Source organism: Terrihabitans rhizophilus (genome assembly GCF_033898525.1).
Lineage (GTDB): Bacteria > Pseudomonadota > Alphaproteobacteria > Rhizobiales > Methylopilaceae > Flaviflagellibacter > Flaviflagellibacter rhizophilus.
On record NZ_JAXAFJ010000011.1, the window covers coordinates 54,727 to 103,555 of the forward strand.

The window sequence follows — 48,829 nt, forward strand, 5'->3', positions numbered from 1 at the left end:
CAGCACCTTCCGGTGCACCTCCGGCAGATCGGGCGGAAGGCCGAAGCGGATGTGGATGGCCCGCATGAGCCGCAGTTCGACATCCTTGTAGGAGGAGCCCAGCACGGCCTTGAAAGGGCTGATGATGTCCGAAACCACGTATTCCGGAGCATCGTGGAGCAGGATGGCCAGCCGCCAGCGGTCGGAGAGATCCGGCTTCAGTGCCCGGGCGATCTGCTCCACCAAGACGGAATGCTGCGCGACGGAGAAGATGTTTGCGCCGCGCGTCTGCCCGTTCCAGCGCGGGACGCGGGCCAGCCCGTGGGCGATGTCGTCGATCTCGATGTCCAGCGGCGACGGGTCGAGCAGGTCGAGCCGACGGCCCGAGAGCATGCGCTGCCAGGCGCGGGGAGGGGCATCGACCATGTCAGCGAGCCAGAGCCGCAACGTCTTCGTGGCGGAAGCAGCCCGTGAGGTGGTCGTTGACCATGCCCGTGGCCTGCATGAACGCGTAGACGATGGTGGGACCGCAGAATTTGACGCCACGCCGTTTCAATTCGCGTGACATCCGCCGCGCCAGCTCGGTCTCCGTGGGCACCTCTGAACGGTCGCCGAAGCAGTTTTGCACCGGCGCGTCGCCCACCATGCTCCACAGCACCGAGGAAAAGCCGCAGCCCTCGTCCATGATGTCGAGCCAAGCCCTTGCCGAAAGCACGGCACCTTCGATCTTCATGCGGTTGCGAACAATACCGGCGTCATTCATCAGCGCCGCGATCTTCGCCTCGTCATAGGCCGCGATCTTCTCAGGCGCGAAACCGTCGAAGGCAGCGCGGAAGTTCTCGCGCTTGCGCAAAATGGTGATCCACGAGAGGCCGGCCTGGAAGCCATCGAGGATCAGCTTTTCGAAGAGGGCGCGGTCGTCATATTCCGGAACGCCCCAGTCCTCGTCGTGATAGGCGAGGTAGAGAGGGTCCGTTCCCGGCCAATGGCAGCGGCAACGCCCATCGGGGCACAGCATCGCACTCACGATTGCGCGCCCGCCCGACCGGCGCGCTTGACCCGCCCGAGCGTGGCGTGGTGCATGCCCGCGATCTGTCGGCTCATCGTGTGCGAAGCATGGATCGTGACGCGCATGTGAGCCGATAATTCGCAGCAATCCGGCAGGGTTTCAACCCGCGCCAAATCTGCGTTTGAACGTTTCCGAGGATGGACATGACAGGTGAAGGCCTTCAGCTCGGCCGTGTGAGCGGCGTTCCGCAATCGCCCGAGGAAGCCGTCCTGGACCGGGTGCCCAATGCACATCCCGGCACCCACTACGTTGCGCGGTTCACCTGCCCGGAATTCACGGCGCTGTGCCCGGTCACCGGCCAGCCGGATTTCGCCACGCTCGTCATCGACTACGTGCCGGATCGCTTCCTGCTGGAATCGAAATCGCTGAAGCTGTTCCTGTTCTCGTTCCGCAATCATGGCTCGTTCCATGAGAGCTGCACGGTGGAGATCGGCAAGCGCATCGTAGACCTGATCCAGCCGGTCTGGTTCAGGATCGGCGGTTACTGGTATCCGCGCGGTGGCATCCCCATCGATGTGTTCTGGCAGCACGGGACCTTGCCGGAAGGCGTATGGGCACCTGATCAGGGCGTGGCGAACTACAAGGGGCGTGGCTGAAGCCTACTGCGCGGCTTCCGGCAGTGGATCGCCCGGGAACCGGAACTGCGCCCAGGAGGGCCGCTGCAGGGTCAGCGAGGCTTCACCCGCGCGGATCGGCTCGCCCGCGTTCAGCACATCCTCGGCCCGGTCGAGGCGGAGAGTAGCGAGGCCCTGAGTTCCGCTGACCGAGCCCAGCTTGCCCAGAGAGCGTTCGCCGGCTGTGATCTCCGATCCGGGCTCTGCCGGTCCTGTGATCGCCACCGGCACGATGCGCGTGCGCGCCGTGCCGCGATGCTGCATGCGGCTGACGATTTCCTGCCCGATATAGCAGCCCTTGCGGAAGTCCACGCCGCCGAACTGGTCCATGTCCGCTTCGTGCGGGAACGCGTCGCCAAATGCGAAATCCTTCCCGCCCTCGGGAACGCCAAGCCCGATGCGGTGCGCGTGATACTCCGCTTCCGACACCTGTTCGACTTCATGTTCAGCAAGAAGATGAAGGTCGTCGGGTGCCATAATCGCCCGCCACCCCAAGGCGCTCAGGCGGGGATCGGCGAATGTCATGGTTAATACGGGAGGGGCTTCGCCTCCAAAAAGCGAAACGACAGCAAGGTCTTCGATGGTTAACGTCACCTTCGCTCTGAGCTTGTAGAGCATCAGGCGTTTGCGCAGTTCCTCGGCCTGTCCCGCCCTGACGTCGAGAAGGAAGCCGTCCGCCTGTCCGACGACGAAGAAGTCCGCGATGATCTTGCCCTGCGGAGTCAGCAGCGCCGAATAGCGCGCGTTTCCCGGCTCAAGCGTTCCCACGGACGAGGTGACGAGATTGTTCAGGAAGTGCGGCGCCTCCGGCCCCTGGATGCGCAGGACCGAACGATCGGTAAGAATTGCGGCTTTCACGGCAGCACCTTTGCTTGCGCGGCGAGGCTGCGGAACGTAATCCCGGTGCCGCAGGCTCACAAGGGCAGGGATGGACATGGCCGAGACCTTCGACACCGTTTTCCGTGGCGGCACCATCGTCAATCAGGATGGTCCTCACCGGGCCGATCTCGGGGTTCGTGACGGCCGCATCGCCCTGATCGGCGAGCTCGGCGCGGCGTCCGCCGGCGAGGTGGTGGACTGCACGGGGCTGCACCTGCTGCCCGGCGTCATCGACACGCAGGTTCACTTCCGCGAGCCCGGCCCCACCCACAAGGAAGACCTGGAGAGCGGATCGCGCGCGGCGGTCATGGGCGGCGTGACGGCTGTGTTCGAGATGCCGAACACCAATCCACTGACTATCACGGCCGAGGCGCTGGAGGACAAGCTGTCCCGCGCCAGGGGCCGCATGCACTGCGACCACGCCTTCTTCATCGGCGGCACGCATGACAACGTCGCCGATCTGCCGGAGCTGGAGCGTCTGCCGGGCTGCGCCGGCGTGAAGGTCTTCATGGGCTCGTCCACCGGCTCGCTTCTTGTCGATGATGATCCCGGCGTTCGGGCCATCCTCTCCGTGATCCGCCGTCGTGCGGCCTTCCACTCGGAGGACGAGGGACGGCTCAATGCACGCAAGGGCGAGCGCGTGCCCGGCGATCCCGCGAGCCATCCTGTCTGGCGCGACGCCGAGGCGGCCCTGATGTGCACCGAGCGGCTGGTGCGCATCGCCCGGGAGACGGGTGCGCGCATCCACGTGCTGCACATCTCCACCGCCGAGGAGATGCGCTTCCTCGCCGGTCACAAGGACGTGGCTACGGTGGAGACGACGCCGCACCACCTGACCCTGACCGATGAGCTCTACGCCACACTCGGCACCAAGCTGCAGATGAACCCGCCGGTTCGGTCGGCCGAGCACAGGGCCGGCATATGGTGGGGGCTGGAGCAGGGAGTGGTGGACGTTCTCGGCTCCGATCATGCCCCCCACACCCTTGAGGAGAAGGCGAAGCCTTATCCTGACTCGCCCTCGGGCATGACGGGCGTTCAGACTTTGGTTCCGGTGATGCTCGACCATGTCGCCGCGGGCCGGCTTAGCCTGGAGCGCTTTGTCGATCTGTCGAGTGCGGGACCCGCACGCATCTTCAACATCGCCGGCAAGGGCCGCCTCGCGGCCGGCTATGATGCCGACATCACGGTCGTGGACCTCAAGCGGCGAGAAACGATCCGCGACAGCTGGATCGCGTCCAAGCCGGGCTGGACTCCATATGACGCCGTTGAAGTGACCGGCTGGCCGGTCGGCACTGTTGTGCGTGGCCATCGCGTCATGTGGGAGGGCGAACTGCACGACCCTGCGAAGGGAGCGCCCGTCCGCTTCATGGAAACACTGCCGCGCGCATAGCGGTCGGCTGGCGCCCGCTCAATCGTGAGCGGGCGGTGGGGGCGGCGCGACTGAGATGTTGACCCAGAAGACTGCGCCGCCGCCGTCAGCGTTCCGCGCCCCGGCTTCGCCACCGAGGCTGCTGGCGACGAAACGGACGAGGCGCATGCCGAGCCCCTTCACGCGCGCCATGTCGAAATTCTCGGGCAGGCCGTCGCCGGTGTCGCTGACTTCGAGGACCAGGCGCTCATCCGGCTGTTTGCGAGCATGGATGCTAATGCAGCATGGCGAGCCCAGGCGGTGCGTGTGCTTGAAGGCATTGGTGACGAACTCGTTCACCACCAGACCGAGCTTGGAAACATGATCGGTCGGCAGGCGCATGCGCTCGCAATCGACCTCGATGGTGAAGGTCTGCTCGCCCTCGTTCTGCAGCATCGAGGATGACAGGTCGTTGCTGAGTTCGCGCAGATATTGCGAGAACTCGATGGTCCGCATGTCGCCGGAGCGATAGAGGCGACCATGGACGTGCTGGATCGAACCCAGGCGCAAGCCTGCCTTTTCCAGCGACTCGCGGGTGTGCAGGTCTTCCTCCTGGTGCGCCTGCATGCGCAGCATGCTGGACGCAAGCTGGAGGCTGTTCGCCACGCGGTGATTGACTTCGCGCATCAGGAGGTCGCGCTGGCGCAATTCCTCCTCATGATGGGCGATCAGTGCCCGGAGTTCTTCGATCTCCACGAGGGGATCGGTGCCAGTGACTGCTCGCGCAGAGTTCGGCATAACTCTTTCTCCTTCTGGCAGCGGGTAATGTTCGCAGACAAACCCGGGAGCGTAAACAGCACGGCACGTACAATCCGGTGATCGACGCGACCGCACCCAGACCTAGTCGCCGGCGACGAAGAAGTGCCAGACGCCGTCCGGGCCGATGCCGACCCGGTAGAAATTATAGGCGCCGAATTCCCGCATTTCTTTGACCTCGAAGGCTGTCACGATCCGGTACAGTTCGAGGGTCTGCGACGGGGTCAAAGCGTCCAGTGGATACTGCGCGAAGTACGGCCAGACATACATTTCCTGCGGCGTGCCCTTGTCGACATGGACGTAGCCGGCTTCCAGCACCTCGGCGAGAATGGCCATGAGCTCGACGCCCGATCCGTCGCCGGTTTCCGCCTTGAGCGCTTCGATGGGGTCGCTCTGCCCTTCCTCGACGAAGGAGAAGGCCGGCGGCATCTCGTTGCTCTGGATGGCGACGCGCAGCTTTTCCGGTTCACCGGACAATGCCGCCTCAAGGATGCGCTCGCGCATCTGGCGTACAGGTTCGGGCAGCAGTCCGGGATCGTACAGCACTTCGGGCCGTACCGCCGTTTCCGCAGCCGGCGTGGTTTGGACTTCGGGCTCGGTTGCGGCCTGTGCGAAGGCAGGTACCGGAAGAACAAGCGGAAGCAGGGCGATCGTCGCCTTGACCAGACGCATGGTGAACCTCGGAGCAGCGGATGGAGTTGGCATGGTAGCGGCTTTCCGTCGACATCGCGAGTTGATGACGTGGAGCGGCTGAACTATCAGGCTCCCGGCGGCGGATCCGGTTCCGCCTTTTAAGAGGTGTGCGTGCTCGACTGGTCTCTGGTCGGAATCGGTCTGGCGGTCGGCATCGCGGTCGCGGCGCCGGTAGGGCCCATCAACATCATGGTGATCCATCGCGGCGTGCGCGGCGGCTTCTGGCCGGCCTTGTCGGGTGGTCTGGGCGCGACTTTGGGCGACGGTCTCTACGCCGCCATCGCGGCGTTCGGCATCAGCGCGATATCGGACCTGATCGAAGGGCAGCAGGACACGGCAAAGTTCATCGGCGGCGTGCTGCTGGTGCTCTTCGGCCTGAGCCTCATCCTTCGTCGCCCAAATGCCGATGGCGGGCTCAAGAACGATACCCGGCTCAGCCAGGCCGGGGCGGCGGCGGCCGGCTTCGTGCTGGCACTGGCGAATGTCGCCACCCTGTTCGCGATGGCCGCCCTCTTCAGCGGCATCGAGGAGCTTCAGGACCCGAGCGGGCATGTCGCCGCGGCTCTGATCCTGACCATCTCGGTGATCGCCGGCAGCGGTCTTTGGGTGCTGGCGCTGGCGAGCCTCGTCAGCCGCTACCGGACGCAGCTTGGAGGCCGCTGGCTGCGCCTCATCAACGCCGGCTCGGGTCTCGCGCTTGCCACTTGCGGCATCCTGCTGCTGGCGGATGCCGTCTTCCAGCTCTGGTAGGGCTAGTAGCCGTGGCGCGTGGTGATGTCGCGCGCGAGCTTGCTGCCTTCCTCGAGATAGCGCCGCACGACGGTGCGTGCTGAGGGCGTGCAGGTGCGATAGGTGAGCTGGAAGCCCTGATAACCGCTGTTGAAGGCCCCCGCGAGGCGCTCGCGTGCATCCTGCGGACCGGCTTCCGCCTGCATCAACTCGTTCATCTTGTCGCGCCAGACAGGTCCGTCGCCGGCACCACACAGCGGCCGCAGATAGTGCAGCGCGCCCATGATCTCTCCGAGCCGCTGCATGTCCTTCTCATAGGGCGCTGGCGGCAGCGGTTTAGGCGGCGCAGCGACGACCGGCGGAGGAGGTGGCGCGACAGGCTTGGGCTTCGGCGGCGCGGCGCGCTCCCGAGGTGCACGTGGCGGGGGCGGGGCCGGCGGGGGCGCCTGCTCCTCGCGGGGCCGGCGACGGAAAAAGTCCCAGATGCCCTGCGCCTGCGCGCTCTCCGGCACCGCAAGGAGACTTGCTGCGTACAACGCGACGAGGAGAAGGGGACGGGCGATCAAGGCTGCGCCCTGCGCTCCACGAGGCGCGCGGCGCTTGCAACGATGCGGTGCAGATCGTCGGTCACTGGCAGATCGTCGAGCGTCTCGGGATCGGCCCAGCAGATGGCGGAAGCTTCCGGCCCGGTCTGGGGCTCGCCCGAAAGCCAGACCCCGGCAAAGGCCATGACCACGAAATGGTAGGCGGAGCCTTCGCGAGGCATCACCTCGACGATGCCGGCAAGATCGATGATCTCTGCCTTCACGGCGACTTCCTCGTCCAGTTCTCGAAGAGCAGCTTCGGCCATGCGCTCGCCGTGCTCCAGCCGCCCGCCGGGCAGAGACCAGAGGCCTTGCAGGGCGCCCACAGCACGTTGCGCGAGGAGAACGCGGCCGTCACGAAACACTGCCGTGGAGACGCCGATTTCAGGACGTTTGTTCATGGCGTTGTCCTAGACGCGCGATCCGGCACCGGCAAGACGATGCCGGGGTTCATGATGCCGGCAGGATCGAGCAGGCGCTTCATGGAACGCATGAGGTCGAGTTCCACCGGATCCTTTACGTCGGGGAGGAGGTCCCGCTTCAGTCGCCCGATGCCGTGTTCGGCTGCGATGGAGCCGTTGAAGCGCTTCACCACCGCATGCACTGCGGCGTTCATCTCGTCCCAGCGGGCGAGGAAGTCTTTGCCGTCGGCGCCGTCCGGTTGAGTGATGTTGAAGTGGATGTTGCCATCGCCGAGATGGCCGAAAGGGACGGGACGGCAGCCCGGTAAGGTCGCGAGAGCGGCGAGGCCTGCTTCGTGGATGAAGGCCGGCACATCGGACACCGGCACAGACACGTCGTGCTTGATGGAGGCCCCGGCGAGTTTCTGCGAATCCGACATGGACTCGCGCAGCGTCCATAGGCGTGCGGCTTCCTTCGGCTCGGTCGTGGTGACATACTCCGCAGCTTCGCCGGCCAGAACCGCGTCTGCGAGAACCGCCTGCATCACGGTCGAGAGACCTGGCCCCACCGGGGAGGACAGTTCCAGCAGCACGTACCAGGCGTGCGGCGCGCGCAGGGGATCCGGCGCGCCACTGTGGCGCGATGCGAGTTCCAGCCCGAAGCGGGGCAGGATCTCTGCGGCTGTGAGCGATGGACCAGCTGCGGCGCGCGCCCGACGGAACAGGGCGAGCGCGGCCTCGGGCGACGGGACGCCGGCGAGCGCGGTTGCGCGGGACCGGATGCGCGGAAAAAGCTTCAGCGCCGCCGCGGTGACGATGCCGAGCGTGCCTTCCGCGCCGATGAAGAGGTGCTTGAGATCGTAGCCGGTGTTGTCCTTGCGCAGCGTGCGAAGCCCGTTCCAGATCCGGCCGTCGGGAAGAACCACTTCCAGCCCGAGGACGAGGTCCCGCATATTGCCGTAGGCCAGCACCGCGAGGCCGCCGGCATTGCTGCCGATATTGCCGCCAACCGTGCAGCGCCGCTCGGAGGCAAGGCTGAGAGGGAAGTGGCGATCCACTGCCTCGGCGGCGGCATGAACCTGTTCGAGCGTGGCTCCGGCTTCAAGGACGAGCGTGTTGCCGTCGGGATCGACCGAGCGAACGCGGTTCATGCGCGTGATCGACAAGACGATGGCGCGCCCGGTTTTGTCCGGCACACTGCCGCCGACGAGCCCCGTGTTCCCGCCCTGCGGCACGATGGGTACGCCATGTTCGGCGGCGAGGCGGACGACCTCGGCGACCTCGGCGGTCGATCCGGGGAGAACGACCGCCTGCGCGCGTCCGTGGAACAGCCCGCGCCAGTCGTCGAGATAGCGAGCGGGATCGGCATCCGGTGCGAGGACGTGTTCGGCCCCGACAATGGCCGCGAGGGTCTGGAGGAAAGCTTTATCGGCGCTCATGCCCACACCTAAGCCGGGGATTGCATCAGAGAAAGGGCGATCAGCGCAGCGCCGCCCGTGCCAGCCGGTCGTTGATGGCCTCGCCGAGCCCCGTCATCGGGATGGCGGCAACCGCGATCGCGGAGGGGGAGAGAGCATCGAGTTCACGGAGATAGGCGAACAGATTGGCCGCTGCTTCGGCCAGATCGCCGGAAGGGCTGAGATTGAGGTGCGCAACGCCGTGCCCGCCAAGGCCGGCCTCGGGGCCGAAACCAAGCCAGGCTTCGCCTTCCTCGGCATCTTCGGCCTTGAGCCTAACGCGTGCGTCCGGGGCGTAATGCTGCGCCAGCATGCCGGGCGCCAGAACCTCATCCGGCTTGTCCGCTAGCCGCTCGCCCAGCACCTCCTCGATGTCCCGACGCGAGAGGCCTCCCGGCCGGAGCATGCGGACCGGCTCGTCCGGAAGGCACAGGATGACGGTCGATTCGACGCCGATCTGCGTGGGTCCACCATCAAGGATGACGCGCACGAACTCGCCCAGGTCGTCAGCCACGTGACCCGCACGGGTGGGGCTCACATGCCCCGAACGATTGGCGGACGGTGCCACGACAGGACCGCCGAACTCAGTCAGCAGCGCGCGCGCGACCGGATGGGACGGGACCCGCAGGGCCACGGTGGGCAGGCCAGCGCGGGCGAGGTCGTGGACCGGACAGTTTTCGCTCGCCGGCACGACAAGGGTGAGGGGACCCGGCCAGAATGCCCGCGCCAGCTTCTGGGAACGCGTGTCGAAGCGCCCAAGCGCCAGCGCCTGCTCAGTCTCCGCGACATGGGCGATCAAGGGGTTGAACCGAGGGCGTCCCTTGGCCTTGTAGATGGACGCGACTGCACGGCCATTGGTGGCGTCGGCGCCGAGGCCGTAGACCGTCTCGGTTGGAAAGGCCACTAGACCGCCATCGCTCAAGGCCTGCGCGGCGTTTGCGATGAGGCGTGCGGCTTCGGGCTCGGATGTCATGCGCGGAAGATAGAACAGTGCGCGATGCTGTGGAACGGCGGCATGAAAAAAGCCGCCCCTGAGGACGGCTTTCCTGAAATGAAATGCCCAGGCTCCGGCAGCAGCGCGCGCGCCTCTTCAGGCACACAATTCGCCGCCAACTACGGGCCTGGGCAGATTGTCTCCCACCAGAAGGCCGCTTTCGCGGCCGGAGGCTAGGACCGGTCGGAGTACATCCGTCCGTCCCGGTCCGGTGTCGCCGCGATCCTTGGACCGGCTGGCGACGCCTCGCATCTGGCTGGGGTAACGCTGATATGGGGATCTTCTTCCCGTCCGCAAGGGCCGAAGGCTAGAAACCTTCAACCTCTCCGAGACGGCAGATGATCGACCATTCCTCCTGCGTCACCGGCTGAACCGAGAGCCGCATGGAGGTGACCAGCGCCATGCCGGATAATTGGGGATTGGCCTTCACTTCCGCAAGCGTGACCGGCCTCGGGACGGGCTCAAGCGCGCGGATGTCCACGCAGGACCATGTGCCGGTGCTGTCGGTCGAATCGGGATGAGCCTCCGCGCAGACCTCGGCAATACCGACGACGTCCTTGGTGGCGTTGGAATGGTAGAAGAAGCCGCGGTCGCCCAGCTTCATCGCGCGCATATGGTTGCGCGCGAGGTAGTTGCGGACGCCGTCCCATTCCTGCCCGGCGGCTCCCTTGGCCTTCAGGTCCTCGAACGAGAAGACATCGGGCTCCGATTTGAACAGCCAGAATTGCATCACGCCTCTGCCTTTAGCGGGCGCGCAAGTAGGGCCTCCACGGCCTCGCCCACCGAGATGGCACGCTCAAGCACGTCGCGAACCGCGATGGCAATCGGCAATTCGACGCCGTGACGTTCGCCCAGCGCAACCAGTGCCTGCGCGGTGAAGGTGCCTTCCGCCAGCTTGCCGGAGGGCGGTTCGCCACGGCCGATGGCGAACCCGAAGCTGAAATTACGGGATTGTTCGGAGGTGGCAGTAAGCACAAGGTCGCCGAGCCCCGACAGGCCCATAAGGGTCTCAGGCCGGGCGCCGAGCGCCGAGCCCAGCCGCCGCAGTTCGGCGAAGCCACGCGCGATCAGCGCCGCGCCCGCGCTGGCACCGAGCCCGCGACCTGCCGCGACGCCAGCGCCGATAGCCAGCACGTTCTTGGCCGCGCCGCCGATCTCCACCCCACGCACATCGTCGGAGTGGTAGAGGCGCAGCCCCGCGGAGGCGAGGGCGGCGGACAGGTCGGCCGCCAGCCATTCGTCGTCGGCGGCCAGGGTCACGGCCGTCGGCAGGCCCCGCGCCACATCGGCGGCGAAGCTCGGGCCTGACAGCACGGCCGCCGGATGGTCCGGCAGCGCATCCCGCAGAACATCCGTCATGAAGGCCAGCGAGCCGCGCTCGATGCCTTTGGCGCAGGAGATGACAGGGGCTCCCATCTTGATGTGCCGCGAGACCCCGCCTGCAGCCGCGCGCATGGCCTGCGAGGGCACCACCATCAGCACCGCATCGGCCATGCCGAGCTCTTCGACCTCGCACGTGGCGGTGACCCGGTCCTCCAGTGCCACGCCCGGCAGGTAGCGTTCGTTGGTGCGCTGGTCGGCGAGCGCGCGTGCCTGCGCTTCATCCATTTCCCACAGCACGACTTCATGTCCCGCACGGGCGGATGCGTTGGCCAGAGCGGTGCCCCAGGCCCCGGCGCCGACGACGCCGATCATGCCGAAGCGGCTCATGCGCGTGCTCCCGGGAGGGCGGCGTCCATGTCCAGCGGCCAGCGGGCACGCGGTGCGAAGCCGAGGCCGTCATGCTGGCCGAGTGCCAGCCGCTCCGCCCCCGCCCACGCGATCATGGCACCGTTGTCGCCGCAGAGATCCATGGGCGGCGCGATGAGGGGAACACGCAGCGAATCGGCCAGATGAAGCAATTGTCGGCGCATGGCCTGATTGGCCGCCACGCCGCCCGCGACGACGAGGGCCTTGGGCGTGCCATGCTGGCTCGTGAAGATCTGCACCGCCACGCGAACCCGGTCGAGGACCATGTCGATGACGGCCTTCTGGAACGAGGCGCAGAGATCGGCGACGTCCTTGTCCGTCAGCGGCGCGATGCGCTCGGCCTCGATGCGCACGGCGGTCTTGAGGCCCGCGAGTGAGAAATCCGGTTGGGGACGTCCGACCATCGGCCGGGGAAACGAGAAGCGCGTGGGATCGCCTTTGAGCGCAACGCGCTCGACTTCAGGGCCGCCGGGATAATCGAGGCCGAGCAGCTTCGCGACCTTGTCGAAAGCCTCGCCGATGGCGTCGTCGATGGTTGTGCCAAGCCGCTGGTACTGGCCGACGCCCTTCACCGCAAGCAATTGCGAATGCCCACCGGAAACGAGCAGCAGCAGATAGGGGAAGGCCACATTGTCGGTAAGGCGGGCGGTGAGCGCGTGGCCCTCCAGATGGTTGACCGCGAGGAACGGCTTGCCGGTGGCGAAGGCCAGGGCCTTGGCCGTCGTGAGGCCCACGATGACGCCTCCGATCAGGCCGGGGCCCGCGGCGGCGGCGATGCCGTCCATCTCGTCGAGCGTCAGTCCTGCTTCGGATAGCGCCTGCTGGATGATGCGGTCGAGCGCATCGACATGGGCGCGCGAGGCGATTTCCGGCACCACGCCGCCATAGGCCGCGTGCTTCTTCACCTGCGAAAGCACCACGTTCGACAGCACGCGCCCGCTGCCTTCCTCACGTTCCACAATGGCGGCGGAGGTCTCGTCGCAGGTGGTCTCGATGCCAAGTACGCGCATGAAGGTATCCTGGGGGAGGGACGAAGTGGCCGGTTTCGGGATGCGGCGGCAGCCTATAATCTGTGGGCCCGCATCACAACGCTTCGGCCCGCATGACATCGACCCTTCTCCGCCTCGGCACACGCGGCAGCCCTCTGGCGCTGTGGCAGGCGCATGCCACGCAACGCGCTCTTTCGCAGGCTCACGGCGTGCCTCTTGAGGCCATCGAGATCGTGGTGATCCGCACCACGGGCGACCAGGTGCGTGACCGTCCGCTGGCGGATGTCGGCGGAAAAGGGCTGTTCACGAAGGAGATCGAGGAGGCGCTGGCGGACGGACACGTGGATGTGGCGGTGCATTCCGCGAAGGACGTTCCGACCTTTCTGCCGGACGGCATGGTGCTCGCCGCCTGCCTTGAACGCGCCGACCCCCGCGACGCCTTGATCGCCCCGCAATACGGCACGCTGGACGGCCTGCCCGAGGGTGCCGTCGTCGGTACGGCGTCTGCCCGGCGTGGGGCGATGCTGAGTTACCTGCGACCGGACATCACGACTGTGCTGCTGCGCGGCAATGTCGAGACAAGGCTGCGCAAGGTAGAAAGCGGCGAGATGCAGGCCACCCTGCTTGCGCTGGCCGGGTTGAGGCGGCTCGGACTGGAAGCGCATGCCAGCGAGGTGCTTGAGCCTGAGCGTTTCCTGCCGGCCTGCGGACAGGGGACGGTTGCCCTGGAGATCCGGGGCGATGATGCGCGCACGGCGGAACTCCTGGCGGCAGTCGACCACAGGGAGACGCATCTGTCGCTGCTTGCCGAGCGCGCCTTCTTGGCCGCGCTGGACGGATCCTGCCGCACCTCCATCGGCGGGCACGCCCGGATGGACGGGGACCGGCTGCAATTGCGCGGGCTCGTGCTCGAGGCCGAGGGGCGCGAGGCGTGGACCGTGGAACTTGATGGGCCCGCCGACCAGCCGGAGATCATCGGCCGCACAGCCGGCGAGGATCTTTTCAACCGCGTTCCGGCCGGCATCATTGTCAGCGAGCGCTTTCCCTCGTGAAGGTGCTGGTGACACGACCGGAGCGGCCGGGCCTGCGCACCGCCCAGAGGCTGCGCGCGCTGGGGCATGAGCCGCTCGTCGTGCCATTGCTCAGCCTGCACTTCGCGCCTCCGGAGAACCTGATCGCGAACGGCCTGCCAGACGGCATCATCCTCACCAGCGCCAACGCCGCGCGGGCGATTGCCTCGCACCCCCATTTGCCGAGGCTCCGGGGTCTGAGGCTTTGGACGGTCGGGAGCAGGACCACGGCGGCGGCGCGCGAACTCGGCTTCGACAATCTTCAAGCCGAAGCGCTGGACCTCGATGCGCTGGCCGTGGTGCTGAACGGCTGGGAAGGGGCGGGTTTACGGCTGCTCCACCTGGCCGGACAGGATCGTGCCGGCGACCTCGCAGCCATGACGGAGGGATCGTCCCACATCATCCGGACCGTGGTGGTCTACCGCGCTGATCCCGTCCCCGCGATGCCGGCCGACATTCTGGACGATCTGGCGGCGGGACTGATCGACGCAGTTCTGCATTATTCCGGCCGCACCGCTTGGGCCTATCTGCGGTTATCAGAGGCTTCTGTACCGGGGGAGAGTCTTCCTCCGGTCCACATCTGCCTCTCGGAAAACGTCGCCGCGCCGCTGCTTCGTGCCGGTGGCAAGGTTCGCATTGCAACGCTTCCCACTGAAGACGCGTTGTTGGCATGCCTGAGCGAAGCCGCCTCGCCAAGCGGCGTGCCGGGCGCTAATTAAGTCCGGGCTTCCAGTACGAGGAAATGTATGGCCGACCCGAAGAACCCTCGCCCGGACAACAAGACCGAGGCTCGTCGATCCATGAAGCCCAAGCCGGGCGTTATCGATCTGCAGGCGACAGAGGTCACCGACCCGTCGCCGGCGCCTGAGCCGACGCAATCTCCCGACGCGGAAGTGGAAGCAGCCATGCCCGGGAGCACCGAAGAGACTCGGCCTGAGGCGGCTCCCGAGACCCCTGACGAGCACCTGGAAGTGGCGATCCCCGGCATCGACACGCCGCCGTCGGAAAGCCCGCCCCCGCCCAAGCCGCCAGCCGGAGAGCAGGTGAGCGCCGGAGTGACGGAAGCCGCGGCCTTGGGAGCCGCCAGCAACCGGCAGCCGGGGGAGACGGCGAACACTGGAACAAGTGCCGCAGCAGCCAACCCCGCGGTTTCCGATGCGGAGCCGCGCTCTTCGCTGGGCGCGCTCGTCGGCGCGGGCGTGGCGGGTGGCGCCATCACACTTGTGGTCTTCTTCCTGCTCCTGAGCGCCGACCTCATTCCGCTTTCGGGCGCAGGTGATCCCGCGCTCGGCAATCGTGTCGCAGCGGTTGAGCGGGAGGTGACCACTTTGGCCGAACGGCCTGCGGCTCAGGAAACCCCGGCGGCCGGCGCAACAGCCAATGTGCAGGCGCTCCAGGCTGAGATTCAGGACCTACGGGGTCAGATCGAGGGCTTGCGCAACGCGGCTCCGGTGGCAGGCGGGGCTCCCGCGCCGCAGCCGGAGATCGAGGAATTGTCCCGTCGGGTCGCGGACCTCACAACCCGCGTCGAGAACCAGCCGCAGCAGGCGGCACAGCCGGCGGTTCCCGGCCCGGAACTGGCGCAACTGACAACCCGCCTCGATGAACTGGCGCAGCGCGTGGAAGCACCCCGACAACCTGATCCGGCTGTGGGTCAGGCAGTGGAGCAGGCGTCGGCCGCGTCACGCCGTGCGGATGAAGCCGCGCAAGCCGCGCAGCAGACGGCCCAGCGCCTGGACGAGGTCGCCCAACAGGCACAACAGGCAGCGCAGCGCGCCGACGAAGTCGGCCAGCAGGTGCAGGAGAACGGCCAGCGTGCAGGCGAAGCCGTTCAGCAAGTGGCGACGGCTGTTCAGCAGGCCGAGCAGGCAGGCGCCGCCGCTGCCAAAGCAACAGAGGAAAGCGGCCGCGCCTATGCCGAGGCCAACCGTGCAGCGACGCTTGCGGCTCTTGGTTCGCTGGAAAGCGCCATCATGCGGGGCGCACCTTATGCAGGTGCGCTTGCCAATGCGCGCAGCCAGATACCGGACGCCGTCGCCGCCACGCTGCAGGCCAATGCCGATAAGGGACTGCCGACGCTCGACATCGTCGCTGCGCGGCTCGATGAGGCACTGAACAAGGCTCCGCGTCCGGAGATTCAGTCCCAGGGGCTCTTGGATCGCTTCGCGGAAGGCGCCAAGGGGCTGGTGCGGGTGCGGCCTGCCGAGGATTCGGTGCAGGAGATGCAGGGCAACGATGTCTGGGCTGTGCGCAGCCGCATCCAGTCCCGTCTGCAGCGCCGCGCCTTCGCCGACGCACTTGCCGAATGGGAAAACCTCGATCCTGCCGCGAAGGAAGCGACCAAGCGGGAAGCCGATGATCTGAGGTCCCGACTGGCCGTCGACCAGGCGCTCGATGCGGTCCGCGCCGATGCGCTGAAGGCTGCGGAGGCCGGACAATGATCCGCGTCCTTCTGTTCCTTGCCGTCATCGCGCTGGCGGCGCTCGGGGTTGACTGGCTGATCGACCGTCCCGGTTCGATCACGCTCGTGTGGCAGGGCTGGCAGATCGAGACCACGGTCGCCGTGGCACTGTTCGCTGTTCTCGCGCTGACGGCTGCCCTGCTCCTGCTGTGGTGGCTGCTCACCTCCATCTTCCACATCCCCGACGCGATCGCGGGAGTGATGCGAGGGCGGCGCAGGAAGCGCGGGCTTGGCGCCGTCGCACATGGCCTCGTCGCCATCGGCGTCGGCGACGGTCGTGCGGCGAGACGTTCGGCCACCGAAGCGCGCCGTCTCATCGGAGACGAGCCGTTGACCCTGCTGCTGCGGGCACAGGCGGCGCAGCTCTCCGGCGATCGCGCGGAGGCGGAATCTGCTTTCCGGGCGATGCTGGAGCGCGAGGAAACCCGGCCACTCGGCTATCGCGGCCTCTATGTGGAGGCCCGGCGCCGCGGTGATGATGACAGCGCGCTGCAGATCGCAAGCCGTGCTGCGGCCGCCGATCCCAAGGTGCCATGGGCAGGCCCGGCACTTCTGGACATGCAGGCATCCCACCGCGACTGGGATGGCGCGCTGGCCTCGGTCGAGCGCAATGTCTCGGCCAAGGTGGTGGACCGGTCGACCGGCCGCCGTCAGCGGGCCGTGCTGCTGACCGGCAAGGCGATGGATATGGCCGACGAGCGGCCTGAGGAAGCCCGTTCGCTGGCTCGCAGCGCGGTCGATCTGGCTCCCGATCTTGTGCCGGCGGCGGCTCTGGCCGGACGTCTGCTGGCAGAGGCCGGCGATTACCGCAAGGCGGCCAAGATCGTGGACAAGGCCTGGCGCGCGCATCCTCACCCCGATCTGGCGGAGGTCTACCTGCACATCCGTCCGGGTGATGCGGCGCTGGACAGGCTGAAGCGGGCGCAAGGGCTGCAGGCAAGGTCGGGAGGGCACGTCGAGGGTGATCTCATCCTCGTGCGCGCGGCCATCGATGCCCGTGACTATGCGCTGGCGCGCCGGCTCCTTCAGCCGCATGCCGACAGCACGCCGACCCGTCGGGTCTGTTTGTTGATGGCGGAGCTGGACGAAGCCGAACTGAATGATCGCGGCCGCGCGCGGGCCTGGCGGACGCGGGCTCTCGTGGCGCGCCCCGATCCGGCCTGGGTGGCCGACGGCGTCGTCACGCAGAACTGGCAGCCGTTCTCGCCCACGAGCGGCAAGCTGGACGCCTTTGTCTGGACGGTTCCGCAGGAGAGCCTCTCGGCATCGGATCATAGGCTGATCGAATCCGACATCCTCGCTGCGGAGCAGGAACTGGTCTCGAAGCCGGAGCCTGCGGAGCCCGAGGTGACACCTGCAGCCGAGGAGCCGCTGGAGCCGGAGATCGTCGCCACGCCGCAAGCACCGGCTGAGGAGTTCACAGCCGAGGCTCCTGCCGTGGAACCGGAGGTGGTGACGCCGCCCACCCAACCGGTCCAGCCGCCATCGCCGCCCGTGGCGAAGCCGGCTCCGGCATCCTACATCCGCCCGGCGGCCAAGCCGGAGATTGTCTTGCCGCTCGCACATGCGCCGGATGATCCCGGGCCGGACGACGACGGGCCTGTGGACCTCACGCGCTCGCCCGAACGCGCCACCGTGTGACGCGGGAAAAGGCCGGGCTCGGCGTGTCCGGTCTTGCCTTCGTTCACGCGATTGTCTAGGAGCCTAGTCACCGGCTAGGCCCGGCGCCGCAATAGCTCAGTTGGTAGAGCACCTCATTCGTAATGAGGGGGTCGGGGGTTCGAATCCCTCTTGCGGCACCATCATTTTTGCTCACGCCGTTCGACAGTTTCCCCGCCGGGAACATAGGCACTGTCGCATTCGCTCGATCCTGATTTGCGAAGGCTCACCGCGAGGGGGCCGGAGCCCGTCAAGGGCTAGCCCCTCTTCGACATGATCGTCCTATCAAGTCTCTTATCCCTCGCTGGCTAAGCGCAGCGATTAGGAGAATATCGCGTTATCAATGATGGGCTGAATATTGCCGCGCGAAAAAGCAAACAATGACAATGACAACCAGCTTATTTTGCTGCTGAAGGCCATTTGGTCACGATAAGTTAATATTTCCGCGTCTCATTCAAATCCACCATCGTTTCGATGGGCGCGCGAGACAGCTGAGCTATGGAACTGGCGCCCGCCGCATGAGTGATCTGCCCATCGAGCAGCGCCGCCTGAACGTACTCAAGGCTCTTGAAGTCATTCCCGGCGACGATCCTGTAATGGATCAGATTTGCGCGCTGGCGAGCGATTTGTTCGACACACCAATCGCTCTCGTAACCCTGCTGGACGAAGACCATCAGTGGCTCAAGGCCCGCCATGGGCTCACGGACAACTTTCTGCCCCGCGATACTGCGTTCTGCAATCACACGATCATCGGCGATGACGTCCTCGTCGTACATGACGCCCTGCAAGACGGCCGATTTGCCGACAGCCCACTCGTAACCGAGGGGCCCCGTGTCCGCTTCTACGCCGGAGCTCCGCTGGAGTGGGAGCCTGGCATTCGGCTGGGCGCCCTGTGCGTCATCGACACCAAGCCACGATCTTTCTCGACGGTGGAGAAACGTCGGCTGGAGCAGCTTGCGCTTCTTGTGGTCGCCCAGATCCGGCTCCATTCGGCGAACCTCGATCTCCAGCGCACGTCGCAGGATCTGGCGATCAGGCAGTCCAAGCTTGAATGGACCTCAACGCACGACGCGCTCACCGGGCTCCCTAATCGAACTCTGTTCCAGGAAAAGCTGAAGGCAGCGCTGGATGCCACGACACCGGGGCAACGCGGTGCGATGCTGATGGTTGATCTCGACGAATTCAAAGGGATCAACGACGCACTGGGCCACGAGGCAGGTGACGTGCTTCTCGTCGCGGTGGGGAACCGTCTCACAGGATTGGTGCAGCCCCCAAACATGGTTGCACGGCTCGGTGGCGATGAGTTCGGTATTCTTCTGGCCGAGGCAAACGATGAACAAACCAAGTCTCTGACCGTCGACATTAGCGCAGCGTTCCGAGAGCCGGTGCGATATGGCGGGCACAGCATCTACTGCTCGGCGAGTATCGGTCAGGCCATGTTTCCTGACCATGCCTCGACGCCGACCGAGGTTGTCAGGTGCGCAGATCTTGCCCTCTACGCAGCAAAGGATGAGGGCCGCAACAAGTCTGTCCTCTTTCGCGCGGAACTCTCCGACCGGCTTCAGGCGCGGATCGCCGTTCTAGGCCGTGCCCGCAATGCCCTCGAACGCAACGCCATTGTTCCGTACTACCAGCCGAAAGTTGCGCTCGGCAGCGGCACCATTGTCGGCTTCGAAGCGCTCCTCCGATGGCGCGATCCTTCTCTCGGCATCCAGTCTCCGATGACTATCTGGGACGCCTTCCAGGATCCCGTATTGTCGGTCGAGATGGGCAGCCGCATGCGCAATCTCGTGATGGCGGATATGGCGGCTTGGAAAAAGCAGGGTGTCGCGTTCGGTGCCGTTGCGATCAACATTTCCGCGGCTGAGTTCAAACGCGGTGACCTCGCCACAACCATTCTGGAAAGCATGTCGGCGTTTCGTCTGCCTTCCGACACGCTTGAGCTCGAAGTCACCGAAAGCGTGCTTCTCAACGGCGATACGGGAGACATAGGCAGCGCCCTGAGAACGCTGAGCGAGGATGGCGTGGCGATCTCGCTCGACGATTTCGGCACCGGCTATGCCTCGCTGACACATCTTCGGCAGTTCCCCGTGAACTGGCTCAAGATCGACAAATCGTTCGTCGGCGACATGGAAGAGAGCCGGGAGTCGGCCGCGATCGTCAACATGTGCATCGAACTTGCCCAGAGCTTCGGCATCGGCGTCGTTGCCGAGGGCGTTGAAACATCGGCTCAGGCCGAAATGCTGAAGAACTGGAACTGCGACCTGGCTCAAGGTTACCTTTTCGGCAAGCCTGTCGAGGCCCGTCATGTGCCCTTGCTGCTCGCCGGATGTTCCGATGAGGACGAAGAGCTTTGCGCTGCTGGCCAGCGTAGGTAGTCCGGCGTGCTGAGGAACCGGTCGAGCCGGCAGGCTTTCGATCCCGATTTAAAGCCGCAGTCAGAAGTGCCGGACGTTGTAGCCCTGGGGCTGTGTTCGCTCGTAGGCCGCAGCCGCGCGCACCACCACGTCCTCGCGGTACGCACCTCCGATGATCTGGAGCCCCACCGGCATGCCGTCCGATGAGGTGCCGGCGCAAACGCTGGCTCCGGGCTGGCCAGTGAGATTGAAGGGGTAGGTGTAGTAGACCCAGGACACAAGGTTCCGGTCGCCGAGATGAGGCGGGATGTTGACGCCGGCATCCAGTGACGTGACCGGCAGGACCGGCGACAGCAGGACATCGAAACGCTCGAAGAACAGCCGCATCTTTTCGCGCAGCGCGTAACGCTCGAACACGCGGGTGTAATAGGCACGCATCTCCTGTGCGAGCGCGGGCTCCAGCACATCGGCGACCGCCGGGTCGAGCAGGTCGCGCTGGTTTTCGATGAAGTTGCGCAGGCGGATGCCGACGCCCGCGTAGAACTCCGCGGTCCAGAGCGGCGCGGGATCGGTGTCGAAGACCGCGTCGACCTCCTCCACATGGCAGCCAAGTTCCTGGAACTGCATCGCCGCGCGACGGGTGATCTCGACGACCTCCGCGTCAGGCCGCGCGTAGCCGAACGTGGGGCTGTAGGCGATGCGCAGGCCGGCGACCGAAGCCTTCGCCGCGCCAAGCAGGTCCGGCACGGGGCCGGTGACGCCGAATGGGTCGCGGGTGTCGGGCCCCGCGATAGCGCTGAGCATCAGCGCGGCATCCTCGACGGACCGGGCGAGCGGCCCGACATGGGCAAGCGTTGGAGTGGCCGAAGCCGGCCAAACGGGAACGCGCCCGAAATGGGCCTTGATGCCGACCAGCCCTGTGAAGCTTGCCGGAATGCGGATGGAACCGCCGCCATCGGTGCCAAGCGCAAAAGGGGTGATGCCGGCTGCAACGGAAGCCGCGGCACCCGCGCTCGATCCGCCCGGCGTCTTGTCGAGATTCCACGGGTGCCGCGTCACGCCCGTGAGCGGGCTGTCGCCTACCGGCTTGCAGCCGAACTCGCTGGTTGTGGTCTTGCCGATGAGGATGGCACCGGCGGCCTTCGCCCGCTCCACGGCCGGAGCGTCGGCTGCGGCCACGTTGTCCGCCATGGTGCGCGAGCCGGAGGCGTAGCGTACGCCTCCGACCGCCATCAGATCCTTAGCCGAGAACGGCAGGCCATGCAGCAGGCCCAGCGGCGCGCCGCGCATCACCGCGTCCTCCGCAACACGCGCCGCCTTCAAGGCCTCTTCGGGCATCAGCACGAAGAAGCAGTTCAGCGTGTCCTGGGTGGCCTGCGCCTTGTCCAATGCACGCTGCGTGAGCTCGACCGGAGAAATCTCCTTCGCAGCCACGCGCCGGCGCATCTCCTGCGCGCTCATGTAATCGAAGTCTGCCGACATGCGCCGCTCCCCGTCTGGAGTGCCGCCGGAGGGGCCGACGGCACTGTTCACCTCAGTCGTTGAGGATGGCGAAGGCACGCACCGGCGAGCCGGAGCCGCCCTTGAACTTCAGCGGCGCGCCAAAGAACTGGAACTCGCCCTTGCCAATGAGAGCTTCCAGATTGACCAGCCATTCCCAATGGCTGACGCCAAGATCGCGGCACAGGCGATGCTGCGAGAAGATGTTGTCGGACGGCTTGTCGGTGGAGGGGCCTTCAACGCCATGCATCTTCGAGCCGCGGTCGAAGAGCCATTGCGTGGCTTCCGCCGTCAGTTGGGGGTTCTTCCACACGGAGTCGAGGCCGGGGTAGTTGCGCGCGTGGAAGCCGGAGCACAGCAGCACGATGTGGCCATCCACCTTCACGCCGGCCTTCTGCTCGGCTTCTTCCATTTCGGCCACGCCAATCTCGCCGAGGTCCGGGATGTGGCGAAGGTCGAAGCAGACCGCCTTGCCCATGAACATTTCGAGCGGCATCTCGTCGACCGGCGCGCCGTTCGGATTCACGTGGCGGAAGGCGTCCACATGCGTGCCGACATGATCGAGCATGGCGATGAAGTTGGTCTGGAAGGTCATCGCATCGCCCGGCACGCCGAGATTGTGTGCCTTGGAGCTCTCATGGCTCATATGCGTGGTGATGACCGGGCGCTGGAAGAGCTTGTGCGCCGGCATGTTGTCTTCGATCAGCAGGCTGAGATCGATTACTTTCTGAGCCATGTCCTACTCCTTGCTTGCTGGTGTCTTGGTCTTCGCAGCCGTTCAGGCTGCGGTCTTCTTGCGGCCGAGAAAGGCCTCCATCACCTCGGGATCGCGCGCCAGTTCGGCGCTCGGGCCGTGGTGCGAGATGCGCCCGTTGGCGACGACGTAGGCGGTGTGCGCGATCGCGAGCGCGTAGGAGGCAAGCTGCTCGACCAGCAGGATGGTGAGGCCGGTGCGGTTGAGGTCCGCCAGCACGCCGATCAACTGGTCCACGATCTTGGGCGCGAGGCCGAGCGACAGTTCGTCGATGACGAGAAGCTCCGGTTCCGCCATCAGGCCGCGTGCGATGGCCAGCATCTGCTGCTCGCCGCCGGACATGGAGCCGGCTTGCTGGTGCAGCCGTTCCCTGAGGCGAGGGAACAGCTCTAGAACTCGCTGGAGCGTGGCCTTGGAGCGAGGCGTCTTGATGCCGCCATGCACGTAGGCACCCAGGATGAGGTTGTCCTCGACGGTCTGGCCCGGGAACAGCAGCCGCCCTTCCGGCACCATGACGAGCCCGCGCGCCACCTTCTTGTTGGCGGGCAGGCGCGTGGTGTCCTCGCCCCGGAAGATCACCTGCCCGCCGGAAGGCCGCACGAGGCCTGTCGCGCCGCGCACCATGGAGGACTTGCCGGCGCCATTGTTGCCGATGACGGCGACAAGTTGGCCGGGATGCACCTGAAGGGAGATGTCGCGCACCGCGACCGCCGCGCCGTAGCGCAGTTCGAGATTTCGGATGTCGAGAAGGGCCTCGCTCATGCCGTGACCTCCAGGGCGTTGGCCGTATGGGGCGTGCCGAAATAGGCCTCGATGACGCGGGGATCCTCCTGCACCACGGAAGGCGTGTCGGAGGCGATGATCTGGCCGTAGTCGAGCACCGTCACCGTGTCGGCCACGGCCATGATGAGCTCGACGTGATGCTCGATCAGGAGGACCGAGACGCCGAGGCCGGCGATACGGCGGATCATGGCTTCGAGATCGTCGATCTCCTGCGTGGTCAGGCCGGCGGCCGGTTCGTCCAGCAGCAGCAGGCTCGGCTTCGAGGCCAAAGCGCGGGCGATCTCAAGACGGCGCTGCAGCCCGAACGGCAGGAAGCGGGCCTCCTCGTTGGCATAATCCTCAAGCCCTACGAAGGCGAGCAGGCCGATGGCGGTGCGGCGCGAAACCTCCTCCTCCCGGCGGAAGGCGGGCGTGCGAAGCAGGGCCTGCGCGATGCCGTAGCCAAGACGCTGCTGGTGGCCTACCATCACGTTCTCCAGCACCGTCATCTCGCCGAACAGCTCGGTGTTCTGGAAGGTGCGGGCGAGGCCGATGCGGGCGATCTCGTGCGAGCGCTTGCCGGTCAGTTGCACGCCGTCCAGTTCGCAGATGCCCTCGGCCGGCTGGTAGAAGCCCGAAATGGTGTTCACGAAGGTGGACTTGCCGGCGCCGTTCGGCCCGATCAGGGCATGGACCTCACCCGGCTTCACCCGAAGCGACGCCTTGGAAAGAGCGGTCAGGCCGCCGAACCGCACCGTGAGGTCACGCGCCACGAGTTCGGAAGTGCGGTGAGAGGTGGAACCGAGGCTTTGCTCGGCCGGTATGCCATCGCCCGCCAGGACTGCGCGAGGCGCAGGGCGCAGGCGCTTCGCCACCCCCACCACCGTTCCGACGATCCCGCGCGGCAGGGCGAACATCACGAGCAGCAGCAGCGCGCCATAGGCGAATTTCTGCCAGAGCTGGAACTGCTGCAGGTATTCCGGGAGATAGGTCAGGATATAGGCGCCGATGACCGCGCCGAAGGTGGAGCCTGCGCCGCCGAGGATCACCATCAGCAGGAAGCGAACGCTGTCCGCGAAGGTGAAGATGTCGGGCGAGATGTAGGAGTTGAGGAAGGAGTAGAACGATCCCGCGACGCCGGCCGTGACCGAGGCCACCACGAAGGCGAGGGTGCGCATCATGGTGGCGTTGATGCCGAGCGCCCGCGCTGCCGTCTCGCTCTGCGACACCGCCAGCATGGCGCGTCCATAGCGGGAGACCTTCAGATTGTGCGTGAGCAACGTGGCCAGGAACAGGCTTGCCGCAAGCACGCCGTAGAAGGCGTAGCCGGAGAGCTCCGCGCCGAAGAGGTTCGGCATGGGAATGGAGGTCAGTCCGGTGGTGCCGCCTGTCAGCGACTGCCATTCGATGGCGACGTTTTCGACGATGATGCCGAACGCGATGGTCACCACCGCCAGATAGACGCCGCGCACCCGCACGCTCGGATAGGCGAGCGCCACGCCGAACAGCCCGGACACGATGGCTGCGCCAAGGCTGGCGGTGACGATGTCGAAGCCCAGCCGCGTTGCCAGGATGCCGCCGGTATAGGCGCCAAGGGCGAACAAGCCCGCCTGTCCCAGCGAGATGAGGCCGGTGAGGCCGACGAGCACGTTCAGGCCCACGGCGATGATGCCGTAGATCAGGAACAGCATGAACAGCCGCAGTTCGTATTCGTTGTCGGAGAACAGCGGTACGGCGACCAGCACGAGCGCAAGGACGACGAAGCCGAGGGAGGTGAGGTGGCGGGTCATACCTTGGCCACCTCGCGCTTGCCGAACAGACCCTGCGGGAAGACGAGCAGGACGAGGATCATCACGCTGAAGCCGATGATCTCGCGGGCGGCGGTGGAGATGTAGCCTTCGATGAACTTCTCGCCGATCCCGTAGGCGAGGCCGGCCACGACAACGCCCGGCGCGCTGACGATGCCGCCGATGATGGCGACGGCGAAACCCTTGAGGCCGAGCAGCACGCCCATCGTGGCAGAGGCCTGGATGACCGGCGCCACCAGCACGCCGGCCGCCGCGCCCAGGAACGCGGCCAGCGCAAACGAGATGGCGACCACGCGGTTGACGTCCACGCCCATCAGCGAAGCCGCGCGCCGGTCATGCGCGACGGCCTGCATGGCGCGGCCGATGAGGGTCCGCTTCTGCATGAGGCGCAGGCCCAGCATGGCGGCAATGGCCACGACCGGGATGAGCAGTTCCTGCGGGTAGACGCCTGCACCGAGGACCTGCACCGCTCCGTTGACGCCGGGCGAGGGCAGGGCCCGCGAAAAGCCGCCGAACTGCATGGTGGCGAGGCTCTCGATCATGATGCCGACGGCGATCGTGGTGAGCATCCAGCCGACCGACGCCGTCGGGCCCGTGAAGGGGCGCACGGCAAACCGTTCCAGAAGAACTCCGAACACGCCTCCGGCGAATACGGCCAGAAGGCAGGCCAGCCAGAGCGGCAGGCCGGCATCCACGCCCATGACCGCGAGCACGGCGCCGATCATCAGCGTGTCGCCGTGCGCGAAATTCACCGCGCGGGCGGCGCTCCACATGATGTGGAAGCCGAGTGCGACGAGGGCGTAGATGCCCCCGATGGCAAGCCCCGAAAGGGTGTATTGGGCGAATGTGGACATGGGGGTGCTTTCGCGCCGAACGCGGCCTTGCCTGGAAGCCGGATGCGCCGCCACACGAGGCGGCGCTGCGGGAGCTATGCGGGCGGGATCTCTGCCCGCGGCCTCAGGGGGCCTTGCCGTACGGCGTCTGCTCGATCGGCAGCAGCTTGCCGTCCTGCCACGCCGTCAGCTTGTAGTATTTGGGCAGGATCGCGTCCTGACGTTCGGGATCGGTCTTGTCGAAGGCGGGCTGGTAATCGGCCACGATACCGGTGTGGTTCACCTCGTAGAGCGCCTCGCGGACCTTGGCCCAGTCATAGGCACCCGCCTTCTCGATGGCGGCTTTCAGGATGTAGACGGCGTCATAGGCATTGCCGACGCCCGAGCCCATCTTGATCTCCGACGGATCCTTCATGCCGTACTTGGCCGAGATCTTGTCCCACAGCGCCTTCTTCTTGGGGTCCATTTCGCCCATGAAGGTGTAGGTCTGGATCACCTGCACGCCGTTTGCGAGCGGGCCGGCAAGCTCCCCGAGATTTCCGGCGATGCCCCAGGCTCCGATGATCGTCGGCTTGTAGCCGACCTTGTCCATGGACCGCAGGATCTGGTTGCCCTCGCGGTCCAGTGCCCAGAACAGCACCACATCGGCCCCGGCGTCACGGGCACGCATGACCTGCGGGCTCATGTCCTGGTCGTTCCAGTTGAAGGTTTCCAGCGCGACGAGTTCCTTGCCGGCGGCCTGCATCGCGGCTTTCACGTCCGGCACCGCGCCGTTGCCCCAGCCGGTGTTCTCGTAAAGCAGGGCGACCTTGCCGGACTTCGATGCCTTCACCGCCTGCTCGACGAGGAAGCGCGCCACCCATTTGTCCTTGGCGGAGACGCGGAACATATAGTTGGGGCTAGCGCCGTTCTCGATGGCCTTCGTGTTGGCGGCCATGATGCCGACATACGGGATGCCGATCTTGTTGACCGGCTCGGCCTGCGCGACGGCCACTGTCGAATGATAGCCGCCCAGGATGGCGACGCATTTGTCGGCCAGTGCGATGCGCCGGGTGTTATCCACGCCGCGCGGCGGGGCGCCGGCGTCGTCGTACTGGACGAAGCGCAGAGGCTTGCCGAGCACGCCGCCGGCGGCGTTGATTTTCTCGATGGCGATCTCAGCCCCCATCTTGGCCGCCTGTCCGCCGAACGCGGCGGGGCCGGTCACGCCCACAGAATTGCCGATGCAGGGGTTCTGTTCAGCATGGGCTGCAATCGGAGACATCGCGAGCAATGGCAGCACGCAGGCAGTCAGTCGCGTTCCGAACCGGCGATTGATCATTGCTCTTGTCTCCATTCAGGCGCGCAGAGTGCGCTGTTCAGTCAATATGAAACTTGGCCGTCAATTCGTTCTACTGAGAGACATGTTCAGGATATCAGCGAAGACGTGCCAATACTATTTAGTGATAGCGGTATAGGCGCACCCTATCAGGCTAAATCATCGGCAGTCCGGGCTCAGCGGGTGTTCCGCAAGCCCTTGAAAAATCTCAAGATAGTTTGCAGCCTGTGCACAGACTGTGAAATTGTGTGCACTGAAAAGAGCGGCCCCGTGTCGCCTGACCGCAAGGAGCCCGCATCAGCCTTGGACATCCGCCAGCTCCGCTATTTCATGCAGGTCGCGGACAGCGGCAACTTCTCGCGTGCGGCAGAAATCCTGCGGGTGGCGCAGCCTTCGCTCAGCCAGCAGATCAAGAACCTCGAACTGGAACTTGGCGTTGAACTGCTCGTGCGGCATTCGCGCGGGGTGACGCCGACGGAGGTTGGGCTACGGCTCTACGAGCACGCTCAGCGTATCGTCACCGAGACGGAGCGTGCCCGGGAAGTGGTGCGCACGACCGCGCTCAACCCGAGCGGCGAGATCAGGGTGGGGTTGCCGACATCGGCGTGCCGTAATCTCTCCGTGCCGCTCTACGAGGCACTGGCCGAACGCTTGCCGGACATCAAGCTGCACATCATCGAGGCGATGACCGGCGCGCTGGACGAGTGGATCCAGAAGGGGCGACTGGATGTGGCGCTACTCTATGATCACAAGGCGTTCGAGCATGTGGCCTGGACCGAGATGATCGTCGAGGAACTGATGCTGTTCCTGCCCCCCGGCATGCAGGCCCCAGCGGGCGGTGAGATGCCGCTTCGGGAGATCTTCAACCTGCCGGTGCGGATCATCGCCCCGGGACGGCCCAATGTTGCGCGAGTCGTAATCGATCAAATGCTCGCACGCTGCGACATCCAGGCCGGCATCTATGACTGCGACAGCTTGCCGGCCATCGGCGGGCTTGTGCGCGAGGGTCATTTCGCGGCCGTGATGCCGCACTTCGCCTTCCTTGCGGAAATCCAGAGGGGCGAGATGATCCCCGTGCGCATCGTGGACCCGGTGCCGTCCTGGCGTTTGTCGGTCGTGGTGTCGGAGCGCACTATGAACAGCCGCGGCAGCAGCGGCGTGGCGCAGGTGATGGCCGACGTCATCGGCGATCTGGTTGCGCGCGGCGTGTGGAAGGCCCGCTCCATCGCTCAGGAAGAACCCGCGGGTGAACTGGCGCTCGCTCACGTCAACGCTCCATGACGCCGATCTCGTGAGCGTCCCGTCCGCGTCGGGATCAGGTCGCGCGGGTGCGGACATCTCGCGACGACGCCCGCGAGTGGTGAAATGCCATCACCGCGCGATAACCGAGCAGCACGACCACGATGCCGGCATAGATCAGCGGCTCCGGCGGCCAGGATTTCACCACCATCACGAAGTGCACGGCGGCCAGAGCCGTCGCCGCGTAGGCCAGTTTGTGCACCCGCGCCCAGATTGCGCCGCCCAGCCGCCTGATGGAGTAGCGGTTCGACGTCGCCGCCAGCGGGATGAGCAGGGCAAACGCGATCATCCCGATGGTGATGTAGGGGCGTTTCCAAATGTCGGAGAGGATCGCGCCCGCATCGAGCTGGCGGTCCAGCACCAGCCAGGCCAGCAGGTGGAGGAGGGCGTACCAGAAGGCGGTGAGGCCAATGGCGCGCCGGTAGCGCAGCAGGTTGAGCCCTGTCAGCCGGCGCACGGGTGTTATCAAAAGCGCAAGGATAAGGAAGCGCAGGGCCCAGATGCCGAGTTCGTGCTCCAGCGCACGCGCGGGATCCGGGCCGAGTTCATCGTTGAAGCCGGTCCAGACCAGAGCGGCCACGGGTATGAACATGACCAGATAGGCCAGCCACGGCCCCGGCCAGTTGCGCGTGGAGATCGGCATCAGAAATTGGCCTTGAGGTCCATGCCGGAATACAGGCCCGCGACCTGCTCCCCATAGCCGTTGAAGGGCAGGGTGTCGCGCCGCTTGGCGAAGACGCCGCCTTCACCGATGCGCCGTTCCGTGGCCTGGCTCCAGCGGGGGTGATCCACGGCCGGGTTCACGTTGGAGTAGAAGCCGTATTCGCCGGCATTCTGCATCTGCCAGGAGGTTGCCGGCTGCTTGTCCACAAGGCTGATGCGGACGATCGACTTGATGCCCTTGAACCCATACTTCCAGGGCACGACGAGGCGCAGCGGTGCACCGTTCTGGTTGGGCAGCGTCTCGCCGTAGATGCCGACGGCCAGGATGGTGAGTGGGTGCATGGCTTCGTCGAGCCGCAGGCCTTCGCGATAGGGCCAGTCCAGCGCCTGCAGGAAGCCCTTCTGGCCCGGCATCTCCTCGGGGCGCACAAGGGTCTCGAAGGCAACGAATTTTGCGCCCGACTGCGGCTGCGCCTGCTTCAGCACCTCGGACAGCTGGAAGCCATTCCACGGAATGACCATGGACCAGCCCTCGACGCACCGCATCCTGTAGATGCGCTCCTCCAGAGCGAAGGGCTTGATGAAGTCCTCCAGCTGGTAGCTGCCGGGGCGGTCCACCAGCCCGTCTACCTTCACGGTCCAGGGCTGGGTCGTCAGGCTTCCGGCATTGGCCGCCGGGTCCGACTTGTCGGTGCCGAACTCGTAGAAATTGTTATAGCCCGTGACGTCCTTCTTCTTGCTCATAGGCTCGCTCGTCGAGAACGGGCTCTTCTGTGTGGCAAGCTGTGCCGCCGCTGCACCGCCGATGCCCGAGAGCGTTGCAGCTCCGGCCACCATGCCGCCGATGATCTGACGTCGGTTCAGGTAGAGATCGCGCGGCGTGATCTCGGAGGCAGGCACTTTGGGAAGTCGGATGCTCATCATGGCCTCGTGCAATGCTGGCCCCGGGGGCTGTTGCTGCGACGAGTATAGATACGGGGCCGGCGTCTCCACAGACGCAACGCGCAGCGGAAGGTCACTTTCCGGTGCTTCGCGCCCTGCTGACGGCATGGGCACCGCTAAAAACCGCACGAGACGGTGCATGCCCGCCATGCGCCTGTTGAAGAGCTGTGATGATGCTGGTTTATTGCGGCTCCCGGCCGTGACGGCCGCGGCAACGAATAATCGGAGGAAGTGCCTTGCTGAACCGGCGTAACTTCATTCGCACCGGAGCGCTCGGCGCTGCGGGCGCAGCCACGCTTGCCGCTCCTGCCATCGCGCAGAGCAGCCCGAAGATCCAGTGGCGCTGCACGTCCTCGTTCCCGAAGTCGCTCGACACCATCTATGGCGGCGCGGCCGATCTGGCGAAGTTCGTGCATGAGGCGACCGACGGCAATTTCGACATCCAGGTCTTCGCCGCAGGCGAGATCGTGCCCGGCCTGCAGGCTGCCGACGCGGTGACCAATGGCACCGTGCAGATGTGCCACACCGCCGCTTACTATTATGTCGGCAAGGATCCGACCTGGGCGCTCGGCGCCTCGGTTCCGTTCGGCCTCAACGCCCGCGCCATGCAGGCCTGGCTGGCCTATGGCGGCGGCACCGGCCTGCTGAACGAGTTCTTCAACACCCAGAACCTGCACTACATCCCCGGCGGCAACACCGGCACGCAGATGGGCGGCTGGTTCCGCCGCGAGATCAAGTCTGTCGCGGACCTCAGCGGCCTCAAGATGCGCATTGCCGGCCTCGCGGGTCAGGTGATGGGCAAGCTCGGCGTGGTGCCGCAGCAGGTCGCCGGCGGCGACATCTACCCCTCGCTGGAGCGTGGAACGATCGATGCTGCCGAGTGGATCGGCCCGTACGACGACGAGAAGCTGGGCTTCGTGAAAGTGGCCCCGTTCTATTATTATCCCGGCTGGTGGGAGGGCAGTCTCGAGCTGAACTTCTTCATCAACAAGCAGCAGTTCGACCAGCTCCCAGCCAACTACAAGAGCCTGCTGGAAACCGCAGCACGTGCGGCCACCCTCGAAATGCTGGCCGAGTACGACTACAAGAACCCCGCCGCCCTCAACCGCCTCGTCGCCAGCGGGGCGCAACTGCGTCCGTTCCCGCAGGACGTGATGGCTGCCTCCTTCAAGGCCGCACAGGAAGTCTACGACGAGATCACGGCCAAGAACGCGCCGTTCAAGAAGATCTACGACTCGATGACGGCGTTCCGGGCGGACACCGTGCTCTACCAGCAGGTGGCGGAGTACACGTTCGACACCTTCATGATGATGCGCCAGCGCGAAGGCGCGCTGAAGCCGAAGGGTTGATCCCCAACATCTGACAACAACCAGCAGGACCGCACGTGCGGTCCTGCTTTTATTTCTGGAGCATGCACATTGTCCGGGCTCTTGGCCTTGTCTCGCGGGATCGACGCCGTGACCACCTTTATCGGGCGGTCCGTTTCCTGGCTGATCCTCGTTGTCGTTCTCGTCAGTGCGGGCAATGCCATCGTTCGCAAGGCGTTCAACATCTCGTCGAACGGCTGGCTTGAGATCCAGTGGTACCTGTTCGGCGCCATCTTCATGCTGGCCGCCGCCTGGGCCTTGCAGCGAAACGACCACATCCGGGTCGACATCATCTCCGGGATGCTGTCGCGGCGCACGCGCGACTGGATCGACTTTCTCGGCCACATATTCATGCTGCTGCCGTTTACGGTGCTGATGGTGTGGCTGCTCATTCCCTATGTGCGGCTTTCCTATACAAGCGGCGAGTACTCGCCGAACGCCGGCGGCCTTCTGCTCTGGCCCGCGAAGGCTCTCTTGCTCGCAGGCTTCGTGCTGCTGATCGCGCAGGGCCTCTCCGAACTGATCAAGCGCGGCGCGATCCTGTTCTGCGGAATGGAGGACACCACCCCCGTGCACGAACAGGCCTCCGTCGAGGACGAGATCGCGAAATTCATCCCCGAGGATGAACGGCTGCAGACCACCGGCAAGGAGGTGCGCCCGTGATCGAGTTCATCGCCCACAATCTCGCGCCCATCATGTTCGCGAGCCTGGTGTTGTTCCTGCTGCTGGGCTACCCGGTGGCCTTCGCGCTCGCCGCCAACGGCCTCCTGTTCTTCGTAATCGGCGTGGAGCTTGCGCCCTTCTCCAACGGACAAATCAACCTTTTCTGGCCCTTGCTGGGTGCCTTGCCAGATCGCTTCTTCGGCGGCGTCATGGCCAACGACACGCTGCTGGCCATCCCGTTCTTCACCTTCATGGGGCTGATCCTCGAACGGTCCGGCATGGCCGAGGACCTGCTCGACACCATTGGCCAATTGTTCGGACCACTGCGCGGCGGGCTCGCCTACGCCGTCATCTTCGTGGGCGCCCTTCTGGCTGCGACGACCGGCGTAGTGGCGGCATCCGTCATCGCCATGGGCCTTATCTCGCTGCCGATCATGCTGCGCTACGGCTATGACCGCAGGCTTGCTTCCGGCGTGATCGCGGCGTCCGGCACGCTGGCGCAGATCATTCCGCCGTCGCTCGTCCTCATCGTGCTCGCCGACCAGCTCGGCCGCTCGGTCGGCGACATGTATACGGGCGCGATCATTCCGGGCCTCGTGCTGACAAGCCTGTATGTGGGCTACGTCTTCATTGTCTCGATGATCTGGCCAAAGGCCGCGCCGGCCCTGCCGCCGGAGGCGCGGACCCTGGGCAAGGGAGTAACCTCGCTGCTGGTGGCGCTTGCCATCGGTGCCGCCATCACGGTGTTCGGCGACCGGCTGCTCCTGCCTTACGCGCCGACTTCAGCCGGCGTCTGGGCCGCCACTTTGGCGACCGTGCTGGTCTACGCCGCAGCCGTTGCGAACAAGGCGTTCAACCTGCGGATCCTGTCCTATCTGGCACAGCAGGTCATCATCGTGATGATCCCGCCGCTTGCGCTGATCTTCCTTGTTCTGGGCACCATCTTCCTCGGCATCGCGACGCCGACCGAAGGCGGTGCCATGGGCGCGGTCGGCGCCCTCATTCTGGCCTTCGCCAAGCGCCGGCTCAACCTGTCCTTGATGATCCAGGCCATGGAGTCGACCACCAAGCTGTCCGCCTTCGTGCTGTTCATCCTGATCGGCGCGCGCGTGTTCTCGCTGACCTTCTACGGCGTGAACGGCCACATCTGGGTGGAGGAACTGCTGACCTCCGTTCCCGGCGGGCAGATGGGCTTCCTGATCGTCGTCAACGTGCTTGTCTTCGTGCTGGCCTTCTTCCTCGATTTCTTCGAGCTGGCCTTCATCATCGTGCCGCTTCTGGGGCCGATCGCGGACAAGATGGGCATCGACCTGATCTGGTTCGGTATCCTGCTCGGCATCAACATGCAGACCTCGTTCATGCATCCGCCGTTCGGTTTCGCCCTGTTCTACCTGCGCTCGGTCGCGCCGCGCGGCATGTTCAAGGACAAGGTCACGGGACGCGAGACGCGCGGCGTGAGCACGGGCGAGATCTACCAGGGCGCTATCCCCTTCGTGGTGATCCAGCTCATCATGGTGGCGTTGACGATCGCCTTCCCCGGGATGGTGATGCACTACAAATCCGAGCCCGCACCGAGAGCACCTGTGCAGGTGGGTGCACCGGGCGAGTTTGGGCTGCCACCGCTCGGCGGCATGGGCGGAAGCGGCGACAACAATCCGCTCGGCCTGCCGCCGCTTGGCGGATCCGGTTCCGGTCCGGGAACGGGCGACAACAACCCGCTCGGTCTTCCGCCTCTCGGCGGTGGTGGTGCGGGTATTGCCGCGCCGGCACAGGACAATCCTCTAGGACTTCCGCCCTTGGGAATGCCACCGGCGGGATTGGGTGCGCCAGCGTCTCCCGCTGAACCCCCGCTTGGTCTCCCGCCGCCGGATTTCGGCGGCGGACAACCGGCTCCGGCAACACCGCCGGCACCCTGAGGCCTGTGATCGGGCGTTAGGTTCGAACCCGGGGAGGGTGGGCGCAAAAGGCGTTCCCCTTCCGACCGGGAATCAGGTCTTGTGTCCTCATGATCATCGCCTGCGTCACCGACCATCAGTACGCCGACATGGCGGGAGTGCTGCTGCACTCCATCGAGGCCAATGGACAGGTTCCGGACGCGCGGGTGGTGGTGTTCGGCCATGATCTGCCGGAAACCGACGAAGAACGGCTGCGCGGCTGTGTGGAGCATCTGACGCTCGAGGTACGAGACATTCCGGCAGCGGTCGCAGACCGCATCAAAGAACTGCCATCCAATCAGCTTTTCCCGGCGGCATCGTCGGTCAGGCTCCTGCTGGGCGATCTGCTGCCGGATGACAGCGGTAGGGTGCTCTATCTCGACAGCGACACCCTGGTGAACGGCAGCCTGCGCCCGCTGTTCACGATGCAGATGCGTGGCCGCATCGCGGCGGCCGTTCAGGATCCCGCCCATCCGGACATGCAAAGGTTGATGAACCGCCGGATCGGGCGTGCGGAAGATGCGGTGTACGTGAATTCGGGCGTGCTGCTGATAGAGCTCGGGCGTTGGCGGCACGAGCGGGTCGGCGAGCGGTGCCTCGACTGGATGGCGGCGCATCCGGAGGCGGCCCTGCCGGATCAGGACGCGCTGAACGTCGTTCTCGGTGGCGAGTTCGCACTGCTCGACCGCCGCTGGAACCTGTTCACCGAAGTTCCAGGCTGCATTCCGGCCGAACGCTACAGCGCGGCGACGGTGGTGCATTTCAGCGGCTACGCGAAGCCGACCTTCGCTGAATGCACCCACCCGCTTGCCGGGGAGTTCATCCGGCTGCGCCTGCGCACGCCGTGGAAGGATGTGCCGATCCTGACCAGGCGCCCGCATAGCGGTTTGCTGGGGCTTCCTGCACGGCTGCGCAGCCGCAAAACGCTCGACCAGCCGCGTTCACTGACCCGTGCGGAGTACAGGGCGCTGCTTGCGAGGGCCGAGCCGCCTCAGTCCGCGCTACAGAAGCCCCGCGCCGACATTGATGGCGAGAGCCAGAATGGCGGTGTTGAACAGGAAGGCCAGGATCGTATGGGCAAGGACGACCCTGCGCAGGCGTGATGAGGCGACCTCGACATCCGAGGTCTGCGCCGCCGCGCCGATGGTGAAGGAGAAGTACAGGAAGTCCCAATAGGTGGGCTCCTGCGGATCGTCGGGAAACTTCAGGCCGATGCCGGTGTCGGGATTGTAGTGGTCGTGAGCGTAGTGCAGCGCGAGAAGCGTGTGCAGGAAGAACCACGACACGATGATGGTGGAACCTGCCAGCATGATGCGCCAGCCTGCATCACCGGTTGCCGCCTTTACGGCGTGGAGTTCGAAACCCGTTGCGCCAAGGCTGGCGAGCGCGGCGATGACGGTGAGTACCGTGACGATCCAGGCGGCGGGATCGAGATCGTCGGAGCGCTGGCGGATGTGATCCGCCGATGCGGTCAGCATCATCGAACCGGCGAGCACGAGGTAGAGCAGCGCACCGAAGTTCCAGGCCAGCAGGAGCCGGGTCGAGAGCTCGAACGAGCCCCCGAGGATGAAGGCCACCACGGTCAGCGCCATGCACAGCAGGATTCGCGGCTGGGTGCCGACGAAGTGGGGCAGGCGCGTGGTCAGGAAGCTTTTGGACACGGGGACCATGATGTTGCGGCGAGCTTAGGCTGTCGCGAAGGCTGGCTGCTAGTGGAAATCCCGTGACTTTGGGATGATGCGCTCCTGTCTTGGATGGGTCGAGGTGCGGGGATGCTGCGGGTGCAGGATCTCGTCCGCGCGGGTCAGCTGGAAATGGGCCTGCCGGTGCTCCGCCAGACGGGAGAGGTCTCCGCTGCGGTCGATCAGCCGCTGCGAGATGAGGTGGACGACGCCCTCCTCGCTGCGCTGCACCTGCCCGTGCACCTCGATGAGGCGCGAGCCCATGACCTCGCGCCGGAACTGCTGGAACAGGCTGGCCCAGACCACGATGTTGAGGACGCCGGTTTCATCCTCGACGGTCATGAACACCACATTGCCGTTTCCCGGCCGCTGCCGGACCAGCACCACGCCCGCCGCCTTGACCCAGGAATTGTGCCGCGCCCGGTCGATCTCCGCACAGCTTCGGATGCCTTCCCCGCGCAGGCTCTCGCGAAGGAACTGCATTGGATGCGCCTTCAGCGACAGGCGGGTGACCTGATAGTCCGTGACCACATGCTCGACGAGGGGCATGGCGGGCAGGAAGGCATCCGGCTCCTCCGCCAGTTCGGCCGCTTCGGCCGCAGCGAACAGGGGCAGCGCCTCGCCGCCGGGCAGGCGGCGCACCGTCCACAGTGCGTTGCGGCGGTCGAGGCCTATCGAGGTGCAGGCATCGGCATCGGCCAGTTTCTCCAGCGCGGTACGGGGCAGGCCGGTGCGGCGGGCAAGGGCCTCGAGATCCGGAAAGCCTGCCATTCGGTGGGAAGCCAGCCGGTCCGCCCATTCCTGCCGGAAGCCGTCGATCTGCCGGAAGCCGAGACGCAGCGCGAAGCGCTTCTTGCCAATCGGCTCAAGCGTGCAGTCCCAGTGGCTGTGATTGATGTCGATGGGCCGCACCTCGACACCGTGTTCCTGCGCATCACGCACCAGTTGCGCCGGCGCGTAGAAGCCCATGGGCTGCGAATTCAGGATGGCACAGGCGAACACGTCCGGATGGTGGCACTTGATCCAGGACGAGACGTAGACGAGGTGGGCGAAGGCTGCGGCATGGCTTTCCGGGAAGCCATAGGTGCCGAAGCCCTCGATCTGCGCGAAGCAGCGCTCGGCGAAGGCGCGATCATAGCCGCGCCGCGTCATGCCGTTCACCATCTTGTCCCGGAAGGTGTGGATGGTGCCGACATAGCGGAACGTCGCCATGGCGCGGCGCAGCCCGTTGGCCTCGTCCGGGGTAAACTCCGCCGCCACGATGGCGAGCTTCATTGCCTGCTCCTGGAACAGCGGCACGCCAAAGGTCTTGCCGAGAACCTGCTCCAGTTCATCCTGCGGATAACCGGGGCCGGGACGGGGAATTTCCACCACCTCCTTCTTGGCGCGACGTCGCAAATAGGGATGGACCATGTCTCCCTGGATGGGACCGGGCCGCACGATGGCGACCTCGATGACGAGGTCGTAGAACGTCCTCGGCTTCATGCGCGGGAGCATGTTGATCTGGGCGCGGCTCTCCACCTGGAAAACGCCGATGGAATCCCCCTTGCACAGCATGTCGTATGTGGCTTTGTCCTCGCTATCGATGGAGGACAGGCTGTGATCGAGCCCCTTGTGCTCGCCCAGCAGGACCAGCGCCTTCTTCAGGCAGGTCAGCATGCCGAGCGCCAGCACATCGACCTTCATCAGCTTCAGCTCACCGATGTCGTCACGGTCCCATTCGATGAAGGTGCGGTCTTCCATCGCGGCATTGCCGATGGGAACCGTTTCGTCCAACCGGTCGCGCGTGAGGATGAAGCCGCCGACATGCTGCGAGAGATGGCGCGGAAAGCCGATGAGCTGATTGGCAAAGGCGACAGCTCTGGCGATCTCCGGATTTTCCGGACGCTGGCCGGCCTGCCGGACCTGGTCGTCGGGAAGATTGTCTCCCCACCCGCCCCACACCGTGGCTGCAAGTGAGGAGGTCACGTCCTCGCTGAGGCCCAGCACCTTGCCGACTTCGCGGATGGCGCTGCGAGGCCGATACTTGATGACGGTGGCGGCGATGCCGGCGCGGTGGCGCCCATAGCGCTGGTAGATGTGCTGGATGACCTCCTCGCGCCGCTCATGCTCGAAGTCGACATCGATGTCCGGCGGCTCCTTGCGCTCCTTGGAGAGGAAGCGGGCGAACAGGACGTCGATCTGCTCGGGGTCCACATTGGTGATGCCGAGGATGAAGCAGACGACCGAATTGGCCGCCGACCCACGCCCCTGGCACAGGATGCCGCGATCATCGGCAAAGCGGACGATGTCGTGAATGGTGAGGAAGTATCGGGCGTAGTCCGCCTCCGCGATGAAGAGGAGCTCCTTGTGCAGGAGATCCTCGACCTTGGCGGGGATGCCGTCGGGGTAGCGCAGGCAAGCACGGCGCCAGCACAGGTCCTCAAGATGCGCCTGAGGCGTCCTTCCCGGCGGGACCGGCTCGTCCGGGTAATTGTATTCGAGTTCCGACAGGGTGAACTCGACGCGAGACAGAAGGTGGCCGGTTTCGGCCACTGCGTCCGGTGCGTCCCGGAACAGACGCTCCATCTCGACCGGGCTTTTCAGGTGCCGCTCGGCATTGGCTTCGAGAATGCGGCCGGCGCTTTCGATTTTCAGGCCTTCGCGGATGCAGGTGATGATGTCCTGCAGGGGACGCTGTTCGGGCGCGTGGTAAAGCACATCGTTGACGGCGATGAGGGGGATGCCGTGCCGCTCGGCAAGCCTGCGCGTGGCGAGGAGCCGCCGGCGGTCCGGCCCTTTGCGGTGCATGGTGGCGGCCAGCCAGAGCGAGCCGGAGGCGGCTTCCGCAAGCATGCCAAGCAGGTTGTCCATGTTTCGGCGCTCGCCCGGCATGGCGATGAGCAGCAAATCGCGCGCATCGGCCACGAGATCGCCGACCCGCAGCAGGCACTGGCCCTTGCGGCCGCGCAGATTGCCCGTGGTGAGGAGACGGCAGAGACGGCCCCAACCGGCGCGGTTGGAGGGGTAGGCTATGATGTCCGGCGTGCCGTCCATGAAGACGAGCCGGGACCCCACCGCCAGCTTGAAAGGTGAGTGGTAGCCGAACTTCTCAACGGCCCCTTCCTGCGCGATGCGCAGGGCCGCATGGGCGCGCACCACGCCGGCCACGGTGTTGCGGTCGGCGATGCCGATGCCGGAATGGTCGAGTTCCAGGGCGCGGGCGACCAGATCGCCTGGATGGGAGGCGCCCCGCAGGAACGAGAAATTGCTGGCTGCGGCCAGTTCAGCATAGCTCATGCGAACAGCCCGTGCACGAACCAGCGGGGGTGCCCGGTCTCCGCGGTGTAGAGACCTTCGCGGTAGAGCCAGAAGCGGCGGCCTTCGCGATCCTCGACGCGAAAATAATCGCGGGTAGCCGCGCCCTCTTCGTCCTTCCACCATTCCGGTGCGATGCGTTCCGGGCCCTCGGCATGGGCGACTTCGTGCATCACGCGACGCCAGCGGAAGCGGCGGGGCGGGCCGTCCGGCACCTCCGACAGCGTTTCTTCCACCGGCTCCGGCGAGGCGAACAGGCGCAGTGGACGCAGGGGAGGGTCATCCGGCTGAGGTCCGGTCCAGGACGCCTCCGATGCGGGGCCGGAGAAGTAGGGAGGGGTGTGCGCGGCCCGCTCCGGCACATGGCTTTCATGCGCCACGAAGCGCAGTACCTTGGCAGGGTTGAACCGTGCGCCGAGCCGGTCCACCGCCTCGGCGATCCGCTCATCCGTCTGCTCCTCGCCGTCCAGCCGGGTCTGGGATTGGGCCTTGACCTCCGCTGCGAGGACGGAGAGGCGGATCATGTCGAAGCCGAACCCGGGATCGATGGGATCGGCCAAGGCATCCAGCCGTTCATCGAAGAGGCGTGCAAGGGCATCTGGACCCCGCATGGCCTGTCCGGTCTGGACGCGGATGCGGCGCACGGCACCATCCGCCCGGAAAAACGCCCCCTCGAAGATGCGACCGCCTTCTCCGCGTGCTTCGAGAACGGATGCGAGATCGCCGGCAAGCTGCTGCAATGTGCCGAGCACATCCTCGGCGCGGCCGATGGGCTCCGCGAAACGGCGTTCCGCCGCCAGCTCCGGAAGAGGGGTACGCGGTGAAATGGGGCTGTCCACCTCACCCAGCGTGCGGACCAGCCTGTCCAGGAGATCGGCTCCGAAGCGCGCGGCAAGGGGCGCGCGGGGGCGGTCGGCCAGATCGGCGATGGTCTTGAGGCCGGCGCGCGCGAGGGCCGTTATCCGCTCGGCATCGAGGCCGAGAGCCGCGAGCGGCAGCGGGCGCACGGCTGCAGCTTCCCCGCCGGATGGGACCACGCCGCCGGGCGAATAGCGGGCGAGCGCTGCCGCCGCATCGGGCGTACTGGCAAGAGCCGTGCGAGGGCTGAAGCCCGCTTGGGCAAGGCGAACCCGCAGGTCATTGCGCAGTGCGGCTTCCCCGCCGAACAGGTGCGCGCAGCCGGTAATGTCCAGGTTGAGGCCGTCTGGAGTACTGAGCCCCACCATGGGCGTGTAGCGCTCGCACCAGCCGGCAAGGCGTTCGATCAGGGCATGATCGGCTGCCGGATTCTCATCCTCGATGGAGAGATCGGGCACGCGGGCGCGGGCATCCGCAAGGGTAAGGCCGGGCCGCAGGCCGAGTTCCAGCGCCCGCCGGTCGGCATGGGCGATGCGCTGCGCGCCACGCACACGCGCCAGCACCACGAGAGGCCGTTCATCCGGCGTGCCGCCAGCGCGCCGCCGCAGCCGGTGCACGCGGTCGCAGGGCAGGAGAGGAAACCACACCGCGAGATAGCGCCGGCTCCCGGAAAGAAGACTGCTCACGGTCCCACTCCACATACCAGCGGCGGGGCGGGAAACCGGCCCTGTGCCGCAGCAGATCAAGCTGAAAAACGGGATGACCGGGGGCGCCGGCCTCCAAGGGAAGGGATGGCGCCGCCCGCACGCTCCACCGGCTGAGGGCGGCGCTCGGCACCGGTTCGGCCGCCAGCCGGATGAGGAACAGGCCAACCCCTGAGCGCGCGCACGCGGCGGCAAGGCGACGGGTCGCGGTGAGGTCCAGCACTTCGGGCTGGCCCCATGGTTCCATGATGACCGCGCCCAGCGCGCCGCAGCGCAGGGCCTCGTTCGCCGCCCGCAGGGCAGCCCGCGCGTCGCGCACCCGCACCATGATGATACGGCCGGGATCCGCACCCCAATCCGCCAGACCGGGGGCGTAAAGTTCTCCCGTTTCCTGGGCCACCATGTCCTGCCGAACCCATACAAGGCTCCGGCTCCGCCCGCAGGCGCGCAAAGTCATGGAGAGCCCCATGCCGGTGGCGGCAGGCCCGTCGGCGGCGCTGGCGGCAAAGATCTCGTGCAGGGCGGCACGCGGAAGCCCGCCCCCGATTGCGGCGTCGAGACCCGCAATGCCAAAGGTGAACCGGGCTTCAGGCGCCAATTCCATGCCCGCCGGTTCCAGCGTGGCAAGGCTCCGCCTGAGCCCGGCAAGGGTATCCTGCCGGGATGTCATCTTCTGTGTTCCTGATTTGTTCTAGGAAAGGGCAGTGCCCGGCAGGAGTCAAGAAGAGTCAGCGGGGCTGTTTGTGGAGAGGGTGAACGAGAAAAGGGGCTGCCTAAGCAGCCCCTTGAAATATCAGGCGCTTTCCTTGACGCGCACCTTGGAGGCTATGGGGCCGGTGTCTCCCAGATCCTCCACGTAATGCACTTCATCCCCGCGCTTCAGGCTGTCGAAATCGCCCGTCAGCAGGCTGTTGCGGTGGAAGTAAAGCAGGCCGCCCTCCTTTGTGAGAAGGAAGCCGTGGTCTGCCTCGGGTGCCATCTCGGCCACCTGACCAAGGAACTGGTTGGCACCGTCATGCAGCGGTGCCTTGGTGCGGCCCTTCAGCTGCTCCTTGAAGTCCAGCAACTGGCGCTCGGCGATGCGGAACGCCTCGTTGATGGCGTTGCGCATGTCCGGATCCTGGAACTTCTGCTGCAGGTGTTCCGGCTCATGGCTGACCACAAGGTCCTTGTGCCCCGGCACGCCCACTTCGATGCGCACGACGGGGGGGATGGAATTGGTGGCATTGGTGGCACGTCGCTCCACGCGGACGCGGCACGTCACCAACCGGTCGAACAACTTCTCAAGCCGGGCGATCTTTTCGCGAATGGCTTCTTCCACCCAATCGGAATGCTGGATGTTGTGGAAGGTAATTTCGACAGGAATCTGCACACCTGGTCTCCTTCTTCATAACCAAGGAAAACGTACCATCCTGCGCGCAGTTTCGTGCAATTTGCCGGAAGGGCAAAGAAAAAGCCCGCCGACGATGCGGCGGGCTTTCCCGGAGTTGCAGGGGATCAGTTCCCCTGGGCGTTCAGCAGCGGCGTGATGCGGCGCAATGTGACACGCCGGTTTTCTGCGCTCGCGGACTGCGTATCGACCTTCAGATACTGCTCGCCATAGCCTTGTGTGACCAGGTTTTCGGCGGGAATCTGGAAGTCGGAGCTCAGGATCGCAGCCACTTCCTCGGCGCGCCTGTCGGAAAGGGACAGGTTGTCGATGTCCGAGCCCACGGCATCGGTGTGACCTTCGATGAGGAAGACCTCCTTCGGATCACGGTCGATGACCGCCTGGATGGCCTTTGCAAGCTGCTCCAGCTGGCGAGCCTGGGTCGGGGGCACCGTCCACTGGCCAAACTCGAACTGCACCGTATTGACGTCGACGCTGCGGACGCGCTCACGGAGGCGGACGTTCTGGCGGACCTCGTCGAGCGAGTATTCACGCTCGATGCGCTGAACCGGCGGAGCACGGAAGGTTTCTTCCAGATCTCCGTAGTCCGCCCGGCCATAATCCACCACGTACTCGTCTTCCGGTAGATCGACCTCGACCGGCGGCAGATCGAGATAGACGTTCACGCCACGCGGACGACGGGTGTTGTCGATGAGCACGATCTCACGGTCACGCTCGCGACGGATGCGGCGAAGCAGGCGGCCGTCATCATCGTTGATGGTGACGATCTCCACGCCGTTCGGACGGCGGATGATGGTTTCCACCTCGCCACGCCGGCGCTCGACCCGCACATCACGGGAGTTGCGGCTGAGGCGCTCCGTCTCGTTGTGACGGATGATGGTGCGGCCGCCCTCAGTGATGATGGTGCGGTCGTCGCCTTCGCGGATGACCAGGCGGTCTCCCTGACGCTCCTCGCGGCGGCCGAAGCGTTCGTCGAGACGGCGATCGCGGCGGTCGTAGTCGTTGCTCTCGCGACGCTCCGGATCGGACCGGCGGAATTCACCGCCGCCTTGACGTTCGGCACCGTCCCGGAACTCCTGCCCCGGACGCTGGCGCTCGCCACGACGGTTATCGTCGCCCCGGCGATCACGCTCCGCATTGGGAGCGTCGGCCGGACGTGCGTCAGGGCCACGCGGCGGTGCATCGACACTCGGGCGATTGCCGCCGTTCTGGCGTTCATCAATCCGGTTCTGAAGCTCCTGGGCACGCTGGTCACGCTGGCCGTCACGCTCGCGCCGCTGGTCTTCGACGCGGTTCTGCAGCTCTTCACGCCGCTGATCGCGCTGCCCATCGCGCTCCTGACGCTGCTCGTTGATGCGGTTCTGCAACTCCTCACGGCGCGGCGGAGGGGGCGAGCCATCAGGGGTGCGAGGCTGGGCGGCCGGCTCACGGGCGGCAGGGGGCGTTTCAGGAATTGCGGGCGCTTCCGTGCGTGGGCTGGCGGCAGGCTCGCGAGCAGCGGGAGCGGGACGCTCTTCACGCTGGGGGCGCTCGGGACGCTGTTCACGCGGTGCGCGTTCCGGCGCAGCCTCGCGCTGGGGACGCTCGGGGGCAGCTTCGCGCTGCGGGCGTTCAGGAGAGGCCTCACGCGGTGCACGTTCCGGAGTCGCTTCACGCTGGGGACGTTCCGGGCGCTCCTCACGTTGCGGGCGTTCTGGACGCTCAGGGCGCTCCGGACGTTCTGCGCGCGGGGCGCGCTCGGGGGCTGCCTCACGCTGCGGACGCTCAGGGCGCGCTTCGCGTCCAGACGCGCCGCCTTCCTCCGCACCTTCGCGGCCACGGCGGGGCCGTTCAGGCGGTGCATCTCCGCTCGGCGGGAGCACGTCCGGGGCGGCCTGGGCGAGCAGGACCGTAGAGCCCATGCCGGCCTCGAGGGCCTGGGCGCCGAATGCTGCCAAGGACCCCGAGATCATCGTCCCAGCAAGCAAAGCGTAATGGAGATGTTTCATCTTAAGACCTGTTATCGCAGATAATCGGAAGCAAGGATGGCCGCTTTATTGTGTCGTTTTATTGGCACGGCAAGAATATCACGGAAGATGAATGTTCATTCATGTTCGGCGCACTGAACACGGCGCAGGTCCAGTGGTGAGAAACGCCAATGACTTCTTCCAGTTCCAAGCAAACATAAAAAAAGGGGCGTTGCCGCCCCTTCTCATTCACCTGCTGGAAAAATGTCAGTTCAGGCCGGCCACCTTGGCCCGCTGCTTCACAAGCGCCAACACCGTGTCGATGGTCGGGGTCGCGACCTCCATCATGCGGCCCATCTCCTGGACCACTGTGACGAGCGGCTCGATTTCCATCGGGCGGTCACGCTCCAGATCCTGAAGCATCGAGGTCTTGTGAGCGCCGACGGCACCGGCGCCGTTGATGCGGCGTTCCACGTCGACGCGGAAGCTCACGCCCTGACGGTTCGCGATCTCCTGCGCTTCGAGCATCATTGCCTTGGCGACGGCGCGGGTGGCCGGGTCCGAGGCAATGATGTCGAGCGTCGCGTGGGTGAGGGCGCTGATGGGATTGAAGCAAAGATTGCCCCAAAGCTTCAGCCACAGCTCGTCGCGGATATTGGTCATCACCGGAGCCCGCAGGCCGCCAGCGTTCATGACTTCCGACAGCCGCTCGACGCGGGGAGTGATCTCGCCCGACGGCTCACCGATCGGGAACTTGTCGCCATAGACGTGCTGGATGACACCGGGCTCCACCACTTCCGTGGCCGGATAGACGATGCAGCCGATCGCACGCTCCGGACGCAGAACCTGCCACTGCTTGGCACCGGGATCGATGCTCTCCAGCGTGCGGCCCTCGAGAGCGCCGCCGAACTTGTAGAAGTACCAGTAGGGCACGCCATTGACGGCGGTGACGACGCTGGTGTCGTTGCCCAGCAGCGGCTGCATGGCATCCGCGACCGCAGGCACCGAATGGGCCTTGAGCGCGATGATGACGTAATCCTGCGGACCGAGTTCCTTCGGATCGTCGGTGCAGTTCAGGTGTTCGACGCGCTCTTCGCCCTCGATCAACAGCTTGAGGCCGTTCTTCTTCATGGCCTCGAGGTGGGCGCCGCGCGCCACAAGACTGACCTCAGCGCCGCCGCGTGCGAGCTGAACGCCCATATAGCCGCCGATCGCTCCGGCTCCGTAGATGCAGACCTTCATGATCTCCTCCTCGAGACATGCGCCGGGCCAGGCCGCGATGCGGATGGCCCTCTTTGATTATGAGGCGGGACGTTCAGGCGCCCCGCCATTGTTTTTTTTTCGGGATGCCTGCGGCATCCCGGTCCGCATGGCACCTCAGCCGATCTCGTGGCCGGACAGCAGCTCGATTGCCTTGATCAGCGCCGAATGGTCGAGCCCGCCGCCGCCATTGGCTGCGAGGCCGTTCATCAGCTGTGCGGCATTGGCGGTGTTGGGCAGGGCCACGCCAAGGCTGCGTGCGCCGTTCAGCGCGAGGTTCAGGTCCTTCTGGTGCAACTCGATGCGGAAGCCCGGATTGAAGGTGCGCTTGACCATGCGCTCGCCGTGAACTTCCAGAATGCGCGAATTGGCGAAGCCGCCCATCAGCGCCTCCCGGACCTTTGCCGGATCGGCACCGGCCTTGGACGCGAAGACAAGGGCTTCGGCCACGGCCTGGATGTTCAGCGCGACGATGATCTGGTTCGCGACCTTGGTGGTCTGGCCGTCGCCATTGCCGCCGACGAGGGTGATGTTCTTGCCCATCTTCTCGAAAAGGGGCTTCACCTCGTCGAACACGGCCTGGTCGCCGCCGCACATGATGGTCAGGGACGCCGCCTTGGCGCCGACTTCGCCGCCGGACACAGGCGCGTCGATGTACTTGCCGCCGAGCTCTTCGATCTGCTGGGCGAACTTCTTGGTCTCGATCGGGGAGATCGAAGACATGTCGACCACGATCTTGCCGGCGGAGAAGCCCTCGGCCACGCCGCCCTTGCCGAACAGAACGGCTTCCACATGCGGGGTATCCGGCACCATCGTGAAGATGATGTCGGCGTTCTGCGCGACTTCCGCCGCCGAGTTCACGACCTTGCCGCCGGCATCGCTCAGCTGCGAAGGCACGCCTTCGATGGTGTAGAGGTAAACCGTGTTGCCGGCTGCGATGAGATGACCCGCCATCGGCGCGCCCATGATGCCGAGGCCGATGAAGCCGAGTGTCTTAGCCATTGGTAACCCCCTAGAATTCAGGCTCTGGTGAGAACGGGATGCTTACTTCGGAAGCCAGTTCAGGCCAGCGACGGTTTCCGTCTTCGGCTTGTACTCGCAACCGATCCAGCCGTCGTAGCCGATCTCGTCGATGAAGTTGAACAGGAACGGGTAGTTGATCTCGCCCGTACCCGGCTCGTTGCGGCCCGGATTGTCGGCGAGCTGCATGTGGGCGATGCGCGGAAGGTTGGCCTTGATGGTGGGGGCCAAGTCACCTTCCATGATCTGCATGTGGTAGATGTCGTACTGGAAGAAGAGGTTGTCGGAGGCAACCTCGTCCAGGATCTCGAACGCCTGCGTGCTGTTGTTGAGGAAGAACCCCGGAATGTCGCGGGTGTTGCAGGCCTCGATCAGCAGCTTGATGCCGGCGTCCTTGAGACGCGGAGCGGCGTACTTGATGTTCTCGATGAAGACGCGGCGCGCATCGGCGGGATCGACGTTCTTCGGGATGCCGGACAGGATGTTGACCTGCTTGCAGCCAAGCGCCGTCGCATAGGTGATGGCCTTGTCGACGCCCGCCTGGAACTCAGCCTCGCGGCCGGGAAGGGTGGCGATGCCGCGCTCGCCGCCTGCCCAGTCACCGGCCGGAAGGTTGTGGAGCACTTGGGTCAGGCCGTTGGCCTTGAGGCGCTCCGCGAGCTCTTCCGGCTGGAAGTCGTAGGGGAACAGGTACTCGACGCCCGTGAACCCGGCCTTTGCTGCCGCCTCGAAGCGGTCGAGGAACGGGAGCTCGTTGAAGAGCATGGTCAGGTTAGCCGCAAATTTCGGCACAGGCGTTCTCCGTGTTCAAGACAAAAGCTGTGGGACGTCCCGCCGATCACTCGGCCGGGACGCTCTCCGGCTGGAGATCGAGGACTTCCTCGAACTCGTTCACGTTGTTGATCTCGGTGCCCATGGCGATGTTGGTGACGCGCTCGAGGATGAACTCGACCACGACCGGCACCTGGAACTCTTCCATCATCTCCTTGGCGCGGGCGAAGGCGTCCTGGAACTCGTTCGGCGACTTCACGCGGATCGCCTTGCAGCCGAGGCCTTCCGCCACTGCGACATGGTCCACGCCGTAACCGGCCTGCGTGCCGTCCGACTCGTCGAAGTTGACGTTCTCGAAGGCCAGGGAGACCTCGAAGTCCATCTGGAAGCCGCGCTGCGCCTGGCGGATGAGGCCCAGATAAGAGTTGTTCACGACGACATGCATGTAGGGCAGCTTGTGCTGCGCGCCGGCCGCCAGTTCCTCGATCATGAACTGGAAGTCGTAGTCGCCCGACAGGGCCACGATGTTGGCATCCGGACGCGCGGCGCGCACGCCGAGAGCTGCCGGAAGCGTCCAGCCGAGCGGGCCGGCCTGACCGCAATTGATCCAGTTGCGCGGCTCGTAGACGCGCAGGAACTGCGCACCCGCGATCTGGGAAAGGCCGATGGTCGTGACGTAAGTGGTGTCGCGGCCGAACGCGGCGTTCATCTCTTCATAGACGCGCTGCGGCTTCAGCGGCACGTTGTCGAAGTGGGACTTGCGCTGCATGCGCTGCTTGCGGTCGAGACACTCGGCGGCCCAGGCGCTGCGGTCCTTCAGCGTTCCGGCAGCCTTCAGCTCGCGGGCGGCTTCGACCAGCAGCTCAAGGGCTGCACCGGCATCGGAGACGATGCCGAGATCGGGGCCGAACACACGGCCGATCTGGGTCGGCTCGATGTCGATGTGCACGAACTTGCGGCCGGCGGTGTAGACCTCGACCGAGCCGGTGTGACGGTTGGCCCAGCGATTGCCGATGCCGAACACGAAGTCGGAGGCCAGCATCGAGGCATTGCCGTAGCGGTGGCTGGTCTGGAGGCCGCACATGCCGGCCATCAGCTTGTGGTCGTCAGGGATGGTGCCCCAGCCCATCAAGGTCGGAATGACCGGGATGCCGGTGATCTCGGCGAATTCGGTCAGCAGGTCGGACGCATCGGCGTTGATGACGCCGCCGCCGGACACGATCAGCGGACGCTCCGAGGCGTTCAGCATCTCGAGCGACTTGGCGATCTGCTTCTTGGTCGCCTTCGGCTTGTAGACGGCCAGCGGCTCGTAGGTGTCTTCGTCGAACTCGATCTCGGCGATCTGCACGTCGATCGGAAGGTCGATCAAGACGGGGCCGGGGCGGCCCGAACGCATCAGGTGGAAGGCCTGCTGGAAGACCATCGGGACAAGAGCGGCTTCGCGCACGGTCACCGACCACTTCGTGACCGGCTTCGAGATCGACTCGATGTCGACCGCCTGGAAGTCTTCCTTATAGAGGCGCGAACGGGGCGCCTGTCCGGTGATGCAAAGGATCGGGATGGAATCGGCCTGCGCCGAGTACAGGCCCGTGATCATGTCCGTGCCCGCCGGGCCGGAGGTGCCGATGCAAACGCCGATATTGCCGGCGACCGCACGCGTATAGCCTTCGGCCATGTGCGAGGCTGCTTCGACATGACGCGCCAGGATATGGCGGATCGAACCGCGAGCCTTCATCGCGGAATAGAAAGGGTTGATGGCCGCGCCCGGAACGCCGAAGGCGCAATTTACGCCTTCTTTCTCCAAGACCCTGACTGCCGCGTCGACGGCGCGCATCTTGGCCATATGACTTTCCTCTCTCGATGATTTTGCCCGGGCGCAAGCAGCCTGAAGGGCGCATTGTGTTGGATCGGTTTCCCGAAAGCCCGTGCCATAAACATTCGACCGCCGCAATACGAAAGTCAAAGACGGACCGGCTGTGGTATGCCAAATACCTCAACGTTTGCGGCCGTTCAGTCAATCGCCTGCCGCACAGATTTTCACAGGTGTGCACCTGGATTATGACAGGCGGTCAATGCCGTTGCACGGCCACGTGGTATACGGTATTTCTCAGCGTCAAGGGTGCTGGATAGTGCCTGCTCGGGCGCGTGTGAACGCTCCTTGGGGCTGTGGTGTTCCCCCCGACTTTCGGCTATGGGCGTTCGGCCCTGGC

Annotated in this window: 43 protein-coding genes and 1 tRNA gene (1 of these 44 cut by a window edge); 14 read left to right on the plus strand and 30 right to left on the minus strand. The window is 65.6% G+C overall.

Annotation, left to right across the window (positions count from 1 at the left end; translation table 11 throughout):
* Both SCD90_RS14890 and SCD90_RS14895 read right to left on the minus strand, forming a co-directional pair.
* A protein-coding gene (locus SCD90_RS14890) for an HD family hydrolase (protein WP_319845490.1) crosses the window boundary here: on the minus strand, nucleotides 1-405 show its 5' portion. Its footprint begins 195 nt before the window's first position; the window shows 405 of its 600 coding nt (coding positions 1-405); it begins with the start codon at nucleotides 403-405; its stop codon lies off the left edge, out of view.
* A 1-nt stretch (nucleotide 406) separates the two neighbouring features.
* A complete protein-coding gene (locus tag SCD90_RS14895) occupies nucleotides 407-997 on the minus strand; it encodes a DNA-3-methyladenine glycosylase I (RefSeq protein ID WP_319845538.1) in 591 nt (196 codons plus the stop codon).
* A gap of 188 nt (nucleotides 998-1,185) precedes the next feature.
* Here SCD90_RS14895 and queF point away from each other — a divergent pair, with 188 nt between their 5' ends.
* Nucleotides 1,186-1,644, plus strand: coding sequence for a preQ(1) synthase (queF, locus tag SCD90_RS14900; RefSeq protein ID WP_319845491.1), 459 nt, complete (start codon nucleotides 1,186-1,188; stop codon nucleotides 1,642-1,644).
* A 3-nt stretch (nucleotides 1,645-1,647) separates the two neighbouring features.
* On the opposite strand, the gene ygfZ is transcribed toward queF, so the two are convergent.
* Nucleotides 1,648-2,520 carry a CAF17-like 4Fe-4S cluster assembly/insertion protein YgfZ gene (gene ygfZ / locus SCD90_RS14905; protein WP_319845492.1) on the minus strand — a complete coding sequence of 291 codons (873 nt, stop codon included), beginning with the start codon at nucleotides 2,518-2,520 and terminating at the stop codon, nucleotides 1,648-1,650.
* 76 nt (nucleotides 2,521-2,596) lie between these two features.
* Here ygfZ and SCD90_RS14910 point away from each other — a divergent pair, with 76 nt between their 5' ends.
* A complete protein-coding gene (locus tag SCD90_RS14910; protein ID WP_319845493.1) occupies nucleotides 2,597-3,931 on the plus strand; it encodes a dihydroorotase in 1,335 nt (444 codons plus the stop codon).
* An 18-nt stretch (nucleotides 3,932-3,949) separates the two neighbouring features.
* Here SCD90_RS14910 and SCD90_RS14915 read toward each other — a convergent pair whose 3' ends face one another.
* Nucleotides 3,950-4,687, minus strand: coding sequence for a sensor histidine kinase (locus SCD90_RS14915; RefSeq protein WP_319845494.1), 738 nt, complete (start codon nucleotides 4,685-4,687; stop codon nucleotides 3,950-3,952).
* A 102-nt stretch (nucleotides 4,688-4,789) separates the two neighbouring features.
* Entirely contained in the window at nucleotides 4,790-5,377 is a 588-nt protein-coding gene (locus SCD90_RS14920; RefSeq protein WP_319845495.1) for a hypothetical protein, read from the minus strand.
* Nucleotides 5,378-5,509: 132 nt separating this feature from the next.
* Between SCD90_RS14920 and SCD90_RS14925 the strand changes: the two genes are divergently transcribed.
* The gene (locus SCD90_RS14925) at nucleotides 5,510-6,148 is read left to right on the plus strand and encodes a LysE family translocator (protein WP_319845496.1); all 639 of its coding nucleotides are present in this window, start codon (nucleotides 5,510-5,512) and stop codon (nucleotides 6,146-6,148) included.
* Nucleotides 6,149-6,150: 2 nt separating this feature from the next.
* Here SCD90_RS14925 and SCD90_RS14930 read toward each other — a convergent pair whose 3' ends face one another.
* The 7 genes from SCD90_RS14930 to tsaD all read right to left on the minus strand — a co-directional run bounded on the left by SCD90_RS14930 (nucleotide 6,151) and on the right by tsaD (nucleotide 12,322).
* Nucleotides 6,151-6,693, minus strand: coding sequence for a TIGR02301 family protein (locus tag SCD90_RS14930; protein ID WP_319845497.1), 543 nt, complete (start codon nucleotides 6,691-6,693; stop codon nucleotides 6,151-6,153).
* Nucleotides 6,690-7,112, minus strand: coding sequence for an NUDIX hydrolase (locus SCD90_RS14935; RefSeq protein ID WP_319845498.1), 423 nt, complete (start codon nucleotides 7,110-7,112; stop codon nucleotides 6,690-6,692). The genes SCD90_RS14930 and SCD90_RS14935 overlap by 4 nt, the downstream gene beginning before the upstream one ends.
* On the minus strand, nucleotides 7,109-8,551 hold the full coding sequence (locus SCD90_RS14940; protein ID WP_319845499.1) for an FAD-binding oxidoreductase: 1,443 nt from the start codon (nucleotides 8,549-8,551) through the stop codon (nucleotides 7,109-7,111). The genes SCD90_RS14935 and SCD90_RS14940 overlap by 4 nt, the downstream gene beginning before the upstream one ends.
* A 40-nt stretch (nucleotides 8,552-8,591) precedes the next feature.
* A complete protein-coding gene (locus SCD90_RS14945; RefSeq protein WP_319845500.1) occupies nucleotides 8,592-9,542 on the minus strand; it encodes an L-threonylcarbamoyladenylate synthase in 951 nt (316 codons plus the stop codon).
* Nucleotides 9,543-9,870: 328 nt separating this feature from the next.
* The gene (locus SCD90_RS14950; protein ID WP_319845501.1) at nucleotides 9,871-10,293 is read right to left on the minus strand and encodes an EVE domain-containing protein; all 423 of its coding nucleotides are present in this window, start codon (nucleotides 10,291-10,293) and stop codon (nucleotides 9,871-9,873) included.
* Nucleotides 10,293-11,273, minus strand: coding sequence for an NAD(P)H-dependent glycerol-3-phosphate dehydrogenase (locus tag SCD90_RS14955; RefSeq protein WP_319845502.1), 981 nt, complete (start codon nucleotides 11,271-11,273; stop codon nucleotides 10,293-10,295). Before SCD90_RS14955 ends, SCD90_RS14950 begins: the two co-directional genes overlap by 1 nt.
* Complete coding sequence (gene tsaD, locus SCD90_RS14960) at nucleotides 11,270-12,322, minus strand: tRNA (adenosine(37)-N6)-threonylcarbamoyltransferase complex transferase subunit TsaD (RefSeq protein WP_319845503.1); 1,053 nt, start codon at nucleotides 12,320-12,322, stop codon at nucleotides 11,270-11,272. Before tsaD ends, SCD90_RS14955 begins: the two co-directional genes overlap by 4 nt.
* Nucleotides 12,323-12,414: 92 nt before the next feature.
* Between tsaD and hemC the strand changes: the two genes are divergently transcribed.
* The 6 genes from hemC to SCD90_RS14990 all read left to right on the plus strand — a co-directional run bounded on the left by hemC (nucleotide 12,415) and on the right by SCD90_RS14990 (nucleotide 19,869).
* Nucleotides 12,415-13,353 carry a hydroxymethylbilane synthase gene (gene hemC / locus SCD90_RS14965; protein ID WP_319845504.1) on the plus strand — a complete coding sequence of 313 codons (939 nt, stop codon included), beginning with the start codon at nucleotides 12,415-12,417 and terminating at the stop codon, nucleotides 13,351-13,353.
* Between the two features lie 8 nt (nucleotides 13,354-13,361).
* Nucleotides 13,362-14,090, plus strand: a complete 729-nt coding sequence (locus SCD90_RS14970) for a uroporphyrinogen-III synthase (protein ID WP_319845505.1) — start codon at nucleotides 13,362-13,364, stop codon at nucleotides 14,088-14,090.
* A 27-nt stretch (nucleotides 14,091-14,117) separates the two neighbouring features.
* Nucleotides 14,118-15,812 (plus strand): COG4223 family protein, encoded by a 1,695-nt coding sequence (locus tag SCD90_RS14975; protein WP_319845506.1) that lies wholly within the window; start codon nucleotides 14,118-14,120, stop codon nucleotides 15,810-15,812.
* Nucleotides 15,809-17,473, plus strand: coding sequence for a heme biosynthesis protein HemY (locus SCD90_RS14980; RefSeq protein WP_319845507.1), 1,665 nt, complete (start codon nucleotides 15,809-15,811; stop codon nucleotides 17,471-17,473). The genes SCD90_RS14975 and SCD90_RS14980 overlap by 4 nt, the downstream gene beginning before the upstream one ends.
* A gap of 85 nt (nucleotides 17,474-17,558) precedes the next feature.
* Nucleotides 17,559-17,634, plus strand: a tRNA-Thr gene (locus SCD90_RS14985).
* Between the two features lie 375 nt (nucleotides 17,635-18,009).
* Nucleotides 18,010-19,869, plus strand: coding sequence for a putative bifunctional diguanylate cyclase/phosphodiesterase (locus SCD90_RS14990; RefSeq protein ID WP_319845508.1), 1,860 nt, complete (start codon nucleotides 18,010-18,012; stop codon nucleotides 19,867-19,869).
* Between the two features lie 60 nt (nucleotides 19,870-19,929).
* Here the strand turns inward: SCD90_RS14990 and SCD90_RS14995 are convergent, their stop codons facing one another.
* The 6 genes from SCD90_RS14995 to SCD90_RS15020 all read right to left on the minus strand — a co-directional run bounded on the left by SCD90_RS14995 (nucleotide 19,930) and on the right by SCD90_RS15020 (nucleotide 26,769).
* Nucleotides 19,930-21,330, minus strand: a complete 1,401-nt coding sequence (locus SCD90_RS14995; RefSeq protein WP_319845509.1) for an amidase family protein — start codon at nucleotides 21,328-21,330, stop codon at nucleotides 19,930-19,932.
* Nucleotides 21,331-21,382: 52 nt separating this feature from the next.
* On the minus strand, nucleotides 21,383-22,084 hold the full coding sequence (locus SCD90_RS15000) for a cyclase family protein (protein ID WP_319845510.1): 702 nt from the start codon (nucleotides 22,082-22,084) through the stop codon (nucleotides 21,383-21,385).
* A 42-nt stretch (nucleotides 22,085-22,126) separates the two neighbouring features.
* A complete protein-coding gene (locus SCD90_RS15005; protein ID WP_319845511.1) occupies nucleotides 22,127-22,864 on the minus strand; it encodes an ABC transporter ATP-binding protein in 738 nt (245 codons plus the stop codon).
* Nucleotides 22,861-24,654 carry a branched-chain amino acid ABC transporter ATP-binding protein/permease gene (locus SCD90_RS15010; RefSeq protein WP_319845512.1) on the minus strand — a complete coding sequence of 598 codons (1,794 nt, stop codon included), beginning with the start codon at nucleotides 24,652-24,654 and terminating at the stop codon, nucleotides 22,861-22,863. The genes SCD90_RS15005 and SCD90_RS15010 overlap by 4 nt, the downstream gene beginning before the upstream one ends.
* Nucleotides 24,651-25,526: a branched-chain amino acid ABC transporter permease gene (locus tag SCD90_RS15015; protein ID WP_319845513.1), complete on the minus strand. Its 876-nt coding sequence runs from the start codon at nucleotides 25,524-25,526 to the stop codon at nucleotides 24,651-24,653. The genes SCD90_RS15010 and SCD90_RS15015 overlap by 4 nt, the downstream gene beginning before the upstream one ends.
* 103 nt (nucleotides 25,527-25,629) lie before the next feature.
* Entirely contained in the window at nucleotides 25,630-26,769 is a 1,140-nt protein-coding gene (locus tag SCD90_RS15020; RefSeq protein WP_425265705.1) for an ABC transporter substrate-binding protein, read from the minus strand.
* A 357-nt stretch (nucleotides 26,770-27,126) separates the two neighbouring features.
* On the opposite strand from SCD90_RS15020, the gene SCD90_RS15025 reads away from it, so the two are divergent.
* On the plus strand, nucleotides 27,127-28,104 hold the full coding sequence (locus tag SCD90_RS15025) for a LysR family transcriptional regulator (protein ID WP_319845539.1): 978 nt from the start codon (nucleotides 27,127-27,129) through the stop codon (nucleotides 28,102-28,104).
* A gap of 34 nt (nucleotides 28,105-28,138) precedes the next feature.
* Here the strand turns inward: SCD90_RS15025 and msrQ are convergent, their stop codons facing one another.
* Together msrQ and msrP are read right to left on the minus strand one after the other, a co-directional pair.
* On the minus strand, nucleotides 28,139-28,765 hold the full coding sequence (msrQ, locus tag SCD90_RS15030) for a protein-methionine-sulfoxide reductase heme-binding subunit MsrQ (protein WP_319845515.1): 627 nt from the start codon (nucleotides 28,763-28,765) through the stop codon (nucleotides 28,139-28,141).
* Entirely contained in the window at nucleotides 28,765-29,709 is a 945-nt protein-coding gene (gene msrP, locus SCD90_RS15035) for a protein-methionine-sulfoxide reductase catalytic subunit MsrP (protein WP_319845516.1), read from the minus strand. Before msrP ends, msrQ begins: the two co-directional genes overlap by 1 nt.
* 257 nt (nucleotides 29,710-29,966) lie before the next feature.
* Between msrP and SCD90_RS15040 the strand changes: the two genes are divergently transcribed.
* The 4 genes from SCD90_RS15040 to SCD90_RS15055 all read left to right on the plus strand — a co-directional run bounded on the left by SCD90_RS15040 (nucleotide 29,967) and on the right by SCD90_RS15055 (nucleotide 34,794).
* Nucleotides 29,967-31,076 (plus strand): TRAP transporter substrate-binding protein, encoded by a 1,110-nt coding sequence (locus tag SCD90_RS15040; protein ID WP_319845540.1) that lies wholly within the window; start codon nucleotides 29,967-29,969, stop codon nucleotides 31,074-31,076.
* A gap of 69 nt (nucleotides 31,077-31,145) precedes the next feature.
* A complete protein-coding gene (locus SCD90_RS15045; RefSeq protein ID WP_319845517.1) occupies nucleotides 31,146-31,757 on the plus strand; it encodes a TRAP transporter small permease subunit in 612 nt (203 codons plus the stop codon).
* Complete coding sequence (locus SCD90_RS15050; RefSeq protein WP_319845518.1) at nucleotides 31,754-33,673, plus strand: TRAP transporter large permease; 1,920 nt, start codon at nucleotides 31,754-31,756, stop codon at nucleotides 33,671-33,673. The genes SCD90_RS15045 and SCD90_RS15050 overlap by 4 nt, the downstream gene beginning before the upstream one ends.
* Before the next feature lie 89 nt (nucleotides 33,674-33,762).
* Nucleotides 33,763-34,794: a glycosyltransferase family 8 protein gene (locus tag SCD90_RS15055; protein WP_319845519.1), complete on the plus strand. Its 1,032-nt coding sequence runs from the start codon at nucleotides 33,763-33,765 to the stop codon at nucleotides 34,792-34,794.
* Here the strand turns inward: SCD90_RS15055 and SCD90_RS15060 are convergent.
* The 10 genes from SCD90_RS15060 to gcl form a co-directional block, all read right to left on the minus strand.
* Nucleotides 34,693-35,361 carry a DUF1345 domain-containing protein gene (locus tag SCD90_RS15060; protein ID WP_319845521.1) on the minus strand — a complete coding sequence of 223 codons (669 nt, stop codon included), beginning with the start codon at nucleotides 35,359-35,361 and terminating at the stop codon, nucleotides 34,693-34,695. The genes SCD90_RS15055 and SCD90_RS15060 overlap by 102 nt on opposite strands.
* Nucleotides 35,362-35,400: 39 nt before the next feature.
* Nucleotides 35,401-38,652, minus strand: a complete 3,252-nt coding sequence (locus tag SCD90_RS15065) for an error-prone DNA polymerase (RefSeq protein WP_319845522.1) — start codon at nucleotides 38,650-38,652, stop codon at nucleotides 35,401-35,403.
* Nucleotides 38,649-40,214 (minus strand): Y-family DNA polymerase, encoded by a 1,566-nt coding sequence (locus SCD90_RS15070; protein WP_319845523.1) that lies wholly within the window; start codon nucleotides 40,212-40,214, stop codon nucleotides 38,649-38,651. The genes SCD90_RS15065 and SCD90_RS15070 overlap by 4 nt, the downstream gene beginning before the upstream one ends.
* Nucleotides 40,105-40,902 carry an ImuA family protein gene (locus tag SCD90_RS15075; RefSeq protein WP_319845524.1) on the minus strand — a complete coding sequence of 266 codons (798 nt, stop codon included), beginning with the start codon at nucleotides 40,900-40,902 and terminating at the stop codon, nucleotides 40,105-40,107. The genes SCD90_RS15070 and SCD90_RS15075 overlap by 110 nt, the downstream gene beginning before the upstream one ends.
* Nucleotides 40,903-41,025: 123 nt before the next feature.
* Nucleotides 41,026-41,604: an HPF/RaiA family ribosome-associated protein gene (locus SCD90_RS15080; RefSeq protein ID WP_319845525.1), complete on the minus strand. Its 579-nt coding sequence runs from the start codon at nucleotides 41,602-41,604 to the stop codon at nucleotides 41,026-41,028.
* A gap of 125 nt (nucleotides 41,605-41,729) precedes the next feature.
* Nucleotides 41,730-43,559, minus strand: a complete 1,830-nt coding sequence (locus SCD90_RS15085; RefSeq protein WP_319845526.1) for an OmpA family protein — start codon at nucleotides 43,557-43,559, stop codon at nucleotides 41,730-41,732.
* Nucleotides 43,560-43,835: 276 nt separating this feature from the next.
* Nucleotides 43,836-44,810: a 2-dehydropantoate 2-reductase gene (locus SCD90_RS15090; RefSeq protein WP_319845527.1), complete on the minus strand. Its 975-nt coding sequence runs from the start codon at nucleotides 44,808-44,810 to the stop codon at nucleotides 43,836-43,838.
* A 135-nt stretch (nucleotides 44,811-44,945) separates the two neighbouring features.
* Nucleotides 44,946-45,830: a 2-hydroxy-3-oxopropionate reductase gene (locus SCD90_RS15095; RefSeq protein ID WP_319845529.1), complete on the minus strand. Its 885-nt coding sequence runs from the start codon at nucleotides 45,828-45,830 to the stop codon at nucleotides 44,946-44,948.
* 42 nt (nucleotides 45,831-45,872) lie between these two features.
* On the minus strand, nucleotides 45,873-46,640 hold the full coding sequence (gene otnI, locus SCD90_RS15100) for a 2-oxo-tetronate isomerase (RefSeq protein ID WP_319845530.1): 768 nt from the start codon (nucleotides 46,638-46,640) through the stop codon (nucleotides 45,873-45,875).
* Between the two features lie 46 nt (nucleotides 46,641-46,686).
* Complete coding sequence (gene gcl / locus SCD90_RS15105) at nucleotides 46,687-48,462, minus strand: glyoxylate carboligase (RefSeq protein ID WP_319845531.1); 1,776 nt, start codon at nucleotides 48,460-48,462, stop codon at nucleotides 46,687-46,689.
* Nucleotides 48,463-48,829 lie beyond the last annotated feature (367 nt).

Coding starts and splice junctions, on each gene's coding strand:
- SCD90_RS14895 (WP_319845538.1), bottom strand. CDS start 997: ATGCTGTGCCCCGATGGGCGTTGCCGCTGCCATTGGCCGGGAACGGAC.
- queF (WP_319845491.1), top strand. CDS start 1,186: ATGGACATGACAGGTGAAGGCCTTCAGCTCGGCCGTGTGAGCGGCGTT.
- SCD90_RS14910 (WP_319845493.1), top strand. CDS start 2,597: ATGGCCGAGACCTTCGACACCGTTTTCCGTGGCGGCACCATCGTCAAT.
- SCD90_RS14915 (WP_319845494.1), bottom strand. CDS start 4,687: ATGCCGAACTCTGCGCGAGCAGTCACTGGCACCGATCCCCTCGTGGAG.
- SCD90_RS14920 (WP_319845495.1), bottom strand. CDS start 5,377: ATGCGTCTGGTCAAGGCGACGATCGCCCTGCTTCCGCTTGTTCTTCCG.
- SCD90_RS14935 (WP_319845498.1), bottom strand. CDS start 7,112: ATGAACAAACGTCCTGAAATCGGCGTCTCCACGGCAGTGTTTCGTGAC.
- SCD90_RS14940 (WP_319845499.1), bottom strand. CDS start 8,551: ATGAGCGCCGATAAAGCTTTCCTCCAGACCCTCGCGGCCATTGTCGGG.
- SCD90_RS14945 (WP_319845500.1), bottom strand. CDS start 9,542: ATGACATCCGAGCCCGAAGCCGCACGCCTCATCGCAAACGCCGCGCAG.
- SCD90_RS14950 (WP_319845501.1), bottom strand. CDS start 10,293: ATGCAATTCTGGCTGTTCAAATCGGAGCCCGATGTCTTCTCGTTCGAG.
- SCD90_RS14955 (WP_319845502.1), bottom strand. CDS start 11,273: ATGAGCCGCTTCGGCATGATCGGCGTCGTCGGCGCCGGGGCCTGGGGC.
- tsaD (WP_319845503.1), bottom strand. CDS start 12,322: ATGCGCGTACTTGGCATCGAGACCACCTGCGACGAGACCTCCGCCGCC.
- hemC (WP_319845504.1), top strand. CDS start 12,415: ATGACATCGACCCTTCTCCGCCTCGGCACACGCGGCAGCCCTCTGGCG.
- SCD90_RS14975 (WP_319845506.1), top strand. CDS start 14,118: ATGGCCGACCCGAAGAACCCTCGCCCGGACAACAAGACCGAGGCTCGT.
- SCD90_RS14980 (WP_319845507.1), top strand. CDS start 15,809: ATGATCCGCGTCCTTCTGTTCCTTGCCGTCATCGCGCTGGCGGCGCTC.
- SCD90_RS14990 (WP_319845508.1), top strand. CDS start 18,010: ATGAGTGATCTGCCCATCGAGCAGCGCCGCCTGAACGTACTCAAGGCT.
- SCD90_RS14995 (WP_319845509.1), bottom strand. CDS start 21,330: ATGTCGGCAGACTTCGATTACATGAGCGCGCAGGAGATGCGCCGGCGC.
- SCD90_RS15000 (WP_319845510.1), bottom strand. CDS start 22,084: ATGGCTCAGAAAGTAATCGATCTCAGCCTGCTGATCGAAGACAACATG.
- SCD90_RS15005 (WP_319845511.1), bottom strand. CDS start 22,864: ATGAGCGAGGCCCTTCTCGACATCCGAAATCTCGAACTGCGCTACGGC.
- SCD90_RS15010 (WP_319845512.1), bottom strand. CDS start 24,654: ATGACCCGCCACCTCACCTCCCTCGGCTTCGTCGTCCTTGCGCTCGTG.
- SCD90_RS15015 (WP_319845513.1), bottom strand. CDS start 25,526: ATGTCCACATTCGCCCAATACACCCTTTCGGGGCTTGCCATCGGGGGC.
- SCD90_RS15020 (WP_425265705.1), bottom strand. CDS start 26,769: ATGTCTCCGATTGCAGCCCATGCTGAACAGAACCCCTGCATCGGCAAT.
- msrQ (WP_319845515.1), bottom strand. CDS start 28,765: ATGCCGATCTCCACGCGCAACTGGCCGGGGCCGTGGCTGGCCTATCTG.
- msrP (WP_319845516.1), bottom strand. CDS start 29,709: ATGATGAGCATCCGACTTCCCAAAGTGCCTGCCTCCGAGATCACGCCG.
- SCD90_RS15055 (WP_319845519.1), top strand. CDS start 33,763: ATGATCATCGCCTGCGTCACCGACCATCAGTACGCCGACATGGCGGGA.
- SCD90_RS15060 (WP_319845521.1), bottom strand. CDS start 35,361: ATGGTCCCCGTGTCCAAAAGCTTCCTGACCACGCGCCTGCCCCACTTC.
- SCD90_RS15065 (WP_319845522.1), bottom strand. CDS start 38,652: ATGAGCTATGCTGAACTGGCCGCAGCCAGCAATTTCTCGTTCCTGCGG.
- SCD90_RS15075 (WP_319845524.1), bottom strand. CDS start 40,902: ATGACATCCCGGCAGGATACCCTTGCCGGGCTCAGGCGGAGCCTTGCC.
- SCD90_RS15090 (WP_319845527.1), bottom strand. CDS start 44,810: ATGAAGGTCTGCATCTACGGAGCCGGAGCGATCGGCGGCTATATGGGC.
- SCD90_RS15095 (WP_319845529.1), bottom strand. CDS start 45,830: ATGGCTAAGACACTCGGCTTCATCGGCCTCGGCATCATGGGCGCGCCG.
- gcl (WP_319845531.1), bottom strand. CDS start 48,462: ATGGCCAAGATGCGCGCCGTCGACGCGGCAGTCAGGGTCTTGGAGAAA.